Source organism: Brucella lupini, assembly GCF_002252535.1.
Classification (GTDB): domain Bacteria; phylum Pseudomonadota; class Alphaproteobacteria; order Rhizobiales; family Rhizobiaceae; genus Brucella; species Brucella anthropi.
Genome location: NZ_NNRN01000055.1, coordinates 109,355 through 167,025 on the forward strand (window position 1 = coordinate 109,355; position 57,671 = coordinate 167,025).

Below are 57,671 nucleotides of genomic sequence, written 5' to 3' on the forward strand. Positions count from 1 at the left end.
CTTGTGGCGATCCCCATGGGCGTCGTCGCGGCATGGCGACATCGTTCTTGGATCGATTATCTCGTGATGAGCTTTTCGGTTCTCGGCTTTTCCGTGCCTGTGTTTCTGGTCGGTTATGTGCTGTTGTTGATTTTCTCTGTCAATCTCGGCTGGTTGCCGGTGCAGGGTTTCAAGCCGATTTCATCGGGCTTCGGTGGTTTCATGGAACGCGCAATCCTGCCTTCCCTGACATTGGCCTCGATCTATATCGCGCTCATCGCCCGAATGACCCGTGCGGCGATGCTGGATGTACTGGGTGAAGACTACATCCGAACCGCCCGTGCCAAGGGAGTGAGTGACCGCCGTCTACTTTTCGTGCATGCGCTCAAGAATGCGGCCGTGCCGGTCGTCACGATTGTAGGTACGGGTTTTGCTCTGCTTATCTCCGGTGTCGTCGTCACCGAGAGCATCTTCAATATTCCGGGCATCGGTCGCCTGACCGTGGATGCGGTGCTCGCGCGCGATTACCCGGTCATTCAGGCCATGATCCTTCTGACGAGTGCGCTTTACGTGTTCGTCAATTTGCTGATCGACCTTTCCTATACTTTGTTCGACCCGAGGATTCGTTATTGATGCGCTCTGAATCGACATCGGCCGGCATGCACTGGATGCTTCGCCTGTTCTCGTTGCCGCGCGTCGCTCGCGTCGGTATCGGGCCACTGATTGCGGGCGTTCTTCTTGCCGTAATCGTTCTGCTCACTCTCATCTCGCCCTGGATCGCGCCACACGATCCATTGACCATGAACCCGTTGATGCGCCTGAAACCGCCTTCGGACGAATATCTGCTCGGCACGGATAATTACGGTCGCGATCTCTTCTCGCGCATGATCCTTGGCGGGCGGATCTCGCTCCTGATCGGGCTTCTGGCCGCAACGGCGTCGATTGCGGCCGGTGTCTTCATTGGTCTCATCTCTGGTTTCTTTCGTTCCGCCGATGCGATCATCATGCGCATGATGGATGCCCTGATGGCGATGCCGTCGATCCTGATCGCCATCGCGCTCGTTGCGCTAAACGGGCCGTCCGTCGGTTCGGTGATTGTGGCGATTACAATTCCCGAGATTCCGCGCGTGGTGCGTCTGGTCCGTTCGATTATTCTGAGTGCCCGGGAAGAGCCTTATGTTGAAGCAGCGTTGGCGCTCGGTTCCAGCACACCGAAAATTCTGTTTCGGCATCTTCTGCCGAACACGATGGCACCGCTGATTGTACAGGCGACTTACATCGTCGCTTCGGCGATCCTGACCGAAGCGATCCTATCGTTCCTCGGTGCCGGTATCAGCACAGAGATTCCGACTTGGGGCAATGTTATGGCGGAGGGCCGCCAGTTCTTCCGTATCAAACCTTCGATTGTGCTCTGGCCCGGCCTGTTGCTGACATTGTGCGTACTGTCGATCAATCTTCTGGGTGATGCGGCGCGCGATAGTCTCGATCCACGTCTCAAGAAGCGGGAGGGCTGATATGGAATTGCGCAATCGTGATTTATCGCAAGAGACCGTTGTGCTTGAGGTGGAGAACCTCGTCGTGGCCTTGCCAGGCGGCACACCCGTCCTGCGTGGAGTCAGCTTCGATATCCGCAAGGGTGAAACAGTATGCCTCGTCGGCGAATCCGGATCGGGCAAATCGGTGACCTCGCTGACGGCGATGGGGCTTTTGCCCAAGCATGCCCTCAAGGTGGAGGGCGGCGCGATCCGCTTGGATGGCAAGGACCTCCTCAAGCTGTCGCCCTACGATATGAAGAGAATCCGCGCCAAGCGCATTTCCATGATCTTTCAGGAGCCTATGACGGCACTCAATCCCGTCATGCGGGTGGGCGAACAGATCACCGAGGTGCTAGATATTCATACTGGATTGTCTGCAGATGCAAAACGCGCCAAAGTTATAAACATCATGGAGCAGGTGCATCTGCCCGATGTCGAGCGCATTTATCAGAGCTATCCGCACCAACTATCTGGTGGACAGCGACAGCGCATCATGATCGCCATGGCGCTCATTCTGGAGCCGATACTGCTGATCGCCGATGAACCGACGACAGCACTTGATGTGACGACGCAGAAGCAGATTTTGTCGCTTATTGCCGAATTGCAAGATAAGCATGGAACTGCCGTGCTGTTCATCACGCACGATATGGGCGTGGTTGCCGAGATCGCGGACCGGGTCTGCGTGATGTGCAACGGTGAGATCGTGGAGCATGGCAGAATTCGACAGGTGCTGACACAGCCACAGCAGGAATATACGAAAGACTTGCTCAGTTCGGTACCAAGCCTCATTCCACGTGCGGCGCGCGAACCGCAGGGACGCGATCCGATAATTCAGGTCCGTAATCTCGGTATGACCTACAAGAGCGGCAGCATTTTCAAAAGAAAACCCGGCGTCAAGGCATCGAGCGAAGTCACCTTCGATCTCCAGCCGGGTCGCACACTTGGTATTGTTGGTGAATCTGGTTCCGGCAAGACGACGGTGGCGCGGTCGATCATGCGCTTGATCGAGCCGACGGAAGGCGAGATCGTTGTCGATGGCCGCGACATCGCCCATCTTGGCAAGCGCGACATGAAGCCGTTTCGAAAAAAACTTCAGGTTGTATTTCAGGACCCGTTCCGCTCGCTCAATCCGCGCTGGACCATCGAACAAAGCCTGACCGAAGGGCCGCTTAACTACGGTGTCTCTTATGAAAATGCCGTTGCGGAAGCAAAGCGGCTTTTGAAGATCGTATCCTTACCGGACGATGCTTTGAAGCGTTATCCGCACCAGTTTTCAGGGGGGCAGCGCCAGCGCATCGCAATTGCCCGCGCGGTCGCCCTGCGGCCGGATATTCTGGTTGCGGACGAGGCTGTGTCGGCGCTTGATGTGTCGGTGCAGGCGCAAGTTCTCGATCTCCTGGCAGAGCTCCAGAAAGATACCGGTATCGCCATCATCTTCATTACGCATGACCTACGGGTTGCAGCACAAATCTGCGATGAGGTGCTGGTGATGAAGCGTGGCAAGGTGGTTGAACAGGGGGATGCGGACGATGTGCTGAGAAGTCCGTCGCATGACTATACGCGCGCACTGATTGAAGCGGCTCCCGGTCGTTTCTGGGATTTTGCGGCGGGACAACCCGTCGCCTAACCGTTGTCTGATTGGGGTCACAGGCCCCCCAAGATTTTCCGAGTGATTTTAAACAGGAATGAAATCATGCCCATCATACCGTTTATTGAGGAGAAAGCCGGCGAGATGCGCGCGGTTTTTGAGGATTTGCATCGTCATCCCGAGATCGGCTTTGAGGAGAAACACGCGTCGGGCGTTGTCGCCGCTCTTCTGGAAAAATGGGGCTTCGATGAAGTTCACACCGGTATTGCCAAGACCGGCGTTGTTGGCATCCTGAAGGGGCGTAATGCCGGGAATCGTCGGGTCGGCCTGCGCGCGGATATGGATGCGCTGCCTATAGACGAAATTTCCGGCGTTCCATATAGCTCGCAGAACCCCGGACGCATGCATGCCTGCGGCCATGATGGCCACACGACGATGCTGCTCGGTGCCGCGCAATATCTCGCGGCAACGCGCAATTTCGAAGGTAATGCCGTTTTCGTTTTCCAGCCCGCCGAAGAAGGGTTAGGTGGCGCACGCGGTATGATCGCGGAAGGCCTGTTCGAGCGCTTTCCGTGCGATGAAATCTACGGCATGCACAACCAGCCCCTGGGCACGCTCGGTAAAGCCGTTATCCGCAAGGGCGCGGCCATGGCCGGTGCGAGTTTCTTCGACATCAAGCTGACCGGCAAAGGCAGCCATGCCGCCCAGCCGCATAATTCGCGCGATGTGCTAGTGATCGGTGCCGACCTGGTCGGTCAGTTGCAAACTATAGTCTCTCGCAACATTCCGGCGACTGAAGCTTGTGTTGTTTCCTGCACCCAGTTTCACACCGGCAGCGCTTACAACATCGTGCCGGAAGTCGCGTCCATCACCGGTACCATCCGCTATTTCGAAAAGCGCATATGCGATCTTGCCGAAAGTCGCCTGCGCGATATTTGCGCCGGTGTCGCGGCAGGCTACGGCATTACCGTCGATGTCGAAATTCGCAATGTGTTCGATGTCTTGCGTAATGATCACGAACTGGCTGAGGCTTATATCGCGGCTGCACGTGATGTTCTGGGCGAGGAAAACGTGACCGACGATTGCCCGGCTTTCATGGGCAGTGAAGATTTTGCCGACATGCTCGCACGTGTGCCCGGTGCCTACATCAATGTGCTGCATGGCGGCAAAGCTGCCCTTCACAATCCCGCCTTTACCCTAGATCCCGCAACGTTGCCCATCGGATCGTCGATCTATGCCCGGATCGTGGAAACTCGTCTGCCTGTGAACAAGGAATTTGCCGCATGAGTGCGCATGAACTGTCATTCGATCTCGACGAGATGATCGGGCGCCTGCGCCCATGGATCGAGACGGAAAGCCCGACCTTTGATGCTGACGCCGTAAACCGCATGGTTGACGTTGCCGCTTATGATTTTGCCGCCGCGGGTGCGAGCATCGAATTCATTCCCGGACGCATGGGGTTTGGCGGCTCTCTGCGTGCACGCTTCCCGCATGCGGATCAGGGCAAGCCGGGCGTTCTGGTGTCCGGTCATCTCGATACAGTACATCCGCTCGGCGTCATTAATGTAAATCCCTTTCGCCGCGAAGTTGGCAGGATTTATGGCCCCGGCATCCAGGATATGAAGGGCGGGAATTTCGTCGCTCTCGAAGCCATGCGCCAGATCGCTCGCTCGGGACTGACAACGAAACTGCCCGTCACTTTCCTTTTGACGCCCGATGAGGAAGTCGGAACCCCCTCGACGCGTGATCTGATTGAGCACGAAGCTCTCAAGAACAAGTATGTTCTGGTGCCCGAACCTGCACGGCGCGATGGTGGTGCTGTGGTGGGTCGCTATGCGATTGCCCGCTTTAATCTCGAGACGGTCGGACGGCCCAGCCATGCCGGCTGGCTATTGACGGAAGGCCGCTCCGCCATCCGCCGCATGGCTGAAAAGATCATCGATATTGAAGCGCTCTCCTCGGATGACTGCACGTTCTCCGTCGGAGTCATTCAGGCGGGACAATGGGTCAATTGCGTTTCCTCGAACTGCAAGGCCGAAGTGCTTAGTATGGCCAAGACCCAGAAGGATCTCGAAGATGGCGTTGTGAGGATCATGGCACTTGCGGGCATGAAAGACGATGTCGAATTCATCGTGACGCGCGGCGTGACGCGGCCGGTGTGGGAAAATGCACAGCCGCAGGATATGAAGCTCTTTAACTTCGCCAATGACATTGCCAAGGAGATCGGCTTCTCCATGACCGCACAGAGTTCGGGCGGCGGGTCTGATGGCAATTTCACTGGCGCGCTCGGCATCCCGACGCTCGATTCCATCGGCGTGCGCGGCGATGGCCTGCATACTTTGGGCGAGCATATCTTCGAAGATAGCCTTGTCGAACGGGCGCGGCTCCATACGGGCCTGTTTCTCGGGCTTGAATAAAGCGTGACGGGTGCGGCCATGGTCGATGTGAGGCCGTATACGACGAGGCTGGATGCCCGGCAGGTCTCCGGCCTTAAACAGGACGTAGCCATCACGGTGGATCTGTGGGGTGTTGCCCATATTCGGGCTAACAACCTTTACGATCTTTTCTTTGCCCAGGGCTGGAACGCCGCGCGTGATCGCCTCTGGCAGATCGATATCGCGCGTAAGCGCGGTCTTGGCCTGCTGGCGCGCGATTTCGGTCCCGGTTATCTCGAACAGGACAGAGCTGCAAGACTGCTGCTCTACCGCGGCGACATGGCTCCCGAATGGAAAGCCTATGGGCCGGATTCGGAAGAAATATGCACCGCATTTGCCTTTGGCATCAATGCCTATGTTGATGCCTGCGACGCGGGTTCGATAGCGCTGCCGCCGGAGTTTGTACTGCTGGGTCATCGGCCGGATCGCTGGAAGCCGGCGGATGTCGTGCGCGTACGGACCCACTCGCTTACGCGCAATGCATCATCCGAGCTTCTGCGGTCTAAAGTGATGGCAGCAGCCGGAATCGAACGTGGCGCGAGACTCGATCAGTTGCGGAAAGAATTGTCCCACGGTGTCGACCCGCAACCGGTCGACGGGTTCGATCCGGCGATCATGACGGATCGGGTTCTGCGCGATTTCAATCTTGCCGTCAGCCCGGCGACCTTCACCAGGGACCGGCTTGCCGCCACACTTGAGGAGGCACCTCTATGGACCTCGATTGCCTCGTCCGGTGAAATTGGCAGGGCCGCATTCGAGGAGGGATCGAACAACTGGGCCATATCGGCGGCGAAAACTGATACGGGTCGCCCGATCCTGGCTCTCGATCCGCATCGCATGCATGTCTTGCCGTCGATCCGTTATGTCGTTCATCTGTCGATGCCAGGGCTGGACGTGATCGGCGCGGGTGAACCAATGGTGCCGGGCATATCGATGGGCCACAACGGCACTGCCGCTTTCGGGCTGACGATTTTCGGTGCAGATCAGGAAGACATTTATGTCTATCAGACCAACGTGGACGATCCCGATCTGTATGCCTATGACAACGGCCAGGAACGCGTCCAGACGATAGAGGAGCCGATTTCCGTGAAGGGTTGCCCGGATCAGACGGTTGCGCTTAAATTCACCCGCCACGGTCCGCTCCTGTATCAGGACGCGAAAAATAATCGCGCCTTCGCATTGCGCACTGTCTGGTTGGATGCCGGCATGGCACCGTATATGGCCAGCCTCTCAGTCATGCGAGCGACCAGCTATTCGGTGTATTCGGATGCACTAGCAGGTTGGGGTTGTCCCTCCGTCAATCATATCTATGCCGATACCAGCAACACGATCGCCTGGAAACCATCCGGTGCGACGCCTGTTCGCATCAATTGGGATGGACTTCTCCCTGTGCCGGGAGATGGGCGTTATGAATGGGGCGGATATTTGCCGCCGCAGGCCGGACCCTACGAGATCAATCCGGCGCACGGTTTCGTGGCGACGGCCAATGCGATGAACGTGCCTGACGATTGGTCGCGTTCCAATCCGGCCATAGGTTACGAGTGGCTCGACAGCAGCAGGCACGATACGCTTCATCGCGAATTGTCGCGCAGCGAACCGATTTCGCTTGCGGATTGCGCATACTTGCAATGCTCGACTTTCTCACCGATTGCCGGGCGTGTGCTCGCCTGTTTGTCGACCATGCTGGCGGTTACTGAGATGCCTGTATGGCGGCTGCTGCAAAACTGGGATGGCGATCTCACGCCTGGGTCCGCCGCCGCTGCCTTCTTCGAGGTTTGGTTCAGTAAACATCTCGGCCCGCTTGCCGCCCGGACGGAAGGTGCGACGCCGCAGATAGTTCCGTTGCTCTTCCCGTTCGATGCGCCGAGCATCGTGGTATGGCTGGAAGGGGCGCATGGCGATGCGCAGATGGCCGAACAGATTGTCCAAAGCCTCAACGATGGCTTTGCCGAATGCGAAGTTATGATGGGCTCCGATCCCGAACAATGGTCATGGGGGCATATCCACAAGCTGCATTTGCAGCACCCTTTACAGGAACTGACGGAAGAAAACTGGTCCTTGCAGCCAATCGGTCTCGGCGGAAGCAGTTCGACGCTCAATTATGCCAACTATCGGCTTGCGGATTTTTCCGTTCTGGCGGGGCCATCGGTTCGCATGGTGATCGACGTTGGGGGTTGGGATAACAGCCTGTTTATCAATAATCCGGGGCAGTCGGGTGTTCCAGAAACATTAAATTATCAGAATCTTTTTAATGGTTGGCGCGATGGAAACCATTGTCCGCTCGTCTATTCGCCAAAAGCCGTGCAAGCGGCGGCCGTGTACACAATCATGCTGACTGCATAATCGACGGTCACTGTATGAGGGATTGCCAAGTGAACTGGTGCAAGCTACGCAAAGTGGGCATGAGTGCTTAAACGGTCATTTCTGCAATGTAATCACGCGATGTTGCAAAACGTCAGCTCCGGCATGACGGCAGGCCACGGCAGTGAGCTTGTTGCTGGGAGAGTGGAAAGCCAAATTGGTCTGGTCATGCGCGGAGAGTAATCTTTAAGCGTCGTGCGCTGGCGTGAACCGTGCAGATATCTTCTCCCGTTTTTGCGGTGGCCCCGTGGAGACTTCGATTGCATCGTTAAATCCTTTTTGGGTTCAACGGACTGCATCTGGCACGACGGTTCGTGTTGGTTTGATACTGCTTCGCAGTAAGGGTTTAGCGCCCCTGGTGTTTCAATGAGACGGAATGAGAATATCGAGTACATCGCCATGTGTTGCGGTTTTGCTACCACAAATTGCACTCCTATGTGTTAGCTAGAGCTAAACTAGCTGATTCTGGAGAATAGTATGCTGCACCGGAAATACGCCCTCCTTTCGACGTGTTCGGCGTTTGCCTTCACTGTTTTTCTTCCTGCAACACTTGCTTTGGTTCCATCGCAAGCCCTGGCAGCATGTACAACGACGGGCAGTTCAACCGTTTGTACGTCGACCGCACCGGCAGTGTGGACAGCAACTGTGGGTACGGGGCGTTCGGATAACAATCGGTCTGTTGACGTGCAGTCAGGAGCAGGAATAAACACAAATAACGCTCCTGCCATCAGTATCGGAGATGGCGGTACGATCAATGTCCGTAACGGCGCAAGCGTCACAAACAACTCCACTCCATCCGGTTCGGGCCCATTCGGTACCGGTCCCAATACCATTGAATTCGGCAGCAACGGACTGCTAACAATCGAGCAAGGCGGCCGGGTTATTGCAAACGGCACCAATACGCGGGCCGAAGCCGTCAACGTGCATGGTTACGGCAACACTATCATCAATCGAGGCCTGATTCAGGGGCAAAGTAGTGCGGCGATCTGGTTCGAAGATCAGGTAACCGGCGCCAAGAATACGGTGGATAACTACGGAACTATCCAGAAACTCGGCGGCGGTAGCGTCATCGGGACCAACGGCGGTGCCGGTATCAACTTCATCAACCGTACTGGCGCTCAGGTCGTCGGCGACCTGAGCTTCGCAGGGGGCAACGATACGCTCACTTTTGAACCAAACTCAGTCGTAACGGGCAATATTAACGGCGGCGGCGGTATTAACGATCTAGTTTTGCAAGGTATTCTAGGCTCCAGCGACACCCTCGCGGGTGCACTCAGAAACTTTACCACCCTGACGAAGAACGGTGATGGTCTCTGGACGGTAAGTGGTAGCCTCACAGGATTCACTACTGTTACAGTGAATGATGGAACGCTGGCCCTGACGGGTAACAATAAAGATTATACCGGCAACGTGATCGTTCGTCCGGATGGCGTTCTAGAAGCGCGTGCGCAAAGTCTTCCCGTTAAAACCGTAATAGCCAACAACGTCAATAACGTGCAGAACGACGGCCTCGTTCGCTTCACGCAACCAGACGACGGCACTTATATTGGCCAGATCGTGGGCTCTGGCGCGGTCGAGAAAACCGGCACTGGGGTTCTGACCTTGACGCCTGCTGCCCCGGCTGGGAACACTTATTCTGGTGGTACAAGAATTAATGGAGGCACGATCGCTGTCTCGGCCGACAATGCCTTGGGCAATGCGAATGGCGGCGTCACTCTCGATAGTGGCACACTGCGTTTCGACACTTCGTTCGATCTCGCGAGCAGTCGTGCCATTGTTCTGAATGCCGGTGGCGGCACGTTCGATACGAATAACAACACGACCAATGTAACCCAGGCAATTACGGGTTCGGGCGGCCTTACCAAGGCCGGTGACGGTGTGCTCAACCTTGAGGGATCCAATGCCTTTGGTGGCGCGACTACGGTAACGGGCGGCGCACTTTATGTGAATGGCAATCAAAGCGCTGCTACGGGTGTGACAGATGTAGGAACTGGCGCAACAATTGGTGGTGCTGGCACGATCGGTGGCGACGTCACAATACAGAATGGCGGTTCGCTTGCACCGGGCCGTGCAGGGGCCGTTCCCGGAGCGCTGACAATCAACGGAGATCTCGCACTTAGTAATGGCTCGGCGCTCGAATACAGTTTCGGACAGGCCAATGTAGTTGGGGGAGCACTCAACGACCTGACAACAGTTCATGGAAACCTAACCCTCGACGGCACGATCAACGTTGTTGCCACTCCGGGCGGATCGTTCGACCCCGGTGTTTACCGTGTCATCAGCTATGACGGCACCTTGATCGATAACGGTTTGACGGTTGGAACAATCCCCGCGAGCGGCTACTACGTTCAGACGGCGGTCGCAAATCAGGTCAATCTGGTCAATACGAGCGGATTGAATTTGAACTATTGGGACGTGTGGCCCGCATCAAATGGTGCAATTGGCAACGGGGCGGTAAATGGTGGCACCGGCACATGGCAGAGTTCGGGGTCCGGTGGATCCAATATCAACTGGACCGAACCAACGGGAGCTATCAACGCACCATATCAGGACGATGCCTTCGCCATCTTTATGGCTACGGCCGGAACTGTAACTGTCGACAATAGCGTTGGTGCAGTTCGTGCGGCAGGCATGCAGTTTGCGAGCGACGGTTATGTCGTTACCGGAGATCAGATCACTTTAGTGGGGGCTCCCTCGTCGATTATCCGTGTGGGTGATGGTACGGCTGCAGGTGCCGGTTATACCGCGACGATTAACTCGGTACTTACCGGTAACACCCAACTGACCAAGACAGATCTCGGCACACTGGTTCTCCAGGGCAACAATAGCTATACAGGCGGTACGGCGATCAATGGCGGCGTGCTACAGATCGCGAGCAATGTTAATCTCGGTGGTGCAACGGGTGGCATGTCCTTTAATGGCGGCACACTGAGAACGACAACCGATTTCACGATTGATCGCGCTACGGTGCTTGAGTCCCGGGGTGGTACGATCGATACGTTTGGTGCGACGAGGCTCGATTATGACGGTGTGATAAGCGGCAATGGCGGACTAACGAAAATCGGCACTGGTACGCTTGTCCTGAATGGCGAGAATACTTACGCTGGCGGAACCGCGGTCAACGGTGGAACTGTTCAGATCAGTTCGGATGCAAACCTAGGGGCAGCTTCCGGGCCGTTTGGCATCAACGGAGGCACACTGCATTCGACCGGCAATATCGCGATGAATCGCGCGACGACCATAGGGGCTGGCAATGCGACAATCGAAACCGATGCGGGGACGATCCTCACCCAGCAGGGAAATATCGCCGGAACAGGCGCACTGACCAAAACCGGCGACGGTGCACTGGTCCTTACGAGTGCGGGAACCTACAGTGGCGGCACCACCATTGCATCAGGGCTGCTTCAGCTTGGCGATGGCGGGACATCGGGCTCAATTGTCGGCGACGTCAACAACAAAGGTATTCTGGCATTCAACAGGTCTGACGCACTCGTGTTCGATGGCGTGATCTCCGGAACAGGTAATGTTAGGCAGATCGGATCCGGCGTCACCATTCTCAACAATCAGAGTGCCTACTCGGGCGCGACATCTGTCGAGGCGGGAACGCTCGCGGCGGGCGGAGTGAATTATTTCAGCTCCAACTCTGATTTCACTGTGGCCCAGACCGGTACTCTGGCACTCAATGATTTCAACCAGTCGCTCAAATCATTGAGCAATTCAGGAATTGTTGACCTTGGACCGGAAGCAGGGACCACGTTAATCGTGACCAGCGACTATACCGGAAATGGCGGGACCGTTCGGATCGGAACCGCGCTTGGCAACGACAGTTCCGCAACAGACAGACTGGTCGTCAATGGCAACACGAGTGGAACTGGCGTTCTGGCTGTCAAGAATATCAATGGCAGCGGCGCCCAGACGAATGAGGGCATCAAGATTGTCGACATTGCTGGCGCGTCCAATGCAACATTTATGTTGATGGGCGACTATGAGTTTCAGGGCGCACCAGCCGTTGTCGGTGGTGCTTATGCCTATCAACTCTACAAAAACGGCAAAACCAATCCGAACGATGGCGATTGGTATCTGCGCTCGACTATCAAGAACCCTATTGATGGCGGTGGAACAAATGGCGGCGATGATGGTGATGGCGGCGAGGAAGTCCCACTCTACCAGCCGGGTGTCCCTGGTTACGAAGCCTATCCACAGCTTCTGCTGGGCCTGAACGGCCTGCCTACTTTGCAACAGCGCGTCGGCAATCGCTACTGGAGCAATGCAGGCAATATCATGCTCGCAGAAGGCGCTGATCCGGTCGGCTCTCCCTATGCTCCAGCAGAAGAAGCTGGCAATCTGATTGAGGGTAACGGCGTGTGGGGGCGCATTGAAGGCGCTCACACAAAGGCCGATCCACGTTTTTCCACGTCTGGGACGGATTACAGTTTCAACACACTCAAACTGCAGGCTGGCCTCGAAGGCATGCTGGCTGAGAAGGAAAACGGAAAGCTGATTGGCGGGATCACTATTCACTATACTCACGGTAAGGCCAAAACACGTTCGGTCTACGGGAACGGCGAAATTTCGACCGACGGTTACGGCTTTGGCGGTACGCTGACTTGGTATGGCGATAACGGCTTCTACCTTGATGGCCAGACTCAGGTTACCTGGTATGACAGCGATCTTATGTCTGATCTTGCCAATATGGGACTGGCAGACGGGAACAACGGTTTGGGTTATGCCTTCTCTGCGGAAAGCGGCAAGCGGGTAGCGATCGATCAGAACTGGTCGGTTACGCCACAGGCACAGTTGACCTACTCGAATGTCGATTTCGACAGCTTCAATGATGCCTTCGGTGCGCGGATCAGCCTTGATCGCGGTGAGAGCCTGCAGGGCCGCATCGGACTGGCTGTTGAACACCAGAACTCCTGGTACAACGCCAGCGGCCTCATCGACAGAACCTACCTCTATGGTATCGCGAACGTCTATTACGAGTTCCTCGATGGAACCAAGGTCGATGTTTCAAGAACGAGTTTTGCCAGCAAGAACGAACGTCTTTGGGGTGGTATCGGTCTGGGTGGCAGCTATAACTGGAGCGGAGACAAATACTCGATCTATGGCGAGGGATCTGTCAATACCAGTCTCGAAAACTTCGCCGATAGCTATAGTTACAAAGGTACACTGGGCTTCCGAGTGCGGTTCTAGAATGTAACCGCCAGTTTTACAGGCACCGGCAAACAGTTTGCCGGTGCCTGTTTTTACGATATTTCCTTGCATGGCGCGCGGCCTGGCTTTTAATTGGCGGAAATATCCATCGGTTTGATGGCCAAAGAAGCGACCTGTCTTCCGAATTTTCTCAATCACCCCTCGACTGTTGGCGTGTTCCACAGTTCCAAGTCGTTATTGTCGGCCTCGCCAAAAGCCTTCCTTGAACGCGCCTGGTCATTCTTCTGGCTCGCATCTTGCGCCTCGTCGCTGCTATCCAGCTCGAAGGCAGAAACGACGCTCAACGAGATCAATCGTATTGCCTGATCTATATGGGGTGCCGAGTTCCGGTGTTGTTGCAATTGCAACGCTGTGTTCCTTGTCCTGAGGCTGGTACTTGAATCCAAACTCATCATACTGAAGCAGAGCGCGTATGAAGAAAAACAAGGAGGCCCGCGTGAAGGGGAACAATGTATTTGCGATGCGACATATCTGGTTGCATGTATTTGTATTGGCGATCATCTGTATTTCAGAACTGGTTGGCATTCAGAAAATATCTATTGGGATAGGCGCCGTAATTTTCCTGCCGATGCTGTATGCGTTTACTCTTGGTGTCATTCTGAACCCGAGTATCTTGAAGGCGACGGGAAAAGTCCTGAAGTCCGATTCCGTCAAACTGTCAGGCACTATGATCACCATTTCTATTATGCCGTTTATTGCCAAGTTCGGCACGACGGTTGGTCCTCAAATCGAGAACATCATTGCTGCGGGACCTGCTTTGATTTTACAGGAAATCGGCAATCTGGGGACTATAGCCGTCGCTTTTCCTATCGCCGTATTCCTGCTGCGTATGGGACGAGAAACGATCGGGGCGACCTACTCCATCGATCGCGAGCCCAATCTCGCGCTTATTGCCGACAAGTACGGTCTGGATAGTCCGGAAGGCGCTGGAGTGATGGGGGTATACGCTACCGGAACGTTGATTGGCACGTTCGTTTTTGCCTTGATGCCACCGCTAGTCAACGGTCTGGGAATTTTCGATTTTCGTGCGTTGGCCATGTCGTGCGGTGTTGGTTCGGGCAGTATGCTCGCGGCCTGCACTGGTGGACTGGTGAGTGTTTTGCCAGAAAAGAAAGATCTCATTCTAGCTCTTGCTGCTGCGAGCAACATCCTCACCTATGCAACGGGACTTTATGTAGGCCTCTTTGTGGCGTTGCCGCTCACAGAATGGCTTTATAAGAAGTGCCGCCCCGAAGAATATTGCAACGCGGCATAAGGGAGAGACGGATGACTTCCAAATCAATGAAGAATACAATCGACAACCTGACTTTATCCGTCGAGACAACTGACGAACGCAAGATTGATATTGTCGAAAATGCCTTGCTCCTGGTCATTGCATGCTTTCTGGGTTTGGTTGCAAACTGGGTCGGAACAAATGTGACGCCGATCCAGGCGCTGCCCGGCATGCTCGTGCTTTATGCAGCATCTATCGGTGGCTTGATGCTGGCCCGCTTTATGCCTTTCTATTTGCCGAGTGTAGCATGGGTTTCCCTCATCGCCATTATCATCACTATTCCGGGCGTTCCGGGCGCTGATTATGTTCTGGCGAATGTCGGGGAATTAAATTTCCTGGCGCTCGCAACACCGGCGCTGGCCTACGGAGGGCTGGCGTTGACGCGTAACGAGTTCGAGATTGCCCGCCGCTCCGGATGGAAAATTGTCATCGTCGCTATTTGCGTAATGATCGGCACCTATCTTGGTTCGGTGGTAGTCGCTGATCTGGTATTGCGCATTACGGGTTAAACCGTCGCGTGGCAGGTTCGATCCCGGGCCTGCCACGAACGTGTAGGGGAAACGATATTATGCCTATTTTTCTCAGCGAAACAGATCTGGCAGAAGCGACGGCCTGGCGCCATGATCTCCATCGACATCCCGAAACTGCGTTCGAGGAAAACCGGACCTCAGCCTTCATAGCCGAAAAACTTCAGCTCTGGGGATTTAGCGTTCGCTCCGGTTTTGCTGGTACGGGCGTGATTGGTAGCTTGACGCGAGGGACATCGAAACGCGCAATCGGTATCCGCGCCGACATGGATGCCTTGCCAATCGTCGAAAAGAGCGGTGTCGATTATGTGTCGGAGACTTCCGGTAAAATGCATGCCTGCGGTCATGACGGGCATGTAACCATGGCTCTTGCTGCAGCAAAAGCTGTCAGCAAACTTGATTTTGATGGAACTGTGCACTTCATTTTCCAACCGGCGGAAGAGAACGAAGGTGGCGGTCGCGAAATGGTGCGCGAAGGGCTGTTTAAGGACTTTCCGGTTGATGCGGTTTACGGTCTTCACAATTGGCCAGCACTGGATGTTGGCACCTGTGTTGCCCGCGATGATGCGATGATGGCAGCCTTCGGTACGTTCGAGATCGAGTTGATCGGCAAGGGAGCGCACGGAGCGATGCCACATGAAGGCGCCGATCCGGTGGTCGCCGCCGCGCAACTGGTCACGGCATTGCAAACCATTGTCAGCCGGAATGTTTCGCCACTGGAATCTGCGGTTGTTTCGGTAACGCAGATGCATGGCGGTGATGCCTGGAACGTCATTCCGGAAAGTATGATCGTCCGTGGAACTACTCGCTGGTTCTTACCTGACGTCGGGGAGACGATTGTCCGCCGGATACAGGCGATTTCCACTTCAATTGCCGAAGGCTTTGACTGCACGGCGCGTGTTGCTTATGAAGAACGTTATCCATCGACGATCAATACAGCTGACAATGCCCGCAAAATCCGGAACCTGGCTGCTTCGCCCGATCTTGGTCTCAAGGTTCTTGACGAAGCCCCAAGCATGGCGGCGGAAGACTTTGCATTTATGCTGCAGGAGAAGCCGGGTTGTTATTTCTGGCTTGGTAGTCGTCGCGACGGTACCAATCCGGGCTTGCATTCGTCCTATTACGATTTCAATGACGCCCTGCTGCCAATAGGCGCCAATTTCTGGATCAAACTGGTTACAAGTGAACTGGCGGCCAGCTGATTACTGTCTGGCCCTGTTTCTATAGTCTATTCAACCTAGAAACCAACGAAGCAAAATGATGCCATGGAAACGCTTGATGCAAAAGAATTGCGGATGTTCATGGCGGTGGTCCGGATCGGATCAATCAGAGGTGCAGCCGAACATGTGAACGTTGCACCTTCCGTCGTGAGCCGTCAGATCGCCGAAACCGAGCGCAAGATTGGCTTGACTCTGTTTGAACGAAATGCGCGCGGCATGGCGTTGACTGAAGCGGGCGAGTTGGTTCTGGAGCATACTAGACGTGTTTTGGAAGAGCATAGCCTGCTTACCGAACAACTCGGGTTTCTCAGGGGCGTGCAACAACGGCGTGTCCGCATTCTTTGCGGGGAGGGATTTCTCGCCGATATCTTGCAATATGGACTTGGTTCATTCGTCAAAATCTATCCTGATGTGCAGTACGACATGCAGCTCGGCGGCACGGAAAGCGTTCTGGACGGGATTGCCAACGGGGATGCAGATATCGGAATTGCGTACAACCCGCTGGTCGATGCAAGGGTTCGCTCGCTTGCAATCTCGAAACAGCCGCTCTGTCTGGTCGCACCGCCAGAGCACCCTCTATTGGCCAAAGACAGGTTGGAACTGGCTGACTGCTCGGGTCTGCCCAATGCGTTACTAGGACCTGGCCATGGCATTACCCGGTTGGTCACCCGTGTTGCCGCCGATCGCGGTTTTGCAATCTCTCCCGTTGTCGAAACGACATCGATAGATGTTTTGAGACGGTTCGTAGTTGCCGGGCTTGGCATTACTTTTTTGCCGCGCTTTGCCGTCTCTACCGAATTGGAACGCGGAGCCGTAGCGATACGCGAATTGTCAGATCCGCTACTGGCCGAAGCTAGTGCACACCTGATGGTGCGGGCCCGGCGCCGTTTACCGCTTTCAGTCGAGCGACTGAGCGGGTTTCTCTCCAACAACATGGCAGCGTTTCGATAGATCCTTCAACGGACTGTTGCGTCGGATGAGACGCAGCGTTGCCTGTAAACCGGCTATGCCTCTGCCCCCTTTGGTGCGAGCCTTTCACCATTAATGATGCGACCAATCTGAGGGTTGGTCGATGAACAATGGAGACATGGAATGGCGCAACCTGAAAAGCCGGTAGTCGGTGTTGTTGGTCTTGGCAGTATGGGGCTCGGCATGGCTCAGACCCTTGTGGCAAAAGGGTTCGTTACGCTGGGGTTCGATCTATCAGCTGAGCGCAAGACACTTGCCCGAGCATCAAAAGTGATGCCTGCAGACACACTCGAGATGCTTTTCGAAGAATCTGAGTTTCTGGTTTTCTCTCTTCCGACGGCTCAGGATGTCGAGAATGTGGTCAACGCGCATATCCATCAGTTGACGGGCGGGCGCAGACGCGTAGTCATTATCGACACGTCGACCTCCGAGCCGGATGTCAGCCGCGCGCTGGCACAGAGGCTTGCTTCACTCGGACATGGCTTTCTTGATGCTCCTGTGAGCGGAGGCCCGGCCGGAGCCGCATCCGGCAAACTGACGATGATGATCGGGGGCAGCGATACTGATCTGGCGCTGGCGCAATCGGTTATCGAGGCAATGGCTGCCAAGGCCCTGCATGTGGGGCCTAGCGGAGCAGGTAATGTTGCAAAACTTGTCAACAACCTGCTGGCTGCGGCTCATATGGTGGCAACCAGCGAAGGCCTGAAACTTGCACTTGCCGCTGGAATAAGCCCTGAATCGGCCCTCCGTGTTCTGAACGCCGCTTCCGGTAAATCCATGATCAGCGAAGTTCACTTTCCAACCTGGATAATGAACGACCGTTTCGACAGCGGCTTTTCGATGGGGTTAATGCGCAAGGATGTACGGCTGGCACAAGAGATGGCTGAACGCGCAGGCGTGGACAATCCGCTGACATCGGTTGTGGCAAAACTCTGGGCTGGTTCGGAGCATCTCAAGGACAGTGATGACTTCACCCGAATGGGCGCTTTTCAGCCTAATTCATCAAGGTAAGGACCAGAATTATGACGCGACTACATGATCCCAAAGAACAAGCCGCACGTATTGCTCAAATTTTCGAGAGTTTCTTTCCGAAGAGAGAGATTGGCAGTTTTGTGAACGGTGAGATAGTTGCCGGAAGTGGCAACGAGCAAAATCTGACGGACCCGGCGACCGGTATAGTTTTTGCCTCATTCAAGGATGCAGACCAGTCGATTATCGATGCGGCGATGGACAGTGCGGCTCGTGCTCAAAGGGAATGGATGGCACTGACGGCATCAGCCCGCGGTCGCGTAATGAACCAAATCGCCCGCTGTATCCGCGAACATGCACCGTTGATCGCCGAAATCGAGAGCCGTTCCGCCGGTCGCCCCATCCGCGACATTCGCGGCGAGGCGGTCCGTGTGGCAGAGATGTTTGAATATTATGCCGGCTGGTGCGACAAGCTCTATGGTGATGTTATTCCAGTACCAAGCAGCCATCTCAACTATACCCGGCATGAACCAATTGGTGTGGTCACGCAGATTACGCCGTGGAATGCCCCCCTTTTTACTGGTGGATGGCAGATCGCACCCGCAATCTGTGCCGGAAATGGCGTTGTCATCAAACCTTCCGAGCTAACCCCACTTTCCACACTCATCCTGGGGCTGATGTGCGAGCAGGGTGGTGCTCCGCGCGGATTGGTAAACGTGATTGCAGGCCAAGGTCCAACTGCCGGACAGGCAGCCGTATCCCATCCACGTACGGGTTTGGTGGTTTTTGTCGGGTCAGCACAGGCCGGATCAGCGATTGCGTCGACTGCTGCAAAAAATGTGGTTCCGTGTATTTTGGAACTGGGCGGAAAATCCGGCAATATTGTTTTCCCCGATGCCAATCTGGATCGCGCGATTGTTGGTGCGCAGTCGGCTATCTTCAGCGGAGCGGGGCAAAGCTGCGTTTCCGGGTCACGCTTGCTAGTTCACCGGTCCATCCACAAGGCGTTTGTGGAGCGCTACGTTGATGCTGCCAATCGTATTGTTGTCGGAGACCCGTTTAACAATAACTCGCATGTCGGTCCGATCAACAACGCGCGTCAATGGATGAAGATTGATCAGATGGTTCGGGATGGTGTGGCCGAAGGTGCGATACTTGTGGCAGGTGGAAAGAAACCTGACGCACTGGAGGAAACCGGGGGCTACTACTATGCGCCGACAATCCTTGATCGAGTTGAACCGGCAATGACGATTGCCAGGGAAGAGGTGTTCGGTCCGGTTGTCTCTGTCATGCCTTTTGACGACGAGGCGGAAGCAATTGCGCTCGCCAACGACAATCCCTACGGTCTCGCAGGTGCCGTTTGGACCGAGAATGTCGCGCGGGCTCATCGTGTTGCAGCCAGCGTGCGGGCCGGAACCTTCTGGATCAATGGTTATAAAACAATCTCGGTCATGTCGCCGTTTGGCGGTTTCGGCCGCAGCGGTTACGGTCGCTCGAGCGGCAAGGATGCGCTGATGGCTTATACGCAAGCAAAGAGTATCTGGGTGGAGACAGCCGAAAACCCAACGGTAACGTTCGGTTACTCGCCAGAAGCATAACTGGAGGAATGGCAGCAAGGTGTTGCAATCATGGACCGATTACAAATCTTGCTGCCGCCTCTTCCGAGCGAAGCCGGTCTCAAGGAGGCGGATCGGAACTCCTGGGACCCGGGCTTGGCCGACAGGTTGCTGGTCTTGTTACTTGGTGGTGTAACCGCCGTTCACGAGGATTGTCTGGCCCGTCATCCACCAGCCATCGGAGACAAGAAAACGGATATAAGGAACGATGTCCTCAATGTCGGTAAGTCCGGTCTTTGAGAAGGTGGAGAGCGCCGCCGCCGTTTTATGATAGGCTTGGGCCTCGGCGCTTTCCTGGCCGTAAAAGAACGGTGTGTCCATCGGTCCGGGCCCGATGGCCGTCACCGAAATCCCGCGCTCACCGAACTCTTTCGAGGCCGCACGCGTGAAGTGCTCGACAGGCGCCTTGGTGCCGGCATAGCTCGAGTAGAAGGGCGTGAACGCACCGAGCAGGGAGGTAACGAGTGTCACCAGCTTGCCGTTGTCGTTGAGATGCTTGCCGGCTTCCTTGATAAAGAAGAAAGCACTCTTGGCGTTGACGGCGCTCATCTCGTCATATTCGGCTTCGGAAATCTCAACAATCGGCTTTTTGAGTACCTTGCCGACCGTGTTGATTGCAATATCCGGTCTGCCGATAGCGGCGACAGCATCTGCGAAAAGCTTTTCGACAGCGCCTGCCGTCGTCATGTCGGCCTTGATGGCGACACAATCGGCGCCGGCTGTCTTGAGCGCCGCCACGGTTGCTTCAGCATCGGCTTTGGTCGCCGGACTGTTGTAGTGGATAGCGATCGCTTTCGCGCCCTGTGCTGCAAGATCGCGGGCGATCAGTCCGCCGAGATTTTTTGCCCCACCGGCGATGATAACAGTTTTGCCCTTGATGCTGTGATCGGTCATGAGGTGGCCTCCTTAGCCAACGTGCGACCACACCAACGGCCGCTTTCGTCGGGAAAAGATATCGTCTATAATTTCGGTATAAAGATTATCATTCTGACTTCACTTGTCAGAAAAGCAGTACAATAAGGATTCCCGTGTACCTTGGACCGCATTGATCTGTTCCGTATTTTCACCCGTGTCGTTGAATGTGCGAGCTTCACCCGTGCCGCCGACACGCTTGGCGTGCCGCGCTCCTCCGTTTCCGCCGCGGTTCAGGAGCTTGAAGGACGGGTTGGGGCGCGGCTGCTTCATCGCACCACCCGCAAGGTTTCGCCGACCCAGGACGGGACGGCTTTTTACGATCGTTGTCAACGTGTTATCGCCGATGTTGAGGAAACGGAAAATCTATTCCGACAGAGTGCAGCTCAACCATCGGGCAGGCTGCGCATTGATGTCCCCGGTCGGATTGGTCGCCTGATCATAGCGCCAGCGCTTCCGGAGTTCCTTGAGCGCTATCCACAGATTGACATCGACCTTGGAGTTACGGATCGTGCGGTGAATCTGGTGGAGGATAGCGTGGATTGTGTTGTCCGCGTCGGTCTCTTGAGCGATTCAGGCCTGATTGCTCGCCCAATCGGCAGATTGGCCCTGATCAATGTCGCAAGCCCCGCCTATCTGGCGAGACATGGAACCCCAAGGGAAATAAACGATCTCGACAAGCATTGGGCTGTCAACTACGCATCACCGTCGAGCGGTCGCGTTGAGGACTGGGAATGGCTGGAAGACGGAACCTTGCGCACCTTGCCGATGCGCGGGAGGGTCACCGTCAACAGCGCTGAGGCCTACATTGCCTGCTGTCTCGCCGGGCTCGGGGTGATCCAGATTCCGGCTTACGATGTGCGAAGCCATCTCGATGCCGGTGAACTCGTTGAGCTGATGCCTGACTATCGCGCCGAACCGATGCCAATGACGCTGCTCTATTCGCATAAGCAACATCTCTCACGCCGGCTGCATGTGTTTGCCGAGTGGCTTGAGACTTTGCTAAAGCGAGAACTCCTGGATAGCCGGGGCGCATCATAAGCCGATCAATGTTAACATTGGGGTTAAGCAATTCCTGATCATTGAACGGACGCCTTCTGTCTGCCAAAGGGCGGCTCTGCCAAGCAAGCTGCAAACCGTGGCGTTTGATAGCGGGAAAGCCAAAATGGCTTTCAGTCGAGTGTTCGCAAGTGCCCGAGAATCCGTATCCGTATTTCCTTGCCGCTGCGTATAAATCTTCGCGCAGTGTCGGGGAGGTGGGTAGCTGGAGATTGATAGCGAGATGATCGATCAATTGCGTTGGTGCAACTGGAACGGTAGATGCGGAACTCAATCTCGCGGTCAATGACTTAAAGATATAAACATTTCTTTATATTCTATTGACATTATGTGGCCGATGCAGGAAGATTGTAATGCCTAGGTTCTCCGGCTGTCGTGTTCGATACGCCGGAGCTAAGAGGGAAGTCCGTGCCCCGTCTCATTCGGGAAAGCCGGCGCTGCCCCCGCAACTGTAAGCGGCAAGCTGACGTCCAGATTGTCACTGGGGTTCTCCCTGGGAAGACGGACGAGAGCAATGACCCGCGAGCCAGGAGACCTGCCTTGGCAAAATAACGTCCACGGGCGGGGTGTCCCGGTGTGCCGTAGCGAAGACCGTCTAACGGTCTGTTTTGCTATGTGTCCGCTGACCCATGCCCCCAACTTATTGGGGTAAGCCATGTCTCAAACCGCAATTCCAGTCGCCGCCAGGGGCGGGCCGGTCGTCGATCGCCCGCGGATCACGATGCGTCACGACTTTACATTCCGCGTCAAGAGCCATCATTTTGATGAGAACTATCTCCCCTTGGACAGTACGCGTATCACGACGAATTTTGCCAATTTGGCCAGAGGAGAAAATCGCCAGGAGAACCTGCGCAACGCCTTGAGGATGATTGACAACCGTTTCAACGCGCTGGTGCATTGGGACAACCCAACAGGCGATCGCTATTCCGTTAAACTCGAGATTATTTCGGTGGAGATGGTCATTGATGCGGAAGGCAGCAAGAATACTTTCCCACTCATTGAAATATTGAGAGCGAATATCGTCGATCGGAAGACAAATGAACGCGTCGAAGGTATCGTTGGGAACAATTTCTCTTCTTACGTGCGTGATTATGACTTCAGCGTCGTGCTGCCCGAATACAATAATGGTCGCACCACGTTCAGCATTCCGGATGACTTCGGGGACCTCCATGGAAAACTGTTCAAATGCTTCCTCAACTCGAATACTTACAAAGAGCAGTTTCGTAAGCCGCCAGTCATATGCCTGAGTGTCTCCAGCAGTAAAACATATCATCGTACTGGAAATCGCCATCCTGTATTGGGCGCAGAATATCAACAAAATGAACTGTCTTTGACGGATCAGTATTTCCAGAAAATGGGGTTAAAGGTACGCTTCTTCATGCCGCCGAACAGCGTTGCGCCGTTTGCCTTCTATTTTGTCGGCGATCTCCTCGGCGATTATACCAATCTTGAACTCATCAGCACGATCAGCACGATGGAAACCTTTCAGAAGATCTATAGACCCGAGATTTATAACGCCAATTCCGTGGCCGGGGCCTGTTATCAGCCAGATTTGAACCATCAGGACTATTCACTGACTCGCATTGTCTACGATCGCGAAGAGCGTAGCAGGCTTGCTGTTGAGCAGGGGAGGTTTGCTGAGGAGCACTTCATGAAGCCATATAAGACCGTTCTTGAAGAATGGTCTGCCAATTACTCCCTTTAGTAAGTCGATACATAAGGTCGCCCATCATGAAAAAACTGTTGCCCACATCTACCGCTGGTAGCTTGCCTAAACCTTCGTGGCTTGCACAACCTGAGAAACTCTGGTCCCCCTGGAAATTGCAGGATGAGCAGTTGATTGAAGGTAAACGGGATGCCCTGCGTCTGGCATTGGACGATCAGCGACAGGCAGGCATTCACATCGTCAGTGACGGCGAGCAAACACGCCAGCATTTTGTCACGACGTTTATCGAGCACCTTGACGGAGTTGACTTTGAAAAGCGTGAAACGGTCAGGATCCGCAATCGCTATGATGCGAGTGTGCCGACAGTCGTTGGTGCTGTATCGCGTCCAAAGCCGGTTTTTGTCGAAGACGCCCAGTTCTTACGTCAGCAGACCCGGCAGCCCATCAAATGGGCCTTGCCGGGGCCAATGACCATGATCGATACGCTCTATGATGCATATTATAAAAGTCGAGAGAAGCTGGCCTGGGAATTCGCCAAGGCCCTCAATGACGAAGCGAGGGAACTGGAGGCTGCCGGTGTCGATATCATCCAGTTCGACGAACCGGCGTTTAACGTCTTCTTTGACGAGGTGAATGATTGGGGCGTCGAAACCCTCGAGAAGGCAATGGAGGGGCTTCGGTGCGAGACTGCCGTGCATATTTGCTATGGTTACGGCATCAAGGCCAATACAGATTGGAAAAAGACCCTGGGAACAGAGTGGCGGCAATATGAGGAAACATTCCCCAAGCTACAGAAATCGAGTGTCGATCTAATCTCGCTGGAATGCCATAACTCGCATGTTCCAATCGAACTTATCGAACTTGTTCGAGGCAAGAAGGTGATGGTGGGCGCCATCGACGTGGCAACCAACGCCGTGGAAACCCCGGAGGAAGTTGCCAACACTCTGCGGAAAGCCCTTAAGTTCGTCGATGCCGACAAGCTCTATCCTTGCACGAACTGCGGCATGGCACCCTTGTCTCGTCAAGTGGCGACTGGAAAGCTGCGGGCCTTGAGTGCAGGTGCGGAGATTATCAGAAGAGAGCTTTCGGCCTAGTGCTGGCTGAGCAACAGGTGGTCGCCATGACTATGGTGGAGCGTCGCTTCGAAATTGTTGATAGAGCCACGTTTCACAATGACGTGGCGCTCCTCGGCTCGACAGTCAAGGTTGCAGCGAAACTTCTCTTAACGGATTGCCGCCATCGATGAACAGCCTGCCCGTTGGTTTCAGTGCAGCCCTGATGCTCTTGATTGCAAGCCTGGTGACTTCTGGATGACGGCCATCCAGTGCACCGACGCGCATTGCGAACGCCATGTCGAAAAGTTCATCACGTGCTGAAAGCTTGAGATGTTCAATTGCCACCTGCCTAAACTCCAGGCGGCCTGATTCAATTTCTTGCTCTGATCCGGTGCGCGCCAGGCGTATCGCCTTTTCGGACCGATCTATGGCAAGCACGAAGCCGCTTCCAATGTTTCGACTGACCTCTCGTGCGGCAACACCTGGACCACATCCGATTTCGAGTATGCGAAGCCCCTCCTTCAACGGAAGGGCGTTCACAAAATCGGCGATCCTCGGCGAAACAGCAGCGGGCATTTAGGAGTATTACGTCAGATCTGCTTTCATCGCCACTCATTCTGGTAGATTGCCGCCTCTGGTGTCACAAAACTCCCAAACCCTGCAACACCTTTCGTTGCCGATTTGTGAAGGGAGCAATTCTCAATCAGGAACTATCGCCTTCACGACGACAGCGTGAGCTTGCGCTACGACGAGCGCGCGATGTTGAATGCCTACCTAGTTGTTCCGCGAGGGGGAACATTTATAAAGGGTCGTTATTCAAGGAGCATGTCGAGCACACAGATTATCCCCCGATGGTAGTCTGTGTAGCTGGGCTGACGTCGAGGGCATGGTCAGGAAGACGGCTGACGTGTTTGGCTGAATTGACGCATTCGACAACAGTGCGGGCATGTCGATTGCCTTGCTGGCCATCTCAAGGAAGCACATCCGAATTGTAGCCCGTGGTTAAATCTCACAGAGTGAGCAAAGGCTTTATTTCGTTTTGCTGGGCCGCAGACCATAAATGGATCCGATTGACAATATCCTGGGGAGCTGTCGGTAGCGCTTTGTTTGGAATTACTGCGACAGTGCCTTGAAAAACCAGGATCAGATTGTCTGACTGCAAGATTGCATGATGGTACATCGCCCAACTCAGTTCGATCGTATAGATTCGTGTGGCCTGTCTGAAGCCCGTTGGTCCAATTTTGACATGGAAGTGAGGAGAGAAGGCAAGCTCCTGTTCGATATTCCAGTGCGCTATGGTTTCACTATATTCGCGATTTGACTTTTTCGAGCCGATCCACAGGACAAGCCATACAGCAATTGCGACAAGAGGCGCAGGCGCTAGGATCCAATAATCAAGGCTGGCCCGTGCCCCGGGGATAAATGCCAACGTTACAGAACAAATGAGGCCGGCAACAACGGCGGACCAAAAGGAAAGGTTCGTTCTGATCCACCAGAAATGCCGATCCCACGACCGGTCGAACATCATCCGGTAATTTTGATAGGCCTGATGTTCAAAGCCCAGAACATAGTCCGGTATCTGATCCACGTTCGGCGCATAGGTGATAGTAATGCTACGATCGTCAGCCATTCTTACCGTTTCTCTATCTCGTTGGGGCAGTGGCACATTCGAACAAGAAGCACTTCTGAACTCGGCATTTCAAGGAAAGAGCAGGTTTCTGCAGAATGATCATTTTGCCACCTAAAGAGGATGTTTCGGGAGAACAATGTCAATCTGGTGCCGAAGCTCCCGATGTGCCGTAGTCTGACGAATGAACTTTGGGTGTGGGATCAACCTGATCCGGTAACTGAACAAAGCCGGCTTTGATACTCGAGCTGCGGTGGGGAACGGATTCAGTTTTTTGCTTCAAGGCGGACCCCGAGAACAGATTAGTTGCGGTTGAATCGAATGGAATCCAGCTGCCCGATCATCACTGCAAGTCCAAAACAAACTGATCCGAGTCCAAATGATATTGTCCCCAGTATCAATCGCTGCGTTGAAGGGGCGTCAATGATAAACAACAGACCAATCACGATCTGGATCACGGCGAGAGCAAAAACTACTATTTTCATTATCTGTCCGAACTGACTAATCTGGATGAAAACTGGAGCGGCTATGGTGCGCGCCGGATCTTGTGGCAAAATTACTTGACCACGGCAGCGCAGTCGAACTTGATGGCATCAATGTCACCCGAGGCAACATTGTATTCGCTAACCTGCAGAAAGGAACAGATGTAAATTTTCTCTTCATTCTGCAAAAATACATAGTTTCCCGTCGCCGATTTAATTTCATAACCCTGCTCAGCGAGATCCAGAATTGTGGGCTTTCTTTCCGCGTTCGCGCTAGCAGTGGTGGCAATTGCAATAATGAAGGCGGTGTAAAAAAGTTTCATTTTATTTTCGTGCCTGGATTGGACTGTGCGATTGATTGGGGTGAATCCACACAATACTTATGGCGAAGCCGTGTTCAACTGAAAATTGGTTCCTGTTTGGCGCAGATCGTATCCACGATTTCCGTGTCGCAAACTTTCACAATGCATAATGTTTGATTCTGCTCTCCTGTATGTTGAGTATCTGGTTTGTCAGAATAAAAATGTCTTTTCAAATCGAAGTGCCGGCCGTCACAAGAAGGATAAGTTCGAGCGGGCGGGCGATTTGCGCTCCGACTGTCCTCAGGCCGGATTTACGCACGTCACACGGTTGAGGCCGGGGCACCGTTGCGTGCTGATGCCAGAAGGGTCGTAGGTCTATTGCCCGTTTCCTCACCCGTTGCCTTCGGTCTAACCGATAGAGTTTCGTTCTTTTCTACGTCGTCGTGCACATCTTCGCATTGATGAGGGAATGGTTTGCTCGCGGAGTTCTAAAAGTCCGTTTTATCGCTTTTCCTGTATAGAGCTCAGCAACCCTTGTAGAAAACTATTCGTACAAAGCTGCAATATCAGATGGTTTCCCTTCCATCCGTATTTGGAAACCATCTGATGCAGGTTTTTCATCGCGTCACATCTGCGGTCGGGATAGCGGATCCGGCTTGCCAATGTTCTGCGTGATTGCTTCGACAACCGGTAAATCCGGTGCCGACACGCTTTGTCCGTCCAGTATCCTGCGGGCGCGATCCTTATCAATATCGCCTACCCAGGATGCGATGACGACGGTTGCCACGCAATTGCCGATATAGTTGCCGAGTGCGCGCGCAATGCCCATGAACCAATCCACCGAGAGTACAAGGACCAGCCCTATGGCAGGGATGCTGGGGATGGCTGCCAGCGTCGCGGCAAGAATGACAATCGCCGAACCCGGCCAAGAGCACCTTTGGACGTTACCAAAGCAACACCGAGAATTGCCAGGAGATCGCCGAACGCAAGTGGGGTATTCGTGGCTTGGGCTATGAATACGGCGGCAAGTGTCAATTATATCGAGAATGCGTCAAGGTTGAACGAATACCCGGTTGGGATGACGAGGCCGACTGTGGAGTCTTTTATACCCAGATGTTCAAGTTTGCGCATGGTCTGGGGCAAGACTGCATCGCTCGAGGCTGTACCCGCAACAATACTGACTTCAGTGCGCAAATAGCGCAGCAGCTTCACGATGCTGAAACCGGCAGCCCTCAGTATGGAACCGAGTACGATGGCGACGAAAAGCGCAATTGTCAGGTAGAACAAAACCACCAGGTAGCCCAGTTGCGCCAATGATCCGATGCCGTACCTGCCGACTGTGTAGGCTATGGCGCCAAATACGCCAAACGGTGCCAGGCGAACGATAAATGCCATGATTTTGAAGACGACTTCGCCAGCCATCTCGATGATATGGAGAAGCGGCCTGGCGCGCTCGCCAACTTGTGCAAGTGCGCAACCAAAGAGGATAGCAACCAGAAGTACCTGCAGGATGTCACCCTGGACGAAACCACTCACAATCGTGGTGGGTATGAGCTTCATCAGGAACTCTACCGTGCCGCCGCTGGAGACATCGTGTGCCTTTTCCACATAGGTGGAAAGGGCGGACGCATCGAGCTTGCTGACATCGATGTTCATGCCGTGGCCCGGACCAAAGACATATGCAACAACGATGCCGAGCGCGAGCGCGATTGTGGTGACGACCTCGAAATAGATAAGAGCCCGGACGCCGACGCGCCCAACCTTGGTGAGGCTGCCAGCGCCAGCAATTCCATGTACAACCACACAAAAGACAATCGCTGGAACCAGTATCTTGATCAGTTTGATAAAACCATCGCCGAGCGGTTTCATTTGCATCGCCATGTCAGGTATGAAGAAGCCAGCGGTGACACCGAGAACAAGTGCTATGCACACCTGTCCGAGCAAGGACTTTGACCAATTCGGCATTTAAGTTCCTCCCAATCAAGAAGGGGGAATGATTTTCGCGAAAGCCTGCGAACAACGGCCTCCACGATAGCGTCGCCTTAACCGGCTGGTTTGAATTGACTTGTTATTCAAGCGTCATGACCGAAGCCCGACATGCCCACTTCAAACGCCACCGATTTCCTGCCGAGATCATCGCACATGCGGTGTGGCTCCATTATCGGTTCCCGTTGAGCCTGCGCGACGTGGAATATCTGTTGGCGGAGCGCGGCATCATCGTCACGTTTCAGACCGTCGCCGAGTGGGCGGCGAAATTCGGCTTGAAGTTCGCTCATCAATTCCGCCGCCGCTCACGAGGCCACTTTGCCGACAAGTGGCAGCTCGATGAGATGGTGGTGACGATCAAGGGAAAGAAATACTGGCTGTGGCGCGCCGTAGATGCCAACGGTTACGTCCTCGATGCCCTGCTGCAAAGCCGAAGGAGCAAGGTAGCAGCGCTTCGTTTGATGAGAAAACTGCTCAAGGGCCCGGGGGACCACCCCGCGTGATGGTAACCGATAAGCTGCGTTCCTATTCGGCCGCGAAGGCCGAGTTGATGCCTGGCGTCGAACATCGCTCGCACAAGAGATTGAACAATCGAGCTGAGAATTCGCATCTACCAGTACGACGACGAGAGCAACGTATGATGCGCTTCAAGTCCGCGCGACAATGTCAACGCTTCGTCTCAACTCACGGCCAGACCGCCAATCTGTTTCTCCTTCACCGCAAATGCTTGACCGCCGACGAACACCGCCAACTCCGCGCAATCGCCGTCACTACCTGGCGTGAAATCGCATTGTCGACTGCGCTCTGAAATTCGCCCTTCAAGAACTCACGACGTCCGCAATCGGTTAAGGCGACGCCACCCTCGTAGGTTCTTCAGTCCCTGAAAAAGCCCGCAGTCAATGAGAATGTTATTCGCATTGAATGAGAGCAAGAATTTTGAACCGGTCACAGTTCCGGCTCCCCCCAGAAACTTCAGCTTCAGCACAGTTTGTCTTCCTTCTTCAAGGGCCAGAGGATTTAATCATTCGATACGGCTTTCGTGGGCGGTTTTGAGAACGCCTGGTTCATCTGGTGTAAGGCCATTTCCAATCCCTGATTTCCGGCATGTCCTCGCCATGATCGCAAACGTATTTCTTATGCAATGTCAGTTTTTCCTCGAAGTTGGCAATCAGAGGTAGCGCTACCTCGTTGTTTAATGGCAAACGCCTTATCGCCTCAATCGCCAGATGAAAGCGGTCCAGTTCGTTGAGAACCGCCATATCGAAAGGCGTTGTCGTTGTCCCCTTTTCGATGAAGCCTCGCACGTGGAAGTTAGGGTGGTTGGCGCGTTTATAAATGAGCCTGTGAATGAGATAAGGATAGCCGTGATAAGCGAAGATGACCGGACGGTGGGTTGTGAACATCAGGTCAAAATCTTCATCAGAAATACCGTGCGAATGATGCTGCGGTGACTGTAAAACCATCAGGTCCACGACATTGACAACGCGGATGCGCAGGTGCGGTAGAGACTGACGCAGTAGATCAACCGCAGCAAGGGTTTCCATGGTCGGGACATCGCCCGCGCAAGTCATCAGTATGTCTGGTTCCAGACCGTCTTCCGTCCCGGCCCAGTCCCATATGCCCAGACCCGCTTCGCAATGGCGTATGGCGTCCTCCATTGCGAGCCATTGTAGTTCTGGCTGCTTCCCCGCCACTATCACGTTCACTCGGTTCCAGGTTTTCAGGCAATGATCGCCAACCCACAGCAACGTGTTGGCGTCCGGTGGAAAATAAACTCGAACCACGTCTGCACTTTTGTTGGCGACGAGATCAACAAAGCCTGGGTCTTGATGAGAGAAACCGTTGTGATCCTGACGCCACACATGAGACGTCAAGAGATAATTGAGTGACGATACAGGCTTTCGCCATTCCAATTTTTGCGCAACCTGCAACCATTTCGCATGTTGATTGAACATCGCATCAACGATGTGGATGAAAGCTTCATAGCAAGAGAAGAACCCGTGCCTTCCGGTCAGCAAATAGCCTTCGAGCCAACCTTGGCACAAGTTCTCGCTTAATACTTCCAATACCCGCCCGTCTGACGACAGATGATCATCTGTATCAAGCGTTTCAGCCATCCATACACGGTCGCTAACGTCGAAAACAGCGCCGAGACGGTTGGAAGCTGTCTCGTCTGGACCAAATATGCGAAAGTTCTTCTCATGTTCGTTCAGCATTAGAACGTCACGGAGATATTCACCAAAAATTCTTGTTGATTGTGCCTCTTTCACGCCAGGTTGATCCATAGACACAGCATATTTACGGATATCGGGTGTGTGAAGTTCGGTGCGCAGCAATCCTCCATTGGCATGTGGATTGGCAGCCATGCGTAACTCGCCTTTTGGAGCGAGCTCACGTAATTCGGGTTTCAATGTACCCATTTCGTCAAACAAGTCCTCCGGACTGTAGCTATTTAGCCAGTTTTCGAGGATCTTTCTGTGTCCGCTGTTTTCCCGGCAGTTCGCAACAGGCACCTGATGCGAACGCCAGTAATTCTCTACAATTTGACCGTCGACTGTTTTGGGACCCGTCCAGCCTTTCGGGCTTCGCAGGATGATCATGGGCCAGAACGGACGTTCTGGTGATTTAACATCGGCATTCTTCTTGATTGTAGCAATACGTTCGAAGACCGCGTCAAGTGTTTGCGCCATTTTCTGATGCATTGCTTCCGGCTCGCTGCCCTCGACGAAGAACGGTTCGTAGCCATAACCGATGAACAAGTTCGTTAGGTCATTATCTGCTAGTCTCGCGAGTATAGTAGGGTTCGCTATTTTGTAGCCATTGAGGTGCAGGATCGGCAGGACTGCGCCATCGCGGGAGGGATTGAGAAATTTGTTTGAATGCCATGAAGCGGCAAGCGTTGCTGTTTCTGCTTCGCCATCGCCTACGACACAAGCAACCACCAGATTTGGGTTGTCGAAAGCGGCGCCATAGGCATGCACGAGGGAGTATCCAAGTTCTCCGCCTTCATGAATTGAACCTGGTGTTTCAGGCGCGACGTGGCTTGGTATGCCGCCAGGAAATGAAAACTGGCGAAATAACTTGCCCATGCCTGCTTCGTCCTGACTTATTGCGGGGTATATCTCCGAGTACACTCCTTCGAGATAGGTGTTCGCCACAATGCCCGGACCGCCGTGACCGGGGCCGCATATGTAGATTACATTGGCAGCCTGTTGCTTGATAATGCGATTAAGATGAGCATAAATGAAATTGAGGCCAGGCGTCGTACCCCAATGACCGAGCAATCTGGGCTTAATATGTTCCGGTTCAAGCGGTTTGCGCAGGAGCGGATTGTCCATGAGGTAAATCTGCCCTACCGATAGATAGTTGGCCGCGCGCCAATATCGATCAATTAGCGAAAGCTCCTCGGAATTAAGAGGACCAAGAGGTGATGCCCTGCTCATGCTTCGTCTCCTTCACTGATTTACGCAGTCATGTCAGTTATGGTTTAAGCGGCGCTGTTCTCAAGAACCTGAAGTGTTTCCAAGGCGATGATACGTTCTTCGTCGGTAGGAAGTACAAATGCAGCCGTACGGCTCGAGTTGGTGGTGATCCGGAACGTATTTCGATTGTTGGCACTAATATTGAGATCTATCCCTAGCCAAGAGAGGCGTAGGCAAACCGCAGCGCGAATCTCTGGCTGGTTCTCCCCAATTCCGGCAGTGAAAATGAGTGCGTCGAGACCGCCAAGAGTGGAAACAAGACGGGCAATTTCACCAGCTATACGCAGAGTGAATACTTCAAGAGCCTCACGGGCATGGGGTGCGTTGCTTTCAAGGAGATCGCGCGTATCACCGCTTATTCCGGAGAGTCCGAGAAGGCCCGAGCGATGATAGAGCAAATCTGATAGCGCATCTGGAAACATGTTCTCTTGTTGCAGAAAATAAAGAAGCAAGCCCGGATCGAGTGCTCCGCAGCGGGTTGCCATCGGAATACCGTCCAGTGTCGAGAAGCTCATGCTTGTATCGATGCTTTTGCCCCCCTTGATGGCGCAAAGACTGGCTCCGCTGCCTAAATGTGCGACTACGATCCTTCCGACAGCAAGCTTTGGCTGCTTCTGGGAAAAACTGCCGATTATCGACTTATAGGAGAGGCCATGAAAGCCATATCGCTTTAAGCCACGCTCGTGGAATTCACGTGGAAGCGCGAAGCGGCGAATGACTTCCGGGATAGTTTGATGAAACGCAGTATCAAAGGATACGGTTTGCTTGACGTGCGGAAAGAGCTTTTGGATGCCTCTGATTAAAGCGACGCTTTTCGCTTGGTGCAACGGAGCAAAACTTGACAATCTTTCAATTGCGTTGATGTGCTTATCATCGACCAAGATTGGCTGGATGAATTGGTCACCGCCGAAAACCACCCGGTGGCCAACTGCCAGCATACGGGAGAGATTTGTATGCGTCGAGAGCCTCGAGAAAAGTTCTTCAACGATCACAGCGATCTCATCTGCACCAGATGTATCTAATACGATATCTAGGTTGCAAAGTTCTCCCCGTAAGCGAAAGGTTAAGGGTGAGCCGTTCAGATCGATCCCACCTCGGGAGAATTTTACGATCTGTTCCCCATCATACGCGAAAAAACCGATTTTCACGCTGGACGAACCGGCATTGAAAGTAATCAGCTGCTTGTCCAAGCCGCATTTCCTTTGCTTCAGATCGACTACACTAGAGCGCGTTTCGATCTGATTGGATCAGATCGGCGCTCTAATCATTTGTTTTTACGCGCATCTTTTCCGAAAACCGTTTCACACTTTTCGGGATGCGCTCTAGCACAATGCTATTTAGATTATTGGTCTCACGCTGCGTTTAAAGAATTTTAGCCCGAAATTTTTGCCGACAGCATAGACAATAACAGCTGCAAAATTGCGTCGCATTGTTTGAGATCAAATTAAATCAGAGTTTTTGATCTCAGGAGCGATATGCACAGTCAGGCATGCACGTGCCATCGCTTTCAATCGTGTGTGCGTTGCCGTCTTTTGTGCGGATATACTGCAATAAAGCGGTGTTTCTGTGAGTTGATCGCTTCGTTCACGCTTAAGATCGAGCTCAACGGCCCGCGGATCCTTCGAAAAACGGATCTCCCTTGAATATTGTTGCCGGAACTAGGCGCAAAGGTATACCTTGAATAGGATGCATTCGCGATAGTTTTTTCTTAAAGCGAAGCGGGCTTTGACGTCTGTATTCTGGTCGAACTGATATTCGAAAAATACCCGAATTGGTTCTAGACTGATCTAGGGGCGGGCTCATGGCACTTGGCAAAGGAAGCATGAAGAAGTCTCAAACAGGGATTCGGTTTGAGTTTCTTTGGTCACGCCTAAAACAGCACCCCCTGTCGCGTGTGGGGCCGGGCCTGATTACTGGCGTGGCGGACGATGATCCCAGTGGAATTGCAACCTATTCTCAGGCTGGTGCTCAGTTTGGTTTCAATATGCTGTGGACCATGCCTGTTGCCTTCCCGCTGATGGCGGCAATGCAATCTATGTGCGGTCGCATTGGTCGCGTCACAGGAAAGGGTTTGGCCGCCAATATCAAGCAAACGTATCCGCCAATTGTTGTCAGAAGCGTTGTCTTGTTGCTGTTAATCGCCAACGTACTTAATATAGCCGCTGATGTCGCAGCGATGGGTGAAGTTGCCGAACTGGTCAGTGGTGTCGACCGCCATCTGATGACAGCCTTGTTTGTAGTTGCGACGCTTTTGCTTCAAGTATTCATCCCGTATCATCGCTATGTCTATTTCCTCAAGTGGCTCACACTCTCCTTACTGGCGTATGCCGGTGTTTTATTCGCTGTGCACGTTCCGTGGGCGGAAGTGGCGCGGCGCACGATGTGGCCGACATTTGCCGTGGATTCTAATCCCGCTGCCATGATCATCGGTGTTTTCGGCACTACGATCAGTCCTTATCTTTTTTTCTGGCAAGCTTCAGAGGAAGTAGAAGAAATGCATGGAAGAAACAATGAAGCTCCCCTTTCAAGGGATGCGGCCGCCGCCCCTAGGGAGCTTCAGCGCATACGCTGGGATACTTGGAGTGGTATGCTATATTCCAACGTCACGGCCTTCTTTATTATACTGGCTACCGCGGTCACATTGAACGTACAGGGCATAACAAATATTGAAACCGCTGCCCAAGCAGCCTCTGCGCTTAAGCCGCTGGCGGGCAATTTTGCTTATATTTTGTTCGCACTTGGCATTCTTGGTGTCGGTCTCATTGGCGTGCCTGTTCTGGCCGGGGCCGGTGCGTACGCATTATCTGAAGCTCTGGGCTGGAAATCCGGTCTTGAACTCAAAGCAACTGACGCACGGGGCTTTTATGGCATTATCACAGTTAGTATTTTGCTCGGGCTTGTGATTCAATATTCCCCCATAAGTCCCATGAAGGCCTTATTTTGGAGTGCGGTAATAAACGGGGTCGTGGCCGTTCCTTTGATGGTGGTGGTGATTCTGCTTGCTTCAAACAAATCTGTGATGGGTGCTTACCGAATTGGATTACCGCTTTTAACACTCGGCTGGATTGCCACCCTGGTAATGGGCGCCGCCGCAGTGGCAATGTTCATGCCTTGATGGTCTTTTAAATCCAACATCGTTGCGAAGCGGAGACACTATGATTTCTTTGTTTTCATTCAAGGGTCGGATTGGGCGGCTTCCTTACGATTACAATCCCTCTCGCCTTCGTTTTCCTGAACTGGGTTGCTTGGTGGTTCTTTGCTACGACCCGCTCTGATACATATGGCCCAGTACATATTCAGAGGATGAGTTCGTTCGGTTGGATTGTCTGCGCGTGGCCGTATTTCGCGGCAGGTGTAAAACGTTGTTATGATGGTGGGAAGTCCGGGATATGGTATGTAATCTGGACCGCGGGGTGCTTGAGTGGTTGGATATCGAGCATTTATTTTCAATCGAGGTACGCAGGATTCGCCGGCAATGATCGCACTATGGACGATCATTGAGATGGAACTCCTGAAAGGAGATCCAATGAAAACAGATTTGGTCAGCCTGCTATAGAAATTGGAGAGGGAAGTTTTTGAGGCCCTTTCGGTGGGCACAAAGCGCACACGCTGAACCTCACTATCTCCGTCGAATAGGTGCGAAGAACGTACGAAATGCGTTCTGCACGCTGCGTCATCGCCGCCTTATCCACTTCTGTTAAGAGAACTGGTTTTCTTCGGACCGAGCCCGCTGATCACGGTTTCGCACATACAATTCTAGATGCACACCCAGTGACTATTTAGCGTTTGCCTGATCACCAACCCAAACTCCACAATAAATAGCAATGGCGAGTTCGATTCTTATTCTGCTGGACGCGTCCGTGGGATGATTATGCTCATATAAATATTGATGCATCGCGATGATGGTTCAGAATATGGCTTGAATGGATATGTATAGATAGCTGCAACAAAAAATTGTGCTAAACTCGTGCATAGAGGAGAAATTCGGCTTGTGAGCGTCATGAGATATATCATCGATAAGCCGACTTTCTTGAGGAGGTTCTAGTGAGTGCACCGCCAGGATTGATATTCGGTCCCAAAAGGGATGGAGGATACCCAGGCAGAGAGATAGACTGCCAAGAGTCTATTTCTGCCCGATTAGTCGAACTCATTGATATCGCTACAAACGCAGGTTGGACGGCTCTCGAAGTGACGCGGGCAATTCGTAATCTCTCGGATGATTTGTTGCTTGGACTGGAGAATGAGTTGCCCGAAAATTAGCCCGGACGTTCGACAACGATTTGACGCTTTGATTGTGGCAATGTGTCGTCCGATTTGATTGAATTCCCTAAAATCGCTCCGCAATTATGCGTCTCATATCTTGCATGCATCAAGATGTAGAGAAAGATCGGAAGTATCTTTTCAGTTTTTCTGTCCAAACGACAACGCAGCGTTACCCGACGTGACCGGTGTCGCAACTTTTTATCTCCACACCCGCACCTTGACGCCGCAGCCTATTTTTTGTGGCGAGCGGGTTCAGACTGAGACGTAATTGCAAAACTGGACTGCGTGAGCTACTTAGCGTCATCCACAAGGACCCGGTGAAACTCCGGGTGGCTCTTCTGGCCGCCGATCCGCCAGACAACACAGCAACGCAACCTATTCCATTTTCGAGGACCGAGTTTCCCTCGGCCCGTTGCCTCAACTGTGAAAAATCTCCCATGCGAACTCTTTCAAACTACCGTCAGGAGTGGTTCTCCAACATCCGTGGCGACGTGCTTTCGGGTATCGTCGTCGCTCTCGCGCTTATCCCGGAAGCGATAGGCTTCTCGGTGATTGCGGGTGTCGATCCCAAGGTGGGGCTCTATGCCTCCTTCGCAATTGCCTGCGTGGCCGCCTTTGTGGGCGGTCGGCCGGGCATGATCTCTGCCGCCACGGCTGCGACCGCTGTCGTCATGATCTCGTTGGTCAAAGAGCACGGTCTTCAGTATCTGTTCGCGGCCACTATTCTGATGGGCGTCATCCAGATCGTCGCGGGATGGCTGAGGCTCGGCCGCGTAATCCGCTTCGTCTCCCGCTCGGTTATCACGGGCTTCGTCAACGCACTTGCGATCCTGATCTTCATGGCCCAGTTGCCCGAACTCATAGGGGTCCCGACGCTTACCTACGTGATGATCGCAGGCGGCCTCGCCATCATCTATCTCTTTCCATACGTGACCAAGGCGATTCCATCGCCGCTCGTGGCCATCGTGGTCCTCACGGCCATGGCGTGGTGGTTTGGCATCGACCTGCGCACCGTCGGCGACCTCGGTGAGCTACCGTCTTCTATCCCATTCCTGATGCTTCCGCAGGTTCCGTTGACCTGGGAGACGCTGCAGATCATCTTCCCATACTCGGTGACGCTTGCTGCTGTCGGCCTGCTCGAATCGCTGCTTACCGCGCAGATCGTCGACGACATGACGGACACGCCGAGCAACAAGAGTCAGGAATGCGTTGGACAGGGCGCGGGGAACATCGCCTCGGCACTGATCGGCGGCATGGGCGGATGCGCCATGATCGGACAGTCGGTCATCAACGTAACATCTGGCGGTCGAGGACGGCTTTCAACGTTCGTCGCGGGTGCTTTCCTGTTGTTCCTGATCGTCGTCCTTAACGACCTCGTCCAGATCATCCCCATGGCTGCGCTTGTTGCGGTTATGATTATGGTTTCCATTGGCACTTTCTCCTGGCGGTCGATCCTCGACCTGAGACGCCATCCGCTTCCGTCATCCGTCGTCATGCTGGCGACGGTCATCACTGTCGTCGCAACGCATGATTTGGCGAAAGGCGTGATCGTTGGCGTCCTTCTGTCCGGCATCTTTTTTGCTGGTAAGGTAGCCCGTCTGTTCAGGGTCACGCGCGTGGAGGATGCCGAACAAAACAGTGTCACCTATGCAGTGGTGGGGCAGGTCTTCTTTGCGTCGGCGGAAGCCTTTATCCATGCGTTCGACTTCACGGATAAGGGTAAGCGGATCATCATCGATCTGACAAAGGCCCATCTCTGGGACATCACCGCAATTGGCGCGTTGGACAAGATCGTATTGAAGTTCCGTCAGGCAGGCGACGAGGTCGAAGTCCTCGGCTTCAACGAAGCGAGTGCTGATATGATTGACCGCTTCGCACTGCACGACAAGGATGAGCGGCTTGCGGCAAGCGCCTCACTGCACTGAACAACGTGGCTGCGTACATTCGTGCGTAGCCATCTGCCCCGGAGTTGTGTTGCAACGACGCCTTGCTTTTGCGCACCACGTGAACCAGTTTGATGCCGCTAGGCGAGACCCCGATCAACCGTTCCAGCCTGCTTGTACCTCATCAACACAGTCATGACGTCAGGAACTGCCAGTATGCGTTCTGCGAACTCCCGAAAGCCGCCAATCAACTTTCAATTCCAGCGATGCAATGGGGTGTTGTTTTAAATGGTGTGCGGTTAAATCATAACCGGATGTTTCTGCTTCTGAAATGTCTGCGATAGATTGCAGGAGACACAGTGAATGTTTTAACAAACTGAAGCCTGAATGAAACCGTTGAACCAAAGCCTGCCATACTGGCGATATTCTCGACGGAACAATCGCCAGTTTCCAACAGGCGCTGCGCAACGGAAAGCCGCTGATTGAGCAACCACTGGACCAGGGTTGTCCCTGTTTTCTGGCGGAAATGGCGCGTGAAACTGCGGCGGCTCATATTGGCCCGGTTGGCGAGAACGTCGACGGTGATGGTTTCATTCAGATGAGCCAGTGCCCAGTCCATTGCCTTGGAGAGACTGTTGGTGCGGCTTATATCCGGTATCGGCATCTCAATATACTGGGACTGCCCGCCATGACGATAAGGCGCGACGACCAGTCTTCGGGCGACACGATTGGCAATTTCCGCACCCTGATCCTTCCGCAATATATAGAGACAACAATCAATGGCCGCCGCCGTGCCAGCCGAGGTAATGATGTCTCCTTCGTCGGAGTAAAGCGCATCTCTGTCGAGGTGGACGTCTGGATAGGCCTTTTGGAAGTCATCAGCCCAGGCCCAATGTGTAGAAACAGTTCTTTTTTCGAGAAGACCTGCATAAGCCAGAACGAATGTCCCCAAGCAAAGCCCCACAATTCTGGCACCGCGTGCTTTCGCCTTTACCAGAGCGTCAATCAGTGTTTTCTGGGGAATGTCATCGGGAGCGCCCCAGGAAGGTATGATCACAGTGTCAGCCTGCTCCACGACCGATAAATCGTGTCTTACGTCGATATCAAACCCGGAAAGCGTTCTTATCGGACCGATGCGTTCTGCGCATACATGCAAATTGTATCGCGGAATGCCGAGCTTCAGCAGGTCGTCGCCAAACACGATACCCGGTACTGAAAGATGAAAGGGGCTTATTCCGTCGTAGGCCAAGACAGCTACAGTGTGCATTAAAGGGTTCCATCTTCCGTTTGGCCCAATGTTAGCAGAAATTGTCCGATGAGCCACTTTCATGTCGATCGAAACCAGGCGAAGCAATTGCATCTTTTGAACAAGAGGACGTTATGATGCAACATCCCACGATAAGAGCAATCGCCGGTGCTCCCGAAACCTCCAGGCTGGACCCTTCTGTAACGGCACTCCTTGTGATTGATTTTCAGGAGGAGTATTTCAGCGGGCGACTACCCATCCCCAATGGTGCAGCAGCACTAGAGAATGCGAAGCTTTTGATTGAAAAAGCCGACAAGGCTGGAATGTCCGTTTTCCACGTCCAGCACATTACACCTTCCGGGTCTCCCATTTTTGCCGAAGGCGGGGAAACGGTCGCTTTTCATCGCGATATCACTCCAGAGAAGCACCATGCAGTCATCAGGAAATCTGAGGTCAGTGTATTCCAAGGCACCGATATCGACGTCCAGCTCAAGGCCGCCGGTGCAACGACCCTGATCATTACCGGGTTGATGACACATGCTTGTGTAGCGGGTGCCGCAAGGGATGCAGCTCCTCTGGGTTACCAGGTGATTGTCTCAGCCGACGCCAGCGCCACGCGAGACCTGTCTAATCATCAGGGTGTCATTATTCCCCACGAACAATTGCACCAGTCTGCACTCGTGTCATTGGAAGATACCTTTGCTGAAGTGCACAGCACGGCAGAAATATTGAGCTACTTCACGGCCTGATATGGAAATGATCGCGTGTCTCTGCAAATGATCGAAGCGGCCGATTGGAAGGGGTGGGTGGTGTCCATTTTACCCTTCGGTCACAAAACATTCCAAAGCCTGCCCAATTGAAGCGGGTGGGTTTTCTGTCTGTCTCCTGAAGTCGACACGTCAGAGAAGAAGAAGGACAGAAAGGGATATTGTCCTCTCCGACCGGAATGCGCCTTCATGTTTGAAACTGGTGTGCCACTCACACACTTCTCAAAGCAGTCGTTCCACTGATCAAGCTTTAAATGTCCGTGATGGACAGAAACGCGAGTGGCTGGTTTCGAGCCGACAGATGTTGAAAATGGTCTTCCTGTGTCTGAAAAGTCTGTCGTTCGAACCTGAGTTTTACACTATTGCAATCGAAATTCCTCCGAAAAAATCAACAGTGGAAATTATATCGCCAAACTTGGGAGATTCCCAATTCTCAGCGAGGGACTTCTATGTCGCCAATTGAAACTTGCCGCCCTCTACAGCCTCAATCACCATGCCGAGCGTTTCATGGCGGTCTTTTCCATCGGTAGACAGAACATGCCTTTCAAGCTGAGCCATCGATGAGAACTGTTGATGGAGTGCCGTGATCGGCGCCGGGTCGTTCAACGTGGCACCTCCACGCTCCTGGCAGCGGAGGATGGCAACATCCAACGGCGGGCGCAAGACAACGTAATGGAGAGGCGTGGCAAGTCTCCTGAACGGCTGCAGAAACCAAGGGCCGATTATGCCATCGACGATGACAAAATAGCCGCCCTTGGCATAGGCTTCGGCAACACCTGCGAGTACGTCCATGACCACGGCGTTCTGTTCATTTGCCTCGGGCAAATACGGCGGGATGGCGCCGTTTTTGATGAAGTGCCAGAAGTCGTCCGAGTGTAGATGAACCTTGGGCGAGCCGGATTCTTTGGCAAGGGCTAGTCCCGTGGCGGTCTTCCCTGAACCGGGTGGTCCCGTGAGGATAAGTATTTCGCCTGCGTGTTTCATAATGTTGCTTCGATTGTATTCTTTTACAAGGGTCTGGAGACATGTGACGCGTTCTTGCTGTTGTACCATGTCCGGTTTCTGACACTTTGATCAACCCATTGAATGACAGCAATGAGAGTCGAAGATTGTCAGTCAGTAAAGCGCTCTTATTCCAGACATTGGCTTAGCGCTCACATGCTTTAAAGCGGTAGCTCTACTTTCATGCTTCAACGACCGTTAGTGAGTGGGGGGTGTCAGTCGGCTTGCAGGAAGAGAGGATAGAAGCGGACAGTGGGGCCGCAACAATCTGTCGTGTAAGTCGGACTTTCACGCCCAACCTGGCAATCATAGACTGGTCTGTTGCTGTCTTTCGCTTGTCGCAAAAATGTTTCAATCACTTTTTGAGTAATTCTTCTACAACGTGGGAACCGAGTGTCTCTCTTAGCGCTGCAACTCCGTTTTTGGGCAATCTAGATAGGTCACTGATGATGCCCGCTTTCCACGCATCACCGCGTGCCCATGCTTCCTCCCAAGCATCGCAAAGCTCATTGCCGTGGCGCGTTTTCACGAGAGCTTGCGAAGAGCAAAGCAGCCTGCGTCAGATCTTTGTCGGCCTTCAAGCGCCCCAACATGTCATTGCGTCTTCGAGAGGACACAATCAGCTTGTGGATGGCATACCTCTCGGGAGCAGGAACGAGAACGTTTATGCCTTCGCGGAAAAGAAACACCGTGCGGATAGGCTCATAGATCAGGTAGTCGAGGAACCGCAAATTCTCTGCCGACGCGCCGCTGAGGACGGGCATGGGCGACGGTTTGCCTGTGTATTCTTTTGATCCCCGATTCCCGGTCAGGAACTCCATCCGATAGCCTTTGGCGTTCACGAAGGCGACGACCTTGGCCTTATCGGTCTGGTGCGGAACCGCTCGGAATTCAGGATCGACTACCCGGAGGATTTCGAGGATTGGCGGGAGACTATCTTGGACGCCAGCCGATATTGCGAAGTCCTGGGCGAAGTTGGCGTCGCCTGTCTGCATCGCCGCGGAGGGAAGCCAGACACCGAGCAATCCAGCATAGGTGCTGAATGCCACCGACCCAATCGAGATGGCGCGCAGCCGGAACAACCGAACGTCGGCTAAGGCTTTCGTGACGTTACCAGCGAAGGGATCAAGACTGGGAAGGCCGGCGCGTCGCAGCGTGCTAACCATGCGTCTACGCTCGCGGATGTTGTCCTTGATCTTTGTGGGCTCTTACCCGCTTTGTGATCGCTTCGTCGCTGGCGGGACCGACGTAGTTTCGTTTGTCTTTGCCCTCGGGAGTGGAGAGATCGAAATACCAATATTCGCGATCTTTGACGGTCACCCTCACAAACCATCTTTCTAAAGGGAAGTCTGTTACGAATTGTGCATCTATTGTCCGCTGCGCCAACTCCGCAAACATCGTTCTATAGCTAATGTCGATCTCTTTCATCCTGGGCCTTTCGAATGAGTTGATCGATCAGAGGCGAGCTGAACTATGTAGTTATAAGTTACTGCCAAAACCTTATAACGAATTGACCGCAAATAAAGGCCCAGGAAATGGGGCCCAAGATGTCGTGTTCGCCTGTACCACGTGGCAGGCAAAACATGCTGGAGGGGCGGGGCGACCATTATCCTCCAGTCGCAAATCATAAGCCCGCCTGAAAAACCAGGCGAGATTTTCGCATTCGGGAGCTAGCGGCGTTATGTCTTGGCCGCAGCTATTCCAATTCACGGCAAAAAGCCGAATGGCCGACTCGGACCTTATCTTGGTCGTCAGAATTGAAAGAGCATGGGTTCTTGACTGGCAATCAGTACGTAGTCAATGGCAGGGGGCAGCGGTTCATTTCCCTTCAAGGATTAGCGGTCTATGCTCTAACGACAGTTCACTTCTTGATTGGCAATCTGGAAGTGGAGTTGCATAAATCCTTTGAAGAGGCCGCCCGGTTGATGCGTCTTGGTCAGGGCGCAGCAATGTGGCCAGCGGCCTTAGGTTTCTTGAAGCCAGATCATGGTTCGTTTGGTCGGCTTCGAATACGTATATCCCATTGACATATCCCATTTGATTCACTATCTACATCATATCACTATGGATAAAACTAGGAGTGACGCAGATGGAGCAGGGAGCAGTATTCCAGAGCAACCGGAGCCAAGCTATCCGCTTGCCAAAAGCAGTAGCATTGCCTGCTGATGTGAAACGCGTTGATATTGTTGCTGTGGGGCGCACTCGAATCATAGCACCCGCTGGTGAGGTCTGGGATAGCTGGTTTGATAGCTTAGAGGCGACTTCCGACTTCATGAATGAGCGTGATCAGCCTGCTCCACAGGAACGCGAGGCGTTCTAATGCTGAAGTACATGCTGGATACAAATATATGCATTTTCACGATCAAGAACCGGCCGCAGCAAGTGCGCGAGGCGTTCAACCGCTTCCACGATCAATTGTGCATCAGCTCAGTCAGTTTAATGGAGCTGATTTACGGGGCGGAGAAGTCTGCCCATCCTGAAAAGAACCTTGCAGTCGTGGAAGGGTTCGCAGCTCGCCTTGAGGTGTTATCGTATGATGAACCGGCAGCAAACCATACGGGCCAATTACGTGCTGAATTGGCCCGCAGTGGAACTCCAATCGGTCCATACGATCAATTGATTGCTGGCCATGCTCGCTCGCGTGGCCTGATAATCGTTACAAACAATCGCAGGGAATTTGATCGTGTTCCTGGCTTGCGAGTAGAAGACTGGACTGATTAATCCCTAACGTATGTTCACGGTATTCATTGATAATCCAGGATGATGTATTTCTGTTCACGTTACTGAAGGGTCGTGGGTTCAATTCCCTTCAAGGCGTGTAATTGTGTTCGGCACAGTGATAAAGGCGATCCTTGACAGGAATCCGCAGTCCTTGAGAATGAAGCACTTCCGACAATTTTTAAGCTTTCCTGATGCTTCGCGCTTTCGATTAGTAGGCTACCCAGTATTCCCAGTTCAGAAGATTTTAGTTTAACGAGAACACAACAACAGCTTTCCGTCAGACTTTAGGTATGCAAAATCGGCATATCGATCAGCGTACTTTCGATTTCTGCTTTCGAGGTGAGGCTCATATAATGATGTATCATTCATCAATATGTCAAAAAAGCCAAGAGGACACGAATATATGGCGTATGTAACTGCAGAAATTCGAGCTTCGAAAGTATATCATGGATATGGTGAGGATCGGAAAGCTGTAATCGATAATCTTGACGCGGGCGGATTTGTAACAAAACTTATAAAGGTTTCCAGAATTTTGTCGGTTACCGAAGATTATATTTTTATTGAGTGTCCTCACAACACCGTTCAGACGTGGGAGTATAAGGGAGCGCTTGAGGATTTCAGGTTGAAACTGCGTCAGGCGGGGGTCGCGGCGGAATGAGTGCTTCTCCTGCACGTGGGGTTGAAAAATGAAAATAGTGTCCGTCAACGTTTACTATGTGCGCGGACAGGGCCTGAAGCCCGTTCTGGTGAAAATTCAGACGGATGAAGGCATATCCGGATTAGGCGAGGCCGCCATTTCCTATGGAAGCGGCGGCACAGCTGTAGCGGGTATGATTAAAGATCTGAGCGAACGGTTTTTGTTGGGGGCTAATCCGCTGTCCATCAATCGAATCGTTTCGGACATGTACGACCAGGCGTTCTGGTTAAAGAACCCCGGCGGAATTGCTTGTGCCGGGATGAGCGCCATAGAGCAGGCGCTGTGGGATATTCGCGCCAGAGCGTTGGATGTGCCTGTATATGAACTCTTTGGCGGAAAAATTCGCGATGAACTGAACTACTATGCGAATGGCTGGTATTTCGGAGCGACATCCAACTCAGACCTGATTAGAAAAGCTGCCGACGCTGTTGACGACGGACATTATGCCCTGAAGATGTATCCGTTGGCGCAGATACAGCCAAATGGAACATTGCGGCATCCAAATGGTCGATACTCTGACAATCGTGACGCGGTCACCGCTGGAATCGAACGCGTGCGCGACGTACGAAAGGCGATCGGTTCCGATGTCAGGCTTATGCTTGATTTCGGTGGCGGCATTTCTATCGCAGACACCATGCGGTTCTGTGAGCGTATCAAAGAATATGAAATCGAGTTTGTGGAGGAAATCACCGATCCGGGCGACCTCGGTGCGTTGTCTCAAGTCGCTTCGTCGATTGATATTCCGATTGCGACTGGAGAGCGGCACTATCTCAGACAAGGTTTTCGCGATCTTCTTGAGAGACGTGCAATCAGTATATTGCAGCCCGATATTGGCAATGCGGGTGGTTTCGCGGAAGTCCATAAAATATCAGCGATGGCTGACGCCTACGGTTTGAAGGTGCAGCCGCATGTGTGCGGAAGTTCTATCGCAGCCAACATCGCGACCCACATGAGCGCCTGTTTACCCAATTTTTATATTCAAGAACATTTCCCATATTGGGCTGACATACCCGGATATATTGAAGTGGCTACCGTCCCCTTTGAGGAAACGGTCAGGAACGGACGCCTTCCGATCTCAGAACACATTGGGTTTGGAGTCGAGTTGCATGAGGCTGTCATGAAGGAACATCTTTGGGCTATTATCCGATAAATGCCGTTACCTCATACTGACGGGTGAACTGCAATCTAACATCGCTATTGTCTGCTATTTTGTTTGCCCTTGGCACTGTTGTAGGCGAGTGTGTGCCACAACTGAAGTGCTGGGATGAGATTTGATGAAAAAGCCAGGGAAACAAAACTGGGAAGTAGGGATGAACCTCATCTACTTTTCAGCCTTCCGGGCGGTGATGCTAACTGGAACGGTAAGCGCCGCTGCTGAACTTATAGGGCGCAGTCAACCCGCCGTCAGTCGGCTTCTGAATAAGCTTGAAACCGAGTTGGGTGTCACCCTGTTTGAGCGCAGAAAAGGTTTGATCACGCCGACGTCGGTTGCCCACCTTCTTCTGGATGAAATCGATAGAGCGTATACATCTCTCGATTCTTTGCGAAATTTTGCGGCAACTGTTGCCGAAGGTGAAACCAGCCGTATAACTGCGGCTGTTATGCCCGCCCTTGGGATAAGTTTCATGCCCCAGGCGCTAAAGAAGTTTAAAGATAGCTGGCCTCAAACACGTGTGCAGTTGAATATACGGCTTTCTGCCAAGATCGAAGAATGGGCGGCGTCCCAACAGCTGGATTTTGGTCTTGCTGAACTCCCATTCCGCAGATCTGGCTTTCAAACAGAAGTTTTCAGCGATGCCTCTTATATTGCTGCGGTTCCACGTGACCACCATCTCGCGAGCCGCGACAAAATTGAACCACCGGATCTTCGAAACGTACCATTTGTATCATTTGCGTCATTCACCGCAGCTGGCCCGATTATTGCGCAGGCATTCCGCGCGGCGGGTGAAAAACTGGACCCAGCTTATGAAACAACGATTTCCGCTGCGGCATATGAATTCGCCAAAATTGGCCTGGGGGTCGCGCTTATAGACCCTTATACGGCCATTCACCAACTTGATGATCGGGTAATGCTGGTGCCATTCCTGCCTAAAATACCGTTCAACGTGGCGCTTCTTCGCCCTTACTCCCGTCCGCAAAGTCGCGTGTCGGAAGCGCTTCTGGACCTTCTTTTCAGCGAGCGAGACGCAGTGTTGGCGAAGTTGCCGCACTTTTGACGGATAGGAATCAGACTTCCGGGGGCTCATCCATTATGCATTTACTGCATATAGGAGGCCAATTTTTTTATTTTGAGCATTCCGAATTAGCTGCTGTACTCGCCCGACGCCTAGGAAGGGAGCAGTTAAATGAGGATGGAGGCCGCGCGGGACGAAAGTTATGATGTGATCGTCATTGGCGGCGGTATCAACGGTACCAGCGCTGTCCGCGAACTCTCCGCCGCTGGGTACAAGGTCTTGCTTGTTGAAAAGGGTGATTTCGCAAACGGCGCGTCGAGCAGATCGTCCAGGATACTCCACTGCGGTCTAAGATATTTTGAGACGAGACATCCGGTCCGCACGTTCGCATCGTCGCCTTTGAAGTTGAAGAACGCGATTTCCATGGCGCGTGCCGCTATGAATGCGCGGGAAGAACTGGTGCGTCTCCAACCAATGCGATGCAAGCCTTTCAAAATGTGCTTTCCTTTATACGAAGCGGATGATCTGCGTGGATGGCACCTGGATATTGGGCTTTCGCTCTTGAAGCGTCTTGGATCGGGGCGACTGCCGCTGGAGTACCAACGGCACAAGCGCAACTTTGATAGCTCAGTGCCTTTGGCAAAGGACCTTCGAGATCGGAAACAACTGAAGTCGATAGCGACTTACCGCGAATACATGATGGACTGGCCCGATAGGCTTTGCGTCGATGCGGCCATCGAAGCAGAGAAGCTAGGCGCTGATGTCCGTTTGTTCACCAGTGCGAGCATCAGAGAAAAAAACTCTGATGGGCTGTGGCGGGTCGATCTTAGCACCGCAGATCGTGAAATGAGCAGCGTGTTCGCACCTATCATTCTCAATCTTGCCGGAACTTGGATCGATGACGTTCTACAGGGAGTGTCCGGGGAGGGGAAGGATCGTCTGATTCACGGGACGAAAGGCGCGCATATAGTCGTTCGTCTTCCGGATTATTATCGTGGTCATGGGGTCGCGGCGCTTAACCGATTGGGAATGCCGATTTATTGTCTGCCGTTCAATGAGGACCTGTATCATATTGGCCCGACTGAAACCTATTTCGAAGGCGACGCCAGTAACGTTAAGGCCGATGACGTCGATATTGAGTTTCTACTCGATGAAATCAATTTTCTTCTCCCAGCCCTCAAACTGACGAAACACAACGTCGAATTTACCTGGGCCGGTGTGCGGCCGTTGACCTTCAATCCCAAAAATCCTGACGGCGACAGAGTTCGGCAAATTCATGATTTGAAGGGCAAAGGCCATTCGGGAATTTTCGCGATGACCGCCGGACCAGTTATGAGCCATATGAGTGCAGGAAGGGAGCTGCTGGCGACAGTAGATGCAAACATTCCGATGCGGCTTGATCGGCAAAGAAGGCCAGTGCAGCAGACGAATACACCGTTGGGGACCGATGAAGGCGCGTTGTCGTTTCGGCATTATGTCTCGTACGAACACGCCCAGGATCTGAAAGGTATCTTCTATACCCGTAGCGGCATAGGTTGGGGGCGGCACATAGACCGAGCCACTGCAACTGATGCGGCCAGTGAAATCGCGGATTTGCTAGGATGGGAGCCAGAGCAGATCGAGCGCGAAGTAGATAAGTTTCTTCAATACCAACGGGAAATTCACCGTTCGGGAGAGCCTGCAAAATCCTAACGAAACAAAAAAGAGGAGTGAACAGAAATGGGTATGCGCAGACATCAAAATCTTGCTTTGGTGGCAGTTTCCACACTTACTATGGCGATTTCGCTTTTTGCGAGCCAGGCTCGTGCTGATGGCGAGCGATTGAAGGAAATCCTGGAGCGCGGCACTCTCCGTGTTGGTTTGCAAGGGGCTTTCAAGCCCTGGTCTTTCCCAGGTGCGGACGGCAATCTTCAAGGTATCGAAGTTGATCTCGCCAAGAGCGTCTCGGATGCGCTGGGTGTCAAACTAGAGCCCGTCATTATTACATCTGCGAACCGCATGCAGTTCCTCCAGCAGAACCGGATCGATCTGATTGTCGGCGGTATGTATGATACTGCGGAACGTCGTAAGGTGATCGGCATTATTGAACCCGCTTACTGGGCCTCGGGGCCGACCTTGCTTGCCAAGAAGGGTGTCATCAAAAGCTGGGACGACATTGCCGGAAAGCCGGTGTGCGGAAAGCAGGGAAACTACTATAATCAACAAGTCGAACGGCAACTGAAAGCAAAGCTGATTGCATTTACCGGAAATTCCGAAGGTAAGGAAGCTCTGCGTGCTGGACGTTGCATTGCTTGGGTCTACGATGATGTCAGCATCATGGCTGATCTCGAGACACCAGAGTGGCAAGATTACGAAATGCCTGTTCAGGCCCTCTATAATAATCCGTGGGCTGCTGCTGTCCCGCTTGAAGAACGCGATAAGGGTTGGGGCGCATTCATGGCGGGTATGGCATATCGCTGGCAAGCTGATGGTACGCTGATTGAACTCGCCAAGAAATGGAGTGTAGCACCGTCTGATTGGTTCACCGAGCAGAATAAGAAGCTCCATTGGGATACCGCTTACCTCGAGCCGAAAGAGTAAGGCCGGTGCTTTCTGATCAGCAGTAGCTCGGAGTGATGATGATCGAACATATATCAAGTTTCTTCCGCAATCTGAACGAGACTGCGGGCTTGAACTTTATCGTCTTCTATGACGACTACGAGTTCAGCCGCTTTCTTGAAGGGGCGTTGATTTCACTGCGGCTTATGGCGTTTTCCATCTTGCTGTCGCTGGTGATCGGCGTGTTGGGAGCTTGGGCACAAACGTCAAAAAGCGCGATAATTCGCGTGGCGGTTGATGCTTATATCCAGGCGTTTCGAAATACACCTCCGATGATCCAGCTTTTGTTTTTCTACTTCGGTCTGGGTGCGTTCACGCCAGCCGTTGACATGGGGGGATATTACGAGCCCATTATCTCTTCTTTTGGGTGGGCTGTAATCTCGCTTGGTATCTTTGGTGGGGCGTTCAACGTCGAGATATTCCGGGCTGGCCTGGAAGCCGTTCCTGAAACGACAAAAGAAGCGGCTGAAAGCCTCAGCTTTTCGAACTGGCAAATCTATATGTATGTGACACTTCCACTGGCGTTTCGCATTAGCCTGCCAGCTTTGACGAATAACCTAGTGAGTTTGGCCAAAACAACCTCGCTTGCTTATGTTATCGCCGTTCCAGAAATGACCTATGTCCTCAATCAGGTTTGGTCGGACAACATCAACGTGCCTGAGATGATCCTCGTGCTTTTTGTGTTCTATGTCGCGGTTGTGAGTATCCTCGCCTGGGGCCTCCACGCTCTCGAACGCCGTTTGGCACTACCGGGGTATGGACATGAATAAGCGCGCTTTCACAATTGTTCCTTCGCATTACGGCGTAACGGCATTCTCTAGCGCTCTGTCGTTGCGATACGGAATTGTTCTCGTTGCAATGTTTTTCGGATCATTGTGTGTCGCTTATGCGCAAACAATGAATGCCGGAACGCCGACTGCAGTCGAGACACTTTTCGGGTGGGTTCCATTCATCTTGCGTGGCTTCTTGCTGAACCTCTATATGAGTTTTTTAGCGATGGCCTTGGCGACGGTTCTCGGAATTCTGCTCGGTCTCATGCAGATCAGCTTGTTCTGGCCGGTAAGAGCCATTGCGCGCCTGGTGACGCATCTCCTGAGAAACTCGCCTTGGCTCGTTATTCTCTTCATCGCCATGTATATGATGCCAGAGGATTTTGGTCTTCCGGGCGGGATTGTGATACCGTTTCCTGGCTGGATGAAAGCAACCGTCGCTTTTGCGCTGCCCGTCATGGGCAACATAAGCGAGATCGTCCGTGGGGCGGTTCGATCCATTCCGTCGGGGCAGTGGGAATCGGCCGAAAGTCTTGGCTTTACCCGTGTTCAGACACTTTGGAACATCATATTGCCACAGAGCTTCCGGCGTTCAATACCTCCATGGATGAACTGGTACGCGCTACTTACGCTCTCCACTCCGATGGCCTCTATTTTCAGCGTCAGAGAGTCTGTTGCCAACGCACAGGCTGCAATGGAAGCGTCGGGCGGACGGCCGGAATTTCTCTTTCCGTTCTATCTGTTCCTTCTCTGTCTGTTCTTCGCGTACATCTATCCAATCGCGCTTCTGACAAGGAAACTGGAGAAAAGATATGCTGCATAAAGAAAATATCGATGCACCCCCTCTGGTTTCTCTAAAGGACGTGCACAAGGCGTATGGCGATCTGGAAGTTATCAAAGGGATCAGTCTTGATGTTCGCAAAGGTGAGGTGATCTGCATCATCGGTCCGTCGGGTTCGGGCAAATCGACTCTCATACGTTGTATCAATGGTCTAAGCCCAGTGCAGAAGGGCTCGATAATCGTCGCCGGGCAGGAGGTGAATGATCCCAAGCTCGACAAGCTCGCATTGCGGCGAAAGGTCGGAATAGTCTTTCAGCAGTACAATCTGTTTCCGCATAAGACGGTTTTGCAGAACGTCATGATGGCGCCGATCAAGGTCCTGCGTGAACCAAAACAGGAAGTTGAGGAACGGGCGCATGCTCTGATTGCAAAAGTCAAACTTACTGGCAAGGAAAATCAGTATCCCGGCCAGCTGTCAGGTGGTCAGCAGCAGCGCGTCGCCATCGCGCGAAGCCTGGCCATGCGTCCTGACGTTATGCTTTTCGATGAAGTTACCGCAGCGCTCGATCCTGAAACCGTCAAGGAAGTATTGGCGACGATAAAGGAACTCGCGTCCGACGGGATGACCTGCATTCTGGTTACCCATGAAATGGGCTTCGCACGCGAAGTGGCCGATCACATCTACTTCACGGATCGAGGTGTGATCGTCGAGCATGCTCCACCGAAAGAGTTCTTTACCTCAGCCAAGGATCCTCGGACCCAACAGTTCTTAAGTCAGATATTCTAGCCGAAGTACGACACGACAATCATCAGTAGCATCAGGAACATGCCAGGCCGAGCGCCAGGTGTGAACGGGTTTCTATAAACCAAAGGGAAAAGCGATGTACCAGCAAGCCTCCAACGGTGTCAAAAATGACCCACTGCTGCAGCCGCTGAAAATCAAGCATCTTGAACTTCGCAATCGCATCATGAGCACCAGCCACGCGTGTGGTCTGGAGGTCAGCGGGCTGCCGCTTGAAGCCTATCAACGGTATCATGAAGAAAAGGCCAAGGGTGGAATAGCCCTGTCGATGTTCGGTGGATCCTCCAATATCGATATCGATTCTCCGAATGTCTTTCGGCAACTGAATGTTGGAACAGATGACATCATCCCACATTTTCAGCAGTTTGCCGAGCGTATGCACCGCCACGGTGCAGCGCTCATGTGTCAGATAACACATCTTGGCCGACGCGGCGAAAGTTATGGCGGCGATAGGCTGGCGATGATTGCGCCGTCGCCCCTCCGTGAGACGCTTCATCGCAGCATACCCAGAGAGATGGACGACCATGATATTAATCGCGTTGTGAAGGCATTTGCTGCTGCGGCGCTGCGATGCAAGGAGGGAGGGCTGGACGGCATCGAAACGCATGCTGGTGGTCACATGATAGGGCAGTTCCTGTCTCCGATTTCCAACCGCAGAACCGATCGCTTTGGCGGATCGCTCGAAAACAGAATGCGGTTTCCGCTGATGGTGCATGAAGCTATCAGAAAGGCCGTGGGTGATGATTTCGTCGTTGGTATCCGCATGGCAGTGGATGAAGGACCCGATGGCGGCATGGGTTTCGAGGAATCTCTGAAGGTTGCACAAGCACTTCGCAATATTGGCGGGATCGATTTTTTCAATGCGATTTATGGCATGATGGACACGACCCGTGGTCTCGCGGAAGACGCTATGCCTGGAATGGGATCGCCGCTTGCACCTTGGGTCGAGCCGGTCGGAGGTTTCCGCCAGGAGCTCGATATTCCGGTATTCCATGCCGCACGTATTTCCGATGCTGCTTCCGCCCGATACGCTATCCGCGAAGGCAAAATGGATATGGCGGGCATGACCAGAGCGCAGATCGCTGATCCATACCTTGCAAGTAAAATAGCGTCGGGACGAGAAAGCGAAATCCGGCCATGCGTGGGCGCTACACATTGCCAGTCGCCGCATCGTCCCGCGTGTCTTCATAATCCGGCAACGGGAAGAGAAACAGTCCTGCCTCAGGTCTTTACTAAAACCGAAAGCGCCAAACGTAAGGTCGTCGTGGTTGGCGGGGGGGCCGCAGGCCTTGAGGCCGCCAGAATATGCGCGGAACGGGGTCATGAGGTTTCGTTGTTTGAAGCGGCATCCGATTTCGGCGGTCAGCTTCTTCTTGGCGCGAAGGGTTCGTGGCGTGGTGACCTCATCGGCATCGTTGAGTGGCGCGTGGCTGAACTTAATCGTCTCGGCGTGTCCCTCCAAACGAATGCTTATCTTGATGAAAATGAAATCCTGGCGCTGAATCCTGATGTTGTCTTGCTGGCAACGGGCGGCATGCCGCAAATTGATCTTCTGCACGGCGGTGATCTATGCGTTTCGACGTGGGATATCCTGGCTGGTCAGTCCAAGCTATCGGGTGAAGTTCTCGTCGTTGATGGCACCGGGCGACATCCGGCTCCGCTGGCGGCCGAGAAGGCCGTTGGCTTTGGGGCCAAGGTCCAATTCGTCACCATAGACGCCCAAATCTGTGAAGAATTGACTTATGCCGAACGTTTACGCTGGAAAAAGCTATTTCTGAAATTTGGCCTTTATCCCAAAACCGAAACACGTTTGACGGAAGTCCACCGCCAGGACAACCGACTGATCGCAACGCTTGTGAACGATATTACGCGAGAAACAGAAACAATTGTGGTCGATCATGTTGTTGTGGAGCAAGGAAGTGTTCCGTCCAACGAAGTTTTTGAAGCGCTTCGATCCAGTTCTTCAAATGACGGTGTTACCGACTTGCGCGCTATGGTTGACGCCACGCCTCAGCCTATCCGCGAAAGACTTGGATTTGAGCTTCACCGGATAGGAGATGCTCTTGCCAGTCGGAACATTCACTCCGCGATGTTGGACGCAATAAGAATATGCAGCTCGCTTTGAGAATTTTGGGAGCGTATTCAGCGTCCGAATTTATCCAGCAGTTGATACCATGCGGCTACTGTACGGACGGCTGGCGCTCTCATCGAGAAAAATGGAATATCTACCGGTTTCTGGCGCCGCATCAGCGCCAGATCAGGCTTTTCGCCTTGCAAAAGATCAATCGCGTAGCGTCCCAGAAGGCTCGACATCGCGATTCCCGTTCCATTGTAGCCGAGCGAAAAGCCAATATTCTTATCGATCAACCCGATTTGTGGAAGACTGTCCATCGTCATGGCAACAAGCCCCGACCAGCGATTGACGATCCCGTAGTCTTTCAACTGCGGGAAGATATCAGACATTGCTCTTTCAAGGGTCGCATAGGCGGCCATGGAGTCATTTCTGCCGAATGCGCCCCTACCGCCAAAAAGCAAGCAGTCTCCGCTACGTCGGAACCATCGCATCATTCTTCGCGTCTCGCTGTAGCTCCGATTGTTGCAAAGAATTTCATCAAAAACAGAACTGGGCAACGCTTCCGTCGAGATGATCGCACTCCTGAACGGTATGATGGTCTTACGCACATTGCCGGTGACAGGCGTGATGTCGGAATAGGCATTCGTTGCGATCAGAATCTGTTTGCACCTGATCGATCCGAATTTTGTACAAACGAGTTTTGCCGGGCCTTCTTCCGCGATGCGAAGAGCGGGACTATTTTCGTAAATGAGGCCTCCGGCCAAAAGAACGGCGTTGGCCAAACCCCGGCAGTAACTAAGAGGATGTATAGTGCCAGCATGGGAGTTCAAAACTCCTCCATAGAAGCGCGTACTTCCGGTCTCTGCCGCAACCTCATTCGCATCAAGCACTGTGATGCTCGTATCGCCGAATATGTCCCTGATTGTCTTCGCTTCTTCCACGAGCGCCGCGAAGGCGGCCTCGTTATGCGCACAGCGAATGTTCCCGGTTTTCGCCAGATTCGCTTCTCGGATCTGAAATCGCTCGACATAGCTTTCAACGCAATCCATGGCTTTGTGACCGAGCGCGTTCATGCGTTGAGCGACTTGCCTGCCGTGAGTTTGCGCCATGACGCTTAGTGATACACGATACTTCGTTGATACCACGCCGCCATTTCTTCCTGATGCGCCGAAGCCGACTTCTTCTGCTTCGAGAACAACAGGTTTCAAACCAAGTTCAATTGCTCTTACGGCGGCCGACAAGCCTGTATACCCACCTCCGATGATGACCAAATCAGCGGCAATGTCGTCCTGCAATGTCTTGCAGTTCAGAGGTGGTGTTGCAGTCTCACGCCACAAAGATCGGGGTAGGCCGAGTTCTCGCATCTGGAAAATACCTGGGCTTATTTACAAGTTATTTTCTCTCGCTTTCGACAGCATCGGCGAGTTCTCGCAGGGTCGAGAAATGGAAGTCCGGCGTCGTCACTACTTCCGGAACAGGCGTTCCACCGAAACCCTTGAGACCCTTTCGGCGCTCGATCCAGCAGACTTTGTATCCAAGCTCTTTAGCGACGCCTATATCGTGGTACTGGCTCTGGGCAACATGCAGGATTTCATCCTGCTTGAAACCAAATGCCGATTGGCGCCCAAGATTGTAGGAAAAGAAGCGTGGATCCGGTTTTGGATACCTTGCATCGTCAGCAGTGACGCTGTCGTGAAACGGGTTGCCGAGCTTGTTCGAATTGGCGCTGAAACCGACACGATCATAATTGGTCATCGCAACAAGTCTAAAATGCCTACGCAATCGTCTGAGCGCTTCAGCGGAATCCTCGAATGCGGGAAATTCAAAGAAGTGGCTATGAAATTTGTCACCCGCGGCGCTGTCGTCCGACAGCCCAAGTTCTTTCGCAGCGTAGAGATAAACTTCGCGCATGACCTCGCTTGCGCGGCCCGGAAATTTCTCCCTTGCTTTCAGATAGGGCTGGAAAATCTGATCATCACTCAGCGTCTTCGCGGCCGCTCCGCCTGCGGCGCGAAAACCATCCAGAATACCCTTCTCGAAGTCGATGCAGGTTCCGACGATATCAAAAGTCAGAACTTTAAAATTTTCGAAGGCCATGAAAATTGTTTCTCCTATTCCGGGCACAAGCCAGTTGTCTGGCTACATTGGGATACTTGAGACAAATCCATCAATTCCAAAAATAATCACCTCTGGGGTTACATTTTGTAATGTCACATATTCGACGGCTCCTTCCCTCGCTCAACGCACTCGTCGCCTTCGAAGCGGCAGTCCGATGCGGAACATTTGCAAACGCGGCACGGGAACTTGGGGTTACAAGTCCCGCAGTCAGCCGCACCATCGGGCGTCTGGAGCTTCATCTCGGAATGCAGCTTTTCAAACGAACGCCGATGGGAGCAGAACTGACGGAACAAGGAGGTGATCTTTTTGCGGAAGTCTCGAAGAGCTTTTCAAACATTGAACGTGTTTTGGCTGGACTAAGACAAAATGCGCAAACGAAGCGACGCACGCTGCGAATATCAGTCTCAGGGGCTTTCGCTACGCATTGGTTTATGCCGCGGATGAACCAATTCCAAGCGCTGTTTCCTGATGTAGACATTCAGTGGCAACTGATCATCGGGCCGCTCGATTGTCCGGTTAACGACGCGGATATCGCGATGCGGTTCGATCCGAAAGTGGATGACCGGTATCGAATTTTTCCACTTATGCCAGAGATTCTGCTGCCTGTGCGATCTCCGGCCTTCGATTTCAATTCGAAACAGTCCCAGTCGGGTTTGAATCAGGTGATTACTCTTAGCGGGTCACAGTTCAGATGGGCAGATTTGTATTCCGTTGATGCACTGACAGAGATAGCCCGGGAACTTCAATTCTCGGATTACAATGTCGTTGTACAGGCCGCGCTGATGGGACAAGGCAACGCTATCGGCTGGTTAAGTGTGGTGTCAACCTTGCTGGCCAACGGCTCGCTCGTTCCATCGCATCCTGTTGTGGTTTCGACTGGCCGAAGCTGTAATCTAGTGACTTCGATCAAAACGGATGAATGGTTCATTCGCGACATTTGCGACTGGATCATCGATGAATATCGACGGGATGTGAGAGAGATTAACAAAGCATACGAAGGACTGATCAACGAATTCTGAGATTCGCCGCCCGTAGCGGCAATCCAAACTTCGCTGTCGCTTTGATCAAAAAGTAAATGGTCGCGGGTTTCTATCCGATGCGCGTATGATGTGCTCTTGACTGGCAATCAGGTGGTTGTGCCGACAGCTCATTATGCCCACTTCAGCACATTTTTTGGCCGTACCGGACTTTCTGCTTCCGGCCCATTCAAGACCGTGTCACCCGTTCGAGATCATCAAAACGGCCGATCATGCGGATGGCGTTATACTCTTTTTAACTGTGAAAGGGCTCATAAAGAGCAGCGCCAGCTTTGAGGGCCGCTAGCTTGAGCCGCTTGTCTCGAGTCCAAAGGGATGTGCGCTGATCAAGTAGGACAGAAGCGAGCAAGTGAGCATCCGTGTAGCCAATACCCATGCTAAAAACGCTATGCCTCTCAATGAGAGTCATAACCTCGTCGTGGGTTGCTACGATAGTCTCACGCTGTGCGCGGAGAAAAGTTAACACAGCGGTCCTGTCGCG

General features: G+C 53.1%; 44 protein-coding genes, 3 pseudogenes, 1 riboswitch and 1 other annotated feature (2 of these 49 running past the window's edge). Of the genes and pseudogenes, 34 read left to right on the top strand and 13 right to left on the bottom strand.

Annotation, left to right across the window (positions count from 1 at the left end; genetic code table 11):
• From CES86_RS20205 to CES86_RS20270, 14 genes are all read left to right on the top strand, one after another.
• On the top strand, positions 1–612 hold the 3' portion of the coding sequence (locus CES86_RS20205) for an ABC transporter permease (RefSeq protein ID WP_094515207.1). Its footprint begins 330 nt before the window's first position; the window shows 612 of its 942 coding nt (coding positions 331–942); the start codon falls outside the window, past its left edge; its stop codon occupies positions 610–612.
• Between the two features lie 35 nt (positions 613–647).
• Positions 648–1,493, top strand: coding sequence for an ABC transporter permease (locus CES86_RS20210; protein ID WP_235819971.1), 846 nt, complete (start codon positions 648–650; stop codon positions 1,491–1,493).
• A gap of 1 nt (position 1,494) precedes the next feature.
• Positions 1,495–3,141: an ABC transporter ATP-binding protein gene (locus tag CES86_RS20215; protein ID WP_094515209.1), complete on the top strand. Its 1,647-nt coding sequence runs from the start codon at positions 1,495–1,497 to the stop codon at positions 3,139–3,141.
• Positions 3,142–3,207: 66 nt separating this feature from the next.
• The gene (locus CES86_RS20220; protein WP_094515210.1) at positions 3,208–4,389 is read left to right on the top strand and encodes a M20 aminoacylase family protein; all 1,182 of its coding nucleotides are present in this window, start codon (positions 3,208–3,210) and stop codon (positions 4,387–4,389) included.
• Positions 4,386–5,519: a M20/M25/M40 family metallo-hydrolase gene (locus CES86_RS20225; RefSeq protein WP_094515211.1), complete on the top strand. Its 1,134-nt coding sequence runs from the start codon at positions 4,386–4,388 to the stop codon at positions 5,517–5,519. The genes CES86_RS20220 and CES86_RS20225 overlap by 4 nt, the downstream gene beginning before the upstream one ends.
• Before the next feature lie 3 nt (positions 5,520–5,522).
• Entirely contained in the window at positions 5,523–7,880 is a 2,358-nt protein-coding gene (locus tag CES86_RS20230) for a penicillin acylase family protein (RefSeq protein ID WP_235819961.1), read from the top strand.
• Between the two features lie 663 nt (positions 7,881–8,543).
• A complete protein-coding gene (locus CES86_RS20235; protein ID WP_235819962.1) occupies positions 8,544–13,091 on the top strand; it encodes an autotransporter outer membrane beta-barrel domain-containing protein in 4,548 nt (1,515 codons plus the stop codon).
• Between the two features lie 117 nt (positions 13,092–13,208).
• Positions 13,209–13,418 (top strand): hypothetical protein, encoded by a 210-nt coding sequence (locus CES86_RS20240; RefSeq protein ID WP_094515213.1) that lies wholly within the window; start codon positions 13,209–13,211, stop codon positions 13,416–13,418.
• A 106-nt stretch (positions 13,419–13,524) separates the two neighbouring features.
• Positions 13,525–14,367 carry a DUF3100 domain-containing protein gene (locus tag CES86_RS20245; protein ID WP_094515214.1) on the top strand — a complete coding sequence of 281 codons (843 nt, stop codon included), beginning with the start codon at positions 13,525–13,527 and terminating at the stop codon, positions 14,365–14,367.
• An 11-nt stretch (positions 14,368–14,378) separates the two neighbouring features.
• Positions 14,379–14,894 (top strand): hypothetical protein, encoded by a 516-nt coding sequence (locus CES86_RS20250; RefSeq protein ID WP_094515215.1) that lies wholly within the window; start codon positions 14,379–14,381, stop codon positions 14,892–14,894.
• Between the two features lie 59 nt (positions 14,895–14,953).
• Positions 14,954–16,114: a M20 aminoacylase family protein gene (locus CES86_RS20255; protein WP_094515216.1), complete on the top strand. Its 1,161-nt coding sequence runs from the start codon at positions 14,954–14,956 to the stop codon at positions 16,112–16,114.
• A gap of 63 nt (positions 16,115–16,177) precedes the next feature.
• Positions 16,178–17,083 (top strand): LysR family transcriptional regulator, encoded by a 906-nt coding sequence (locus CES86_RS20260; protein WP_010660411.1) that lies wholly within the window; start codon positions 16,178–16,180, stop codon positions 17,081–17,083.
• A gap of 141 nt (positions 17,084–17,224) precedes the next feature.
• Positions 17,225–18,112: an NAD(P)-dependent oxidoreductase gene (locus CES86_RS20265; protein ID WP_010660410.1), complete on the top strand. Its 888-nt coding sequence runs from the start codon at positions 17,225–17,227 to the stop codon at positions 18,110–18,112.
• An 11-nt stretch (positions 18,113–18,123) separates the two neighbouring features.
• Positions 18,124–19,668 carry an aldehyde dehydrogenase family protein gene (locus CES86_RS20270; RefSeq protein ID WP_094515217.1) on the top strand — a complete coding sequence of 515 codons (1,545 nt, stop codon included), beginning with the start codon at positions 18,124–18,126 and terminating at the stop codon, positions 19,666–19,668.
• Positions 19,669–19,806: 138 nt separating this feature from the next.
• Here CES86_RS20270 and CES86_RS20275 read toward each other — a convergent pair whose 3' ends face one another.
• Positions 19,807–20,580 carry an SDR family oxidoreductase gene (locus CES86_RS20275; protein ID WP_094515218.1) on the bottom strand — a complete coding sequence of 258 codons (774 nt, stop codon included), beginning with the start codon at positions 20,578–20,580 and terminating at the stop codon, positions 19,807–19,809.
• A 141-nt stretch (positions 20,581–20,721) separates the two neighbouring features.
• Here CES86_RS20275 and CES86_RS20280 point away from each other — a divergent pair, with 141 nt between their 5' ends.
• The 3 genes from CES86_RS20280 (at position 20,722) to CES86_RS20290 (ending at position 24,417) form a co-directional block, all read left to right on the top strand.
• The gene (locus CES86_RS20280) at positions 20,722–21,639 is read left to right on the top strand and encodes a LysR family transcriptional regulator (RefSeq protein WP_010660407.1); all 918 of its coding nucleotides are present in this window, start codon (positions 20,722–20,724) and stop codon (positions 21,637–21,639) included.
• 360 nt (positions 21,640–21,999) lie between these two features.
• A riboswitch (cobalamin riboswitch) is annotated at positions 22,000–22,214 on the top strand.
• A 164-nt stretch (positions 22,215–22,378) separates the two neighbouring features.
• The gene (locus CES86_RS20285) at positions 22,379–23,362 is read left to right on the top strand and encodes a DUF1852 domain-containing protein (protein ID WP_094515267.1); all 984 of its coding nucleotides are present in this window, start codon (positions 22,379–22,381) and stop codon (positions 23,360–23,362) included.
• Between the two features lie 26 nt (positions 23,363–23,388).
• A complete protein-coding gene (locus CES86_RS20290; RefSeq protein ID WP_094515268.1) occupies positions 23,389–24,417 on the top strand; it encodes a methionine synthase in 1,029 nt (342 codons plus the stop codon).
• A gap of 105 nt (positions 24,418–24,522) precedes the next feature.
• Here CES86_RS20290 and CES86_RS20295 read toward each other — a convergent pair whose 3' ends face one another.
• The 4 genes and pseudogenes from CES86_RS20295 to dctA form a co-directional block, all read right to left on the bottom strand.
• Positions 24,523–24,954, bottom strand: a complete 432-nt coding sequence (locus CES86_RS20295; RefSeq protein WP_010660404.1) for a class I SAM-dependent methyltransferase — start codon at positions 24,952–24,954, stop codon at positions 24,523–24,525.
• Between the two features lie 433 nt (positions 24,955–25,387).
• Complete coding sequence (locus CES86_RS20300) at positions 25,388–26,008, bottom strand: hypothetical protein (RefSeq protein ID WP_029928543.1); 621 nt, start codon at positions 26,006–26,008, stop codon at positions 25,388–25,390.
• 553 nt (positions 26,009–26,561) lie between these two features.
• Entirely contained in the window at positions 26,562–26,810 is a 249-nt protein-coding gene (locus CES86_RS20310; protein WP_010660401.1) for a hypothetical protein, read from the bottom strand.
• A gap of 604 nt (positions 26,811–27,414) precedes the next feature.
• Positions 27,415–28,754, bottom strand: a pseudogene (gene dctA / locus CES86_RS20315) (C4-dicarboxylate transporter DctA).
• A gap of 182 nt (positions 28,755–28,936) precedes the next feature.
• Here dctA and CES86_RS20320 point away from each other — a divergent pair.
• Positions 28,937–29,583 (top strand): annotated as a pseudogene (locus tag CES86_RS20320) (IS6 family transposase).
• A gap of 256 nt (positions 29,584–29,839) precedes the next feature.
• Here the strand turns inward: CES86_RS20320 and CES86_RS20325 are convergent.
• Together CES86_RS20325 and CES86_RS20330 are read right to left on the bottom strand one after the other, a co-directional pair.
• Positions 29,840–32,218, bottom strand: a complete 2,379-nt coding sequence (locus CES86_RS20325; protein WP_094515219.1) for a phosphoketolase family protein — start codon at positions 32,216–32,218, stop codon at positions 29,840–29,842.
• 44 nt (positions 32,219–32,262) lie between these two features.
• Positions 32,263–33,447 (bottom strand): acetate/propionate family kinase, encoded by a 1,185-nt coding sequence (locus CES86_RS20330; protein WP_094515220.1) that lies wholly within the window; start codon positions 33,445–33,447, stop codon positions 32,263–32,265.
• Between the two features lie 611 nt (positions 33,448–34,058).
• Between CES86_RS20330 and CES86_RS20335 the strand changes: the two genes are divergently transcribed.
• From CES86_RS20335 to CES86_RS20345, 3 genes are all read left to right on the top strand, one after another.
• Entirely contained in the window at positions 34,059–35,372 is a 1,314-nt protein-coding gene (locus tag CES86_RS20335) for an NRAMP family divalent metal transporter (protein ID WP_208617829.1), read from the top strand.
• A gap of 71 nt (positions 35,373–35,443) precedes the next feature.
• Positions 35,444–35,758 (top strand): DUF805 domain-containing protein, encoded by a 315-nt coding sequence (locus CES86_RS28350; protein WP_432475235.1) that lies wholly within the window; start codon positions 35,444–35,446, stop codon positions 35,756–35,758.
• Positions 35,759–36,827: 1,069 nt separating this feature from the next.
• Positions 36,828–36,883: a sequence feature (sul1 is cis-regulatory element that is thought to sense ions involved in sulfur or methionine metabolism; They are found in Alphaproteobacteria), on the top strand.
• A 74-nt stretch (positions 36,884–36,957) separates the two neighbouring features.
• Positions 36,958–38,445, top strand: a complete 1,488-nt coding sequence (locus tag CES86_RS20345; protein ID WP_094515222.1) for a SulP family inorganic anion transporter — start codon at positions 36,958–36,960, stop codon at positions 38,443–38,445.
• Positions 38,446–38,707: 262 nt separating this feature from the next.
• Here the strand turns inward: CES86_RS20345 and CES86_RS20350 are convergent, their stop codons facing one another.
• A complete protein-coding gene (locus tag CES86_RS20350; RefSeq protein ID WP_094515223.1) occupies positions 38,708–39,670 on the bottom strand; it encodes a GlxA family transcriptional regulator in 963 nt (320 codons plus the stop codon).
• A 113-nt stretch (positions 39,671–39,783) separates the two neighbouring features.
• On the opposite strand from CES86_RS20350, the gene CES86_RS20355 reads away from it, so the two are divergent.
• Complete coding sequence (locus tag CES86_RS20355) at positions 39,784–40,398, top strand: cysteine hydrolase family protein (protein WP_010660386.1); 615 nt, start codon at positions 39,784–39,786, stop codon at positions 40,396–40,398.
• Between the two features lie 465 nt (positions 40,399–40,863).
• On the opposite strand, the gene CES86_RS20360 is transcribed toward CES86_RS20355, so the two are convergent.
• Positions 40,864–41,400: an ATP-binding protein gene (locus CES86_RS20360; protein WP_094515224.1), complete on the bottom strand. Its 537-nt coding sequence runs from the start codon at positions 41,398–41,400 to the stop codon at positions 40,864–40,866.
• A gap of 373 nt (positions 41,401–41,773) precedes the next feature.
• Positions 41,774–42,846, bottom strand: a pseudogene (locus tag CES86_RS20365) (nucleotidyltransferase family protein).
• Between the two features lie 661 nt (positions 42,847–43,507).
• On the opposite strand from CES86_RS20365, the gene vapB reads away from it, so the two are divergent.
• From vapB to CES86_RS20420, 11 genes are all read left to right on the top strand, one after another.
• Positions 43,508–43,738 carry a type II toxin-antitoxin system VapB family antitoxin gene (gene vapB / locus CES86_RS20370; RefSeq protein ID WP_010660354.1) on the top strand — a complete coding sequence of 77 codons (231 nt, stop codon included), beginning with the start codon at positions 43,508–43,510 and terminating at the stop codon, positions 43,736–43,738.
• Positions 43,738–44,139 (top strand): type II toxin-antitoxin system tRNA(fMet)-specific endonuclease VapC, encoded by a 402-nt coding sequence (gene vapC, locus CES86_RS20375; protein ID WP_029928525.1) that lies wholly within the window; start codon positions 43,738–43,740, stop codon positions 44,137–44,139. The genes vapB and vapC overlap by 1 nt, the downstream gene beginning before the upstream one ends.
• A 403-nt stretch (positions 44,140–44,542) precedes the next feature.
• A complete protein-coding gene (locus CES86_RS20380; protein ID WP_029928523.1) occupies positions 44,543–44,797 on the top strand; it encodes a hypothetical protein in 255 nt (84 codons plus the stop codon).
• Between the two features lie 28 nt (positions 44,798–44,825).
• Positions 44,826–45,986: a mandelate racemase/muconate lactonizing enzyme family protein gene (locus tag CES86_RS20385; RefSeq protein ID WP_029928521.1), complete on the top strand. Its 1,161-nt coding sequence runs from the start codon at positions 44,826–44,828 to the stop codon at positions 45,984–45,986.
• Positions 45,987–46,110: 124 nt separating this feature from the next.
• Positions 46,111–47,052, top strand: a complete 942-nt coding sequence (locus CES86_RS20390) for a LysR substrate-binding domain-containing protein (RefSeq protein ID WP_226622753.1) — start codon at positions 46,111–46,113, stop codon at positions 47,050–47,052.
• 129 nt (positions 47,053–47,181) lie between these two features.
• Positions 47,182–48,702, top strand: a complete 1,521-nt coding sequence (locus tag CES86_RS20395) for an FAD-dependent oxidoreductase (RefSeq protein ID WP_094515225.1) — start codon at positions 47,182–47,184, stop codon at positions 48,700–48,702.
• 27 nt (positions 48,703–48,729) lie between these two features.
• A complete protein-coding gene (locus CES86_RS20400) occupies positions 48,730–49,590 on the top strand; it encodes a transporter substrate-binding domain-containing protein (protein ID WP_308669823.1) in 861 nt (286 codons plus the stop codon).
• Between the two features lie 38 nt (positions 49,591–49,628).
• Positions 49,629–50,378 carry an amino acid ABC transporter permease gene (locus CES86_RS20405; protein ID WP_029928513.1) on the top strand — a complete coding sequence of 250 codons (750 nt, stop codon included), beginning with the start codon at positions 49,629–49,631 and terminating at the stop codon, positions 50,376–50,378.
• The gene (locus CES86_RS20410; protein WP_029928511.1) at positions 50,371–51,201 is read left to right on the top strand and encodes an amino acid ABC transporter permease; all 831 of its coding nucleotides are present in this window, start codon (positions 50,371–50,373) and stop codon (positions 51,199–51,201) included. The genes CES86_RS20405 and CES86_RS20410 overlap by 8 nt, the downstream gene beginning before the upstream one ends.
• Positions 51,191–51,946, top strand: coding sequence for an amino acid ABC transporter ATP-binding protein (locus CES86_RS20415; RefSeq protein ID WP_029928509.1), 756 nt, complete (start codon positions 51,191–51,193; stop codon positions 51,944–51,946). The genes CES86_RS20410 and CES86_RS20415 overlap by 11 nt, the downstream gene beginning before the upstream one ends.
• Before the next feature lie 94 nt (positions 51,947–52,040).
• Positions 52,041–54,086, top strand: coding sequence for an oxidoreductase (locus CES86_RS20420; protein WP_094515226.1), 2,046 nt, complete (start codon positions 52,041–52,043; stop codon positions 54,084–54,086).
• A gap of 17 nt (positions 54,087–54,103) precedes the next feature.
• Here CES86_RS20420 and CES86_RS20425 read toward each other — a convergent pair whose 3' ends face one another.
• Positions 54,104–55,330 (bottom strand): NAD(P)/FAD-dependent oxidoreductase, encoded by a 1,227-nt coding sequence (locus CES86_RS20425; RefSeq protein ID WP_226622752.1) that lies wholly within the window; start codon positions 55,328–55,330, stop codon positions 54,104–54,106.
• A gap of 97 nt (positions 55,331–55,427) precedes the next feature.
• Positions 55,428–56,132 carry an HAD-IA family hydrolase gene (locus tag CES86_RS20430; protein WP_094515227.1) on the bottom strand — a complete coding sequence of 235 codons (705 nt, stop codon included), beginning with the start codon at positions 56,130–56,132 and terminating at the stop codon, positions 55,428–55,430.
• 110 nt (positions 56,133–56,242) lie between these two features.
• On the opposite strand from CES86_RS20430, the gene CES86_RS20435 reads away from it, so the two are divergent.
• On the top strand, positions 56,243–57,172 hold the full coding sequence (locus CES86_RS20435; RefSeq protein WP_029928501.1) for a LysR family transcriptional regulator: 930 nt from the start codon (positions 56,243–56,245) through the stop codon (positions 57,170–57,172).
• 253 nt (positions 57,173–57,425) lie between these two features.
• Here the strand turns inward: CES86_RS20435 and CES86_RS20440 are convergent, their stop codons facing one another.
• On the bottom strand, positions 57,426–57,671 hold the 3' portion of the coding sequence (locus CES86_RS20440) for a type II toxin-antitoxin system VapC family toxin (RefSeq protein WP_010660356.1). 132 nt of this gene lie beyond the right edge of the window; the window shows 246 of its 378 coding nt (coding positions 133–378); its start codon lies beyond the right edge, outside the window; the stop codon is at positions 57,426–57,428.

What these genes read in the sequence shown, in the direction of transcription:
- CES86_RS20210 (WP_235819971.1), top strand. Translation starts at nt 648, where the DNA reads ATGCTTCGCCTGTTCTCGTTGCCGCGCGTCGCTCGCGTCGGTATCGGG.
- CES86_RS20215 (WP_094515209.1), top strand. Translation starts at nt 1,495, where the DNA reads ATGGAATTGCGCAATCGTGATTTATCGCAAGAGACCGTTGTGCTTGAG.
- CES86_RS20220 (WP_094515210.1), top strand. Translation starts at nt 3,208, where the DNA reads ATGCCCATCATACCGTTTATTGAGGAGAAAGCCGGCGAGATGCGCGCG.
- CES86_RS20225 (WP_094515211.1), top strand. Translation starts at nt 4,386, where the DNA reads ATGAGTGCGCATGAACTGTCATTCGATCTCGACGAGATGATCGGGCGC.
- CES86_RS20240 (WP_094515213.1), top strand. Translation starts at nt 13,209, where the DNA reads ATGGCCAAAGAAGCGACCTGTCTTCCGAATTTTCTCAATCACCCCTCG.
- CES86_RS20245 (WP_094515214.1), top strand. Translation starts at nt 13,525, where the DNA reads ATGAAGAAAAACAAGGAGGCCCGCGTGAAGGGGAACAATGTATTTGCG.
- CES86_RS20250 (WP_094515215.1), top strand. Translation starts at nt 14,379, where the DNA reads ATGACTTCCAAATCAATGAAGAATACAATCGACAACCTGACTTTATCC.
- CES86_RS20255 (WP_094515216.1), top strand. Translation starts at nt 14,954, where the DNA reads ATGCCTATTTTTCTCAGCGAAACAGATCTGGCAGAAGCGACGGCCTGG.
- CES86_RS20260 (WP_010660411.1), top strand. Translation starts at nt 16,178, where the DNA reads ATGGAAACGCTTGATGCAAAAGAATTGCGGATGTTCATGGCGGTGGTC.
- CES86_RS20265 (WP_010660410.1), top strand. Translation starts at nt 17,225, where the DNA reads ATGGCGCAACCTGAAAAGCCGGTAGTCGGTGTTGTTGGTCTTGGCAGT.
- CES86_RS20270 (WP_094515217.1), top strand. Translation starts at nt 18,124, where the DNA reads ATGACGCGACTACATGATCCCAAAGAACAAGCCGCACGTATTGCTCAA.
- CES86_RS20275 (WP_094515218.1), bottom strand. Translation starts at nt 20,580, where the DNA reads ATGACCGATCACAGCATCAAGGGCAAAACTGTTATCATCGCCGGTGGG.
- CES86_RS20285 (WP_094515267.1), top strand. Translation starts at nt 22,379, where the DNA reads ATGCGTCACGACTTTACATTCCGCGTCAAGAGCCATCATTTTGATGAG.
- CES86_RS20290 (WP_094515268.1), top strand. Translation starts at nt 23,389, where the DNA reads ATGAAAAAACTGTTGCCCACATCTACCGCTGGTAGCTTGCCTAAACCT.
- CES86_RS20295 (WP_010660404.1), bottom strand. Translation starts at nt 24,954, where the DNA reads ATGCCCGCTGCTGTTTCGCCGAGGATCGCCGATTTTGTGAACGCCCTT.
- CES86_RS20300 (WP_029928543.1), bottom strand. Translation starts at nt 26,008, where the DNA reads ATGGCTGACGATCGTAGCATTACTATCACCTATGCGCCGAACGTGGAT.
- CES86_RS20310 (WP_010660401.1), bottom strand. Translation starts at nt 26,810, where the DNA reads ATGAAACTTTTTTACACCGCCTTCATTATTGCAATTGCCACCACTGCT.
- CES86_RS20325 (WP_094515219.1), bottom strand. Translation starts at nt 32,218, where the DNA reads ATGAGCAGGGCATCACCTCTTGGTCCTCTTAATTCCGAGGAGCTTTCG.
- CES86_RS20335 (WP_208617829.1), top strand. Translation starts at nt 34,059, where the DNA reads ATGGCACTTGGCAAAGGAAGCATGAAGAAGTCTCAAACAGGGATTCGG.
- CES86_RS20345 (WP_094515222.1), top strand. Translation starts at nt 36,958, where the DNA reads ATGCGAACTCTTTCAAACTACCGTCAGGAGTGGTTCTCCAACATCCGT.
- CES86_RS20350 (WP_094515223.1), bottom strand. Translation starts at nt 39,670, where the DNA reads ATGCACACTGTAGCTGTCTTGGCCTACGACGGAATAAGCCCCTTTCAT.
- CES86_RS20355 (WP_010660386.1), top strand. Translation starts at nt 39,784, where the DNA reads ATGATGCAACATCCCACGATAAGAGCAATCGCCGGTGCTCCCGAAACC.
- CES86_RS20360 (WP_094515224.1), bottom strand. Translation starts at nt 41,400, where the DNA reads ATGAAACACGCAGGCGAAATACTTATCCTCACGGGACCACCCGGTTCA.
- vapB (WP_010660354.1), top strand. Translation starts at nt 43,508, where the DNA reads ATGGAGCAGGGAGCAGTATTCCAGAGCAACCGGAGCCAAGCTATCCGC.
- vapC (WP_029928525.1), top strand. Translation starts at nt 43,738, where the DNA reads ATGCTGAAGTACATGCTGGATACAAATATATGCATTTTCACGATCAAG.
- CES86_RS20380 (WP_029928523.1), top strand. Translation starts at nt 44,543, where the DNA reads ATGGCGTATGTAACTGCAGAAATTCGAGCTTCGAAAGTATATCATGGA.
- CES86_RS20385 (WP_029928521.1), top strand. Translation starts at nt 44,826, where the DNA reads ATGAAAATAGTGTCCGTCAACGTTTACTATGTGCGCGGACAGGGCCTG.
- CES86_RS20390 (WP_226622753.1), top strand. Translation starts at nt 46,111, where the DNA reads ATGAAAAAGCCAGGGAAACAAAACTGGGAAGTAGGGATGAACCTCATC.
- CES86_RS20395 (WP_094515225.1), top strand. Translation starts at nt 47,182, where the DNA reads ATGAGGATGGAGGCCGCGCGGGACGAAAGTTATGATGTGATCGTCATT.
- CES86_RS20400 (WP_308669823.1), top strand. Translation starts at nt 48,730, where the DNA reads ATGGGTATGCGCAGACATCAAAATCTTGCTTTGGTGGCAGTTTCCACA.
- CES86_RS20405 (WP_029928513.1), top strand. Translation starts at nt 49,629, where the DNA reads ATGATCGAACATATATCAAGTTTCTTCCGCAATCTGAACGAGACTGCG.
- CES86_RS20410 (WP_029928511.1), top strand. Translation starts at nt 50,371, where the DNA reads ATGAATAAGCGCGCTTTCACAATTGTTCCTTCGCATTACGGCGTAACG.
- CES86_RS20415 (WP_029928509.1), top strand. Translation starts at nt 51,191, where the DNA reads ATGCTGCATAAAGAAAATATCGATGCACCCCCTCTGGTTTCTCTAAAG.
- CES86_RS20420 (WP_094515226.1), top strand. Translation starts at nt 52,041, where the DNA reads ATGTACCAGCAAGCCTCCAACGGTGTCAAAAATGACCCACTGCTGCAG.
- CES86_RS20430 (WP_094515227.1), bottom strand. Translation starts at nt 56,132, where the DNA reads ATGGCCTTCGAAAATTTTAAAGTTCTGACTTTTGATATCGTCGGAACC.
- CES86_RS20435 (WP_029928501.1), top strand. Translation starts at nt 56,243, where the DNA reads ATGTCACATATTCGACGGCTCCTTCCCTCGCTCAACGCACTCGTCGCC.